Source organism: Mesorhizobium sp. M7A.F.Ca.US.010.02.1.1 (assembly GCF_004023085.1).
GTDB lineage: Bacteria > Pseudomonadota > Alphaproteobacteria > Rhizobiales > Rhizobiaceae > Mesorhizobium.
This window is the reverse complement of the sequence record NZ_RZRV01000012.1, coordinates 79,962-135,895: the sequence shown is the minus strand read 5'-3', so window position 1 is coordinate 135,895 and position 55,934 is coordinate 79,962. Positions and strand designations below refer to the sequence as shown.

Here is a 55,934-nt window from a genome sequence, read left to right as displayed (position 1 = left end):
TCCCAGTTGACCGCGCTGACGTCGCTGACGCCCGAGCAGATTGCGGCCATGACGCCCGAGGATCAGGCGGCCTTACCTGGGAAGATAACGGATCTGCAGGCCGAAATCACTGCCCAGGAGGCAGAGGTGACCGCCGCCAATGAGGCGGCTGCCGCGGCAACGGAGGGCACCGATGACGCCTCGCTCGATGCGGCGCTGACGGACATGGCCAACAAGCCGGTCGACGACGACGTCACGGCCTGGGCCCAAGGGGTCCTTGCCGGCAAGATCGACCAGACGGCGGCCGCGATGGAAGCAGAAACGACGCCGTAACGATCGTCGCCGAAACGGCAGTAGCCAATCGAAGAAAGATGCCGCCGGGCCCGCCCGGCGGCATCTTTCTTTTTCCCAGCCATGGACTGGCATCCGGAGCTGGCGAGGTTCGAAACACTCAGACGTGCTTGCGGCCGCCGGTCTCACGGAACCAGCTGTCGGGGTAGGGATACCACCAGTCCTGGATTGCAGGCTTGTGGTCGATGATCACCATTTTGGAGCGGCGGAAGGCGTCGAGCCCCTGGCGTCCGAGCTCGCGGCCGAGGCCCGAGGCCTTCCAGCCGCCGAAGGGCAGGGCATCATTGTCGATCAGCGGGTTGTTGACCCAGACCATTCCGGCTTCGAGCCGTTCAGCCGCCTCGTGCGCTTCGGCCAGATCTGATGTGAACACCGAGGCGCCGAGCCCGAACGGGCTGTCATTGGCGAGCCGGATCGCCTCGTCGAAATCCCTGACCCGGCAGATGGCGGCGACGGGTCCAAAGCACTCCTCGCGCACGATGGCCATGTTGGGGGTGACGCCCATCAGGATCGTCGGCTCGTAGAACCAGCCGGTGTTGTGTGCCGGCGGGATGCGCCCGCCGGTGACTGCGATGGCGCCATGAGCGATCGCATCGTCGACCAGGCGCATCACCTTGGTCCTCGCCGCTTCGCTGACCAGCGGGCCGATCTCGGTCTTGTCCATGCCATTGCCGATGCGCAACGCGCGTGTCCTTTCGGCGAACAGTTCGACGAAGCGATCGTGCACGGCATCGACGACGAAGAAGCGCTCGGCCGAAGTGCAGACCTGGCCGGTGAGGTGGAAGGCCGCGGTGACGCTGCCGGCTGCCGCTACATCGAGCGGCGCGTGTTGGCTGATGATAAGCGGATCGCTGCCGCCGGCCTCGATGACGCAAGGCTTCATGCGTTCGGCGCAGGCTACCGCCACCGCCTTGCCGGCGGCGACCGAGCCGGTGAAGGCAACCGCATGGGTGCGTTCGGAGGCGATCAGCGCCTGCGCCGTGGTCGCTCCACCAGGCAGGCAGGAGACCAGCCCCTCCGGCAGCGAGCGGAACACGGTCATGTAGTCCAGCGTCGACAGCGTCGTCGCCTCGGCCGGCTTGATGATGCAGGCATTGCCGGCGGCGAGTGATGCGGCGACCGTCCAGCACATCAGCAGGATCGGAAAATTGTAGGGCATGATGTGGACGGAGACGCCATAGGGCTCGTAGCGCGCATACTGGAACGAACCGGCTTGTGTCGTGCCGGCGATCTTGCCGGCATCGTCGCGCGCCATCTCGGCGTAGTAGCGGAAGATCGGCGCGCAGTTGGCGATCTCGCCGATCGCTTCGGGGTAGGGCTTGCCCATCTCGCGCACCATCAGCTCGGCGCAGCGGGTGAAGTCCGCCGCCTCGATGGCGTTGGCGACGGCATGCAGGTGCTTGGCGCGGCTCTTGGCGTCGAACTTTTTCCAGGCGGCCTGCGCCCTGGTCGCCGCCGTGAGCGCGGCATCGATCTCGCCGTCGGTGGCCGCAGCGATCGCCCCGACGGTTTCCAGCGTCGCCGGATCGATCACCGGTTTGCTCGCGCCGGCCATCGGCTGGTAATCCGGATTGACGAAGAAGGTCGGCCGGTCAGGGGAGAAATCCATGGACATCCTCTCGGATCCGCTCAGCGGATCATGTAGACCTTCTTGATCGTCTCATGGACGGTGCAGACGCCCTTCCAGTCCTGCGGGAAGAAGGCCGCCGTGTCCGGTTCGATCTCGATGACTTCGCCGGATTCATGCACATAGGTGCAGCGCCCTTCGAGGAAGTGGCAGAACTCGTCGCGGGTGACATGGCAATGCCATTTGCCTGGTGTGCAGACCCAAAGCCCGCATTCGGAGCGGCCCTCCGGCCCCTTGTGCAGCAGCTTGCCCGAGGTGTGGGACTCACCCTCGATCATGGTCGGGATGACACCCCAGTCGACGAGGTCGGTAATAGTGAGCGGGGATTTCATGATGGGTGTGGTCATATCGATTTCCTTGAAAAGGGGGCTCACCGGCACATGAAGGCCTTGGTCAGCGTTTGCGTGATGATGGAGATGCCGGTCCAGCCGGCGGGAAAGAACACAAGCGTGCCGGCCTCGACCGGAATCTCTTCGCCGTCGTCATGGATATAGCTGCCACGGCCTGAGAGGAAATGGCAGAACTCGTCGGCGCCAAACGTGACCTTGCGCGTGCCCGGCGTGCACGACCACAGGCCGCATTCGCTCGATCCGTCCGGGTTCTGCGACAGGATCCTGCCCGAGGCGCGTGGCGAACCGGCGAGCGTGTCAGAACCCGCGCCCCAATCCTCCAGTTCCACGGTCGAGGCCTTCGGCCAGTGCGGTGTCGGCATGTCGTTAAGCTCCGTGGTCAGGCCAGCATGTAGACGTTGCGCATGGTCTCATGCACGGTGCATTCGCCTGTCCAGCCAGCCGGGAACATGACCACAGTCCCGGCGGAGATTTCTATCAGCTCACCGGCATCTGACCGGTAGGTCGCGCGGCCGGTGACGAAATGGCACAATTCGTCGCGCGGGATATTGAGGCGCCAGCGCCCCGGCGTGCACACCCAAATGCCGGATTCCGGCTGGTTGTTCGGGCCCTTGTGCACGAGCCTGCCGGTCGAGTGCGAAGTGCCTGACAATGCGTCGGGTTGGGCGCCCCAGTCGACGAGATCGGTTCGGGTGGAGGCGTGGTGGAGGTGTGGTGCGGAGGAGGTCATGCGGAGGCTTCTGCGCGATGGTTGCTATTCATATGCTGCGCCAGGGCACCCCCCTCTGGCCTGCCGGCCATCTCCCCCGCAGGGGTGGAGATCGGATGTCGTCTCGACTTTCGCCAATCACCGGGATTGCAGAGTGAGACCCTGTGGCGAAGCTGCCAATCTCCCCCCTTGCGGGGGAGATGGCCGGCAGGCCAGAGGGGGGTGCTCAGGCTCGGCGTATCAACGACTTCAATCACAGCAGCGCCTCCAACAAACCCGCCGCTTTCTCCGGCCCATTCTGCCCCTGCATCTGTGCCGAGGTCTTTGCCAGCTTGGCCTTCATCTTGGGATCGGACAGGCAGGTTTCGACCCTGGCAGCCAGCTCGGCATCGGTCCAGTCGTAGCGCGGCATGCCGAAGCCGTGGCCGGTTTCCTCGACGCGGGTGGCGTTGTCGTGGCCGTCCCAGACATAGGGCATGATGATCGCCGGCTTGCCGAAATAGAGGCACTCGGTGAACGAGTTGTTCCCGCCATGGTGGATCACCGCCTCGACCTGCGGGATGACCGAAGGCTGCGGGAACCAGCTCTCGACGATGACATTGCCGGGCACGTCCGTGTACTGGTCCTTGTAGCCGCCGACATTGACCAGCGCCCGGTAGCGCGTCATGCCCAGCGTCGCGATGATGCGCTTCAACAGCTCGACATCGCCGGCGCCGAGGCTGCCGAAGGAGACATAGAGCAGCGGCCCGTCATTGTTTTCAGCGAATGTCGGCACCGTGTAGGGTTTCTCCTGCCGCACGCAGCCTTCCAGATACTGGAACTTTGCCGGGTCGAGCGGATGGCGGCGCTTGAACTTTGCCGCTTCGGGATAGAGCAGCAGGTTCAAATAGGGCGACGCCTCGAAGAACTGGCCGATCGGATAAGGCGCCTCGTTGTTGGCGGCGAGGAAGGCGTTGAAGTCGTCATGGATCGGCTCGATCACCGCGTTGAAATGATCGCGGTAGCGCTGGTGACCGGCATGGTCGTTCTCGCCGCAGCCGGAGAGATGCGGCGGGATGTCCTCGTCGTCGATCTCGTTTTCCGAGCAGGAGATGACGCGCACCCAGGGTTTGCCGAACTGCTTGATCGCCGGGAACAGGATGACGTTGTCGACGCAGATCACATCCGGCTTGATAGCTGAGAGAACGCGCGGCAGATCCTTCTGCGCCCATTTTGCGCTGTCGACGATCGCCGTCCAGCAATCCTTGACGTAGTTGTCGACCTGGTCGTAGGGCGATTTGCGGAAGTTCGGGATGTGGCCGTTGATGAAATCCTCCCAGAATTTCGCCATCTGCTCGGGCGGCATCGGCTCGGACAGGTTCACCGGATGGGCCTCGAAGCCGTAGCCCTTGTAGACGTCGACGAAGCCGGGATCTGACAGGAACACCGCTTTATGGCCGCGCGCCTCGACCGCCTGGGCGATGCCGACGGAATTGAGCGCCGGGCCGTAGGCCGCTTCTGGAAAAAACGCGATCGTCTTCTGCGCCATCAGGCTTCTCCTTTATTCTGCGAAAACTCTGACATCGGCGGCGTCCCAGCCGAGTTCGACCTGATCTCCCGACGCGACCGGCCGGCGGTCGGCGGCATCAGCGGTGACGCGCACCAGGAACGGCTTTGGCGACAGGGGTGTGCGGACATGCAGCTGCAGGTCGAGCCCCTGATAGGCCAGCGCCTCGACCGTGCCGGTGGTGCGGTTGGCGGTCTGAGCTTCCGGGAACAGTCGGATGCGCTCCGGCCGCACCGAAGCGACAGCGGATGCGCCGGGCGAGAGCGTTGCTGGAACCTTGCCGGATATTCGCGCGCCATTCGCGGCGACAACCCCATCGGTGGCGGCCTTGCCCGGCACAAAATTCATCACGCCGATGAAGTCGGCGACGAAACGGTCGGCCGGATGCTCATAGATCGCGTGCGGCGTGTCGCATTGCAGCAGCTTGCCGTCCTTGAGCACCGCCATGCGATCGGCCATCACAAGCGATTCTTCCTGGTCATGGGTGACGATGACGAAGGTGATGCCGACCTCATGCTGCAGGCGCTTCAATTCCAGCTGCATGGCGCCGCGCAGTTTCTTGTCGAGCGCGCCAAGCGGCTCGTCGAGCAGCAGCAGGCGCGGCCGCTTGACCAGCGCGCGGGCGAGCGCGACGCGCTGCTTCTGGCCGCCCGACAGCTGCTCCGGCTTGCGGTCGGCGAAGGGGACCAGCTCGGTTGTCGCCAGGATGGCGTCGACGCGGGAGCGGATTTCAGCCGCCGGCAAACGCTCCATCTCCAGGCCGTAGGAGACATTGGCGCGGACGCTCATATGAGGAAAAAGCGCATAGGATTGGAACATCAGATTGACTGGCCGCTTGTTGGGCGGGGTTTTGGCAATGTCGCGGCCGTCGAGCAGGATGCGCCCGTCATTGGGCGTCTCGAAGCCGGCCAGCATGCGCAGCAGCGTGGTCTTGCCGCAGCCCGACGGGCCGAGCAGTGCGAAGAACTCATTCTCGCGGATGTCGAGCGAGATGCCGTCGACAGCCGTCACCCGGCCGAAATTCTTCGACACCTTGTCGATGGCCAGCAGCGTGCGCGGTTCGCTCATTGGCCTATGATCCCACGGTTGAGCCGCTGCGACAGGGTCAGCGCGGTGATCGAGACCGCCATGACGATGGTCGCCAGTGCGTTGATCTCCGGCGTGATGCCGAAGCGGATCATCGCGTAGATCTGCATCGGCAGCGTCGTCGAGGTGCGGCCGGCGCCGGCGGTGAAGAAAGCGATGATGAACTCGTCGACCGAGAGCGTGAAGGCGAGCAGCGCGCCTGCGATCACCGCCGGCGCGATGACCGGCAATGTCACCCGCCGAAAGGTGGTGAGCGCGGAGGCGCCGAGATCGGCCGAGGCCTCGACGATCGACCAGTCGAAACTCTTCAGCCTGGCGCGCACCACCGAGCAGACAAAGGCAAGGTTGAAGACGACATGGGCGAGGATGATGGTGTGCAGGCCCATGGTCAGGTTGAGCATGGAGAAGAACGAAAGCAGCGCGATCGCCAGGACGATGTCGGGAATGATCATCGGTGCGAAGATCAGCGCTTCGAGTCCCTTGCCATATTGCCGGCGCATCTCGATGCCGATCGCCAGCAGCGTGCCGAGCAGAGTGGCGATCGCGGTCGAGACCAGCGCCACGATCAGCGTGTTGAGCGCAGCGGACAGGATCGCCGAATTGCCGGCCAGCGAGGCATACCATTTCAGCGAAAAGCCCGACCATGCCGTCGGCAGGCCGCCTTCGTTGAAGGACAGCGTCACCAGCACGGCGATCGGGATGTAAAGGAAAGCGAAGACGAGGCTGAGCACGAGCCAGAGCATACGCCGCGTCGCTGGGGATCGCTCAGCCATCGGTGCCTCCGCCGGCTTGCGCGGTGTGCCCCGAGGCGCGATTGGCGGCGAGCGCCTGCGCCATCAGCACCAGAAGCATGATGGCGATCAGCGCCATCGCGAGCGCGGCGCCGAACGGCCAGTCGTTGGCGGTCAGGAACTGGTCGTAGACGAGGTTGCCGATCATCTGGAAGCGGCCGCCGCCGAGCAGCGCGGGCGTGACGAAATTGCCGATCGACAGCACGAAGACGAACACCGCGCCGGCAGCAATGCCGGGCACGGTCAGCGGCAGGATGACACGGCGGAATGTGGTCATGGCGGAGGCGCCGAGGTCGCGCGAGGCCTCGGCGAGTTCCGGGTTGAGGCGAGACAGTGGCGCGTAGCAGGCGAGGATGACAAAGGGCAAATAGTTGTAGATCAGGCCGGCGATAACGGCGCCTTCGGTGTAGAGCATCGACGGTGGCTCGCCGGTGTAGCCGAACCAGCGCAGCAACTGGGTGATCAATCCTTCGCGGTTGAGCAGCACGATCCAGGCGTAGGTGCGGATCAGGTAGTTGGACCAGAAGGGCAACACGGCGAAGAACAGGAACACCGGCTGCAGCCGGCGGGGTGCCGCTGATATCGCATAGGCGGCGGCGTAGCCGATCACCACCGCGATCAGCGTCGCGGTGCCGGCGATGCGCGCCGAGTTGAGGAAGATGCCGGCATAGAGCGGGTCGAAGACCAGCCCGAAATTCTCCAGCGTAAAGGTGTATTCGATGCCGCCATAGATACCGCGCCGGAAGAAGGCGAGCGCCAGCACCAGCGCGCACGGCACCACCATCAGTGCGGTCAGCCAGACCAGCGCCGGGGCCATCAGCAAGGAGGAGCGAGAGGGTAGGTGCTTCACGAAGTGCCCCCCTCTGCCCTGCCGGACCCGGCCTTTCGCTTTCGCTTCGGGCGTTCGTCGTTCGGAAAGCCAAGCAATTGGCTTTCCGTCCGTTGCGCGGACCACTTCTCACCCCCTTCAAGGGAGGAGATCGGCAGTTCCAACCTTTCGCTTACTTTGAAAAATCGAAGATTGGCGAAAGCAATGCCACAGCCAATCTCCCCCCTTGAGGGGGAGATGGCCGGCAGGCCAGAGAGGGGCGACACGGAACGCAAGCTTGATTCCAAGATGCTGCTGGAACAGTCCCTACTGCGCCGCCTTGATCTCGCTGACGATCTTCGAATAGTCGCGCTGGGCGTCGCCGACGTCACGCAATTGCTCGAACTTGACGAGGTCGGCCACCGGCATCGCCATGTTGGGGAATTTGGCCAGGAAATCGGCAGGCAGGCTTTCCATGGCCGGCTTGTTCGGCACCTTGTAGTCGATGTTCTGCGCTGCCCAGGCGTGGTTCTTGGCGTCGAGCATGAAGTTGATGAACTGGAAGGCGGCGTCCTTGTTGGCGGAGGCCTTCATCACCACCATCGTGTCGACCCAGAGGTCCGAACCTTCCTTGGGAATGACGTATTTGATCTCGGGTTTTTCGGCGATGCCGTAATTGCACCAGCCGTCCCAGGCCTGCACCATCAGCGCCTCGCCGGACACCAGCTTGGAATAGAAGGTGGTGTCGTCATAGGCGAGCAGGGTCTTCTTGGCCGAGATCAGCAGATCCTTGACCTCAGCCATCTTGGCCGGGTCGGTTTCGTTGACCGAATAGCCCTTGTCGAGCTGGCCGGCGGCCAGCAGCCAACGGTCGGTCGCCAGCATGGTGGTCTTGCCCTTCAATTCGTCGGAGGGCGCGAGCAGGTCGCTCCAACTGGTTGGTGCGACCTTCATCAGGTCCGAGCGATAGCAGAGGCCGGTGGTGCCCCAGGTGTAGGGCACCGAGAATGCATTGCCGGCATCGTGAGGCAGCTTGGTTGCTTCCGGATAGAGGTTGGCGAGGTTCGGTATCTTGGTGTGGTCGATCGGTTCGGTCAGGCCGAGCTTGTTCAGCACCTCGGCGAAGGGCGAGGAGACAAAGACCACGTCATAGCCCTTGCCGCCGGCGGCGATCAGCTTGCCCATGATCTCTTCATTGGTGGCGTGCACCACCACTTCACCCGAAACGCCGGTCGCGGTCTCGAAGGCGGCCATCGCGTCGGGCGCCATGTAGCCATCCCAGTTGGAAATGACGAGATCAGCAGCCATCGCCGGCGCGGACAGCGCCAAGGCCAGGCCAAGTGCGAGCGAAGATGTTTTCAGCGCACGGCGCCGCAGGCTGGTAGCGGTCATGACAGACTCCCATTCCGGTTGATCGTCAAATTTCATTCGCCGGACCAACGCCTGCGACCTTGCCGCTGCCTCGATCCTGTTCCCTCGGTCTTTTTCTCGCCGATTGTCCTGACAGTACTATTGCAGAAAAAAGTACGTCAATCCATAATTTGTCAAGCGACCGAGGAATCTGGCCGATTGCGTCCGTGCGGGCGATCGGTCAGATCAATGCGGTCATGTCGTTTTCCACTGGACCAGTCATGCAAGCCGTAGCCAGACGACCTCGCACCAACCATCTCGATCTGGCGCAGCGCATCCTGGATGTGGCGCGGCAGCGCGGCTTTGGGCCCGGCGCACGCTTGCCGGAGCAGCAGATCGCCTCGCTGTGCAATGTTTCCCGCACACCGGTGCGGGCAGCGCTCGGCCTGCTTGCGGAGCGAGGTGTCGTACGCTGGGAGGCGGATTCCGGGTATCATCTGGCCATCGACCTCACCGCGCAGGCTTCGGTCGCCACGGAATTGCCCGCTGCCGAGGAGGACGAGCTGGCCGAGGCGATCCTGCGCGACCGGTCGGCGCGGCGGCTGGACCAGACAGTGACCGTTGCGGGGTTGATGCGGCGCTACAGTTCCGACCGAAAGACGGTACTAAAAGCGCTCAACAAACTGACCGAAGAGAATTTGTTGGACCGTGCGCCCGGCCAGTCCTGGCTGTTTCGACGCACGCCAGACGATCCGGAGGCGCAAGGCGACAGTTATGAATTCCGTCTGCTGCTAGAGCCCGCGGCCATCCTGACGCCGGGTTTCCGGCTGGATGGCGCGCGGGCGGCGACGTTGCGCCAGGGCATGGAAGCGCTGGTGGCGCTGCCGGACGCCGCCTTCGACACACGCGAGTTCCAGCGGCTGGACATCGATTTTCATGGCATGCTCGCCGAAGGCTGCGCCAACCGCTTCGTGGCCGACGCACTCGCCGATCACCTCAGGCTGCGCCGGCTGCCGGGCATCTATGCCGGCGTCAACGTCTTCCGGTTGCGGCAATCGCTGCGCGAACACCTTGTTATACTCGACCATCTTGAAAGCCTGCAGTATGAGGTGGCTGCCGATCTACTGCGCATCCACCTGCGGCTCTCCCGCAACCAGCGACCGCAAGCGGCCAGTCGCGGGGCGCCTGCCCTGTTCGGCATGATCAGCCGGCCGGATTGACGAGGATTAATTGACGCGTAAAGCCAGCCCGACCATCGCGCTGTTCCCCGAAGCAAGCTTCGGCGCGGCGTTGAATTGCGTCGGCATCGCGCAGGCGTTGCGCGCGAGAGGCGCCCGGCCCGTCTTCATCTGCCATGCCGGCTTTTCCGGCGTCTTTGCCGACTATGGTTTCCAGGAATACCAGTTGCCGACAGAAGAGCCGCTGAGCGACAGCGAACGCCAGAGCTACTGGCAGGCTTTCGTGCGCCGGCACCTGCCGCATTTCCGGCTGAGCCCGATCGACCAGCTGGAAACCTATGTCGCGCCGACCTGGCAGGCCATCGTCGACACCGCGGTCAATGCCGAGGCGCCGCTGCGCCAATTGCTGGCGCGGCTGAAGCCGGACGCGGTGGTGCTCGACAATGTCATCATGTTCCCGGCGATCGCCGCCGCCGGCTGCCCCTGGGTGCGCGTCGTCTCCTGCGCCGAGACCGAGCTTCCGGATGCCAATGTGCCACCCTATCTGTCGGGACTTGGCGCCGACGACCCGCAACGCGCGGCGTTCGAGGCCCGCTATCTCACGGCTTCGGCACCGGCGCATGACCGCTTCAACCGCTTTCGGATGGATGCCGGCCTGGCGCCGCTGCCGAAGGGCCTGTTCCTGGAGACGTCGCCCGACCTCAATTTGCTGCTGACCCCGACGATCGTGCGCCGCGAGCGCGCCGAGCCGCTCGACCCGGCCCGCTTCGTCTATCTCGAAGGCTGTGTGCGTTCGGAAGGGCCGTTCGAGGTGCCGGTTTTTCCGCGCAATGGCGGGCCGCTGGTCTATGTCAGCTTCGGCAGCCTCGGCGCCATGGATGTCGGGTTGATCGAGCGCATGCTGGCGGTGTTCGACAGGCTGCCGGCCCGCTTCATCGTCAATGCCGGCGGCCTGCGCGACGCCTATCGCGCGGTGCCCGACAATGTCTATCTCGACGCCTGGTTTCCGCAGCCCTCGGTCGTGGCGAAGTCGGATCTGTTCATTCATCATGGCGGCAACAACAGCTTTTGCGAGGCGCTGCGCTTCGGCGTGCCGTCGCTGATCATGCCCTATTGCTGGGACGGACACGACAATGCGCGCCGCGCCGGAGAAGCCGGCGTCGGTGACCATATCGGCCGCGACGCCTGGACCGAAGGAGTGTTGGAGAGAGCTATTCTCGGCCTGCTGGCCGACGATGCAATGCGCACCCGCCTCAAGGACAATGCAGCCCAAATGGCGCTGAAACCTGGAACGGATGTGGCCGCGCAAGCCATACTCTCTCTGATACGGACATGAACGAAATGCCTGACAAAATCACGAATACCTCGCTCTCCAGCAGCGACAATCCCAAGGCCTGGCTGGCCCAGCACGGCATCAACGAGGTCGAATGCCTGGTGCCCGACATGAACGGCGTCCTGCGCGGCAAGGCCTTGCCGACAGCCAAATTCCTCCAGGCGCTTGAAGACCGCGCGCTCTACCTGCCGAGCAGCGCTTTCCTGGTCAGCATCGATGGCCGCTACTCCGGCTCGATCGACGAAGGCTTTGCCTATTCGGATCCGGACATGCGCATGGTGCCTGATGTATCGACGCTCTGCCTGGCGCCGGGTGCCGCTCCCGGCAAGGCCTATGTCTTTGCCGATGCCTTCCATATGGACGACCGGCCTTGGATGGCCTCGCCGCGCCATGTGCTGCGCGCCGTGCTCGATCTCTACGCCAAGCGTGGCTGGCGGGCGGTGGTGGCGCCCGAGCTGGAATTCTATCTCACCGCCCCCAATCCCGATCCGGACCGTCCGCTGACCGCCCCGGTCGGCGCCAATGGCCGGACCGAAACCGTGCAGCATCCCTACGATATGGCCGCGCTCGAGGAGTTCGAGCCGGTGGTCCGGCGCGTCTATGACTATGCGGCGGCGGCCGGCCTGCCGCTCGACACGCTGATCCACGAATCGGGTACGGCGCAGCTGGAGATCAACTTCCTGCATGGCGATGCGCTGCCGCTGGCCGACAAGGTGCTGCTGTTCAAGCGGCTGACGCGCCAGGCCGCGCAACAAAGCGGCATGCACGCCACCTTCATGGCCAAGCCGATCGCCGCACAGGCCGGCAGCTCGATGCATCTGCACATGTCGGTCATCGACGAGGCCGGCAGGACGTTGTTTGCCGGCAGCGACGATGCCGACACCGCAATGTTCGGCCATTTCATCGGCGGCCTGCAGAAATATGTCCCGGAAATCATGCCGCTGTTTGCGCCCAATGTGAACTCGTTCCGCCGCATAAGACCCAACCACAGCGCGCCGGCCAACATCGAATGGTCGCATGACAACCGTTCCTGCGGCCTGCGCGTGCCGGCCGGCGGCCGCTCCGCGCGGCGGGTGGAGAACCGGTTGCCGGGTGCTGATTCCAATCCTTACCTTGCGATCGCCGGCTCGCTTCTCGCCGGCTACCTCGGTGTCGAACAAAAGCTCGCACGGTCGCCCGAGGCGTCGGGCAACGCCTACAAGATCAAGAGCACGCTGCCGAAAACCATGGAGGAGGCGCTGGACCGCTTCGCTGCTTGCGATCCGGTGCGGGAATTGCTCGGCGAGGATTTCTTCCAGACCTATCTGCGCGTCAAGAGCGTCGAACTCGACCTGTTCCAAGGCGTGGTGACGAGCTGGGAACGCGACCACCTGCTGCTGAAGGTGTGATCATGGCTTCCAGTTCAACGGGTTTCAATTCGGGCCTCGATATCGGTAAATCCTATTATGTCGCCACGGCCAATCGGGCGCCGGACCATCCGGCGCTGGTCGGCGATGTCGATGCTGACCTGGTGGTTGTCGGCGGCGGCTGCACCGGCCTGTCGGCCGCCCTTCATGCCGCCGAGCGTGGGTTGAAGGTGGTGCTGCTCGAAGGCGGCAAGATCGGCTGGGGCGCATCGGGCCGCAATGGCGGCCAGATGATCCCCGGCCTGCGCAAGGGCGCCAAGGGGCTGGTTAAGCTCTACGGGCCCGAGCGGGCAAAGGCGCTGTTCGATCTTGCCTTCGAGGCACGCGGGCTGGTGCTCGATATCATCGAGCGCCATGCCATCGACTGCGATCTCAGGCTGACCGGCCATCTGGTCGGCGCGGTCAACGGCTCCGACCTTAGGGATATCGAGGAAGAGGCCAAGTGCCTTGAAAGCGTGATGAAGTTTGGTGACGTCGAGATCCTGTCGGCGGCTGAAGCCCGAGCCAAGGTCGACACATCATATCATGGCGCGATGTACGAGCCGCTCGGCGGCCACATGCACCCGCTCAACTACACGCTCGGCCTCGCCCGCGCCGCGGTTGCTGCGGGCGTCACCATCCATGAGAATTCGGTCGCCGTGCGGCTGGAGCGCGAGCCTTCGGTCCGGGTCTCGACATCAAAGGGTTCGGTGCGTGCCAGACATGTCGTGCTGGCGGGTGACGCGCTGCTCAACGGGCTGGAGCCGCGCGTCAACAGCCGCATCATGCCGGTTGGCAACTACATCGTCGCCACCGAGCCACTGGAGGGCAAACGCAATGTCATCCCGGCCAATGTCGCGGTGTCCGACACCCGCTTCGTCGTCAACTACTACCGCATGTCGGCGGATGGACGGCTGCTGTTCGGCGGCGGCGAGCGCTACACGCCGTCACCGCCGGCCGACATCGCCGGCTTCGTGCGGTCGCACATGGAAGCCACCTTTCCGCAGCTCAAGGGCTGCCGCATCGATCACGCCTGGGGCGGCTTGGTGTCGGTGACGACATCCAGGCTGCCGCACATCGGGCACTATGGCGAGGTCTATTTCGCGCATGGCTATTCCGGCAAAGGCGTCATCCTGTCGACGCTTTCCGGCAAGCTGCTGGCCGAAGCGATCACCGGCGATGCCTCGCGGCTCGATCTGTTCTCGACGCTGACCCCGATGCCGTTCCCTGGCGGCACGGCGCTACGTGGGCCGCTCTATGTGCTCGGCATGCTGTGGTACGCGATGCGGGATCGGATCAAGCATTGAGGGGACGTTGCTGCAACGGCACAAATAGTACCGTAGCGATCCTTCACACCCCCCTCTGTCCTGCCGGACATCTCCCCCGCAAGGGGGGAGATTGGCAGGTTCAGCGCTGCGCTCACCCTACAACGGTGTAGATTTGGCGAAAGCCGCGATAACAGCTGATCTCCCTCCTTGCGGGGGAGATGGCCGGCAGGCCAGAGGGGGGTGCTGTCCCGCCGACGTCGAAGGTTGGATGAAGCTTCTTAAACCACAAAAAAATCCTCAATCCGCTGCTTGGCCTCCAGTAGTGCCGGCAGTATCTCCCGCTCCATCTCCGCGACCGAAAACCGCGCCGACTGGGTCGAGACGTTGATGGCCGCGACCGTGCGCTCTGCCCGGTCGCGGATCGGCACGGCGATCGAGCGCAGGCCGAGTTCCAGTTCCTCATCGACGATGGCAAAGCCGTCCGCTTTCGCCTTGCCGATGGCGCCGGCCAGCAGCCTGACATCGATGATCGTCTTCGGCGTCCGTCTCTCGATGGTCGCCTGGTCGAGGAATGCGTCCAATTCCTGAGGCGTCAGGCCCGCGAGCAGGATGCGCCCCATCGAGGTGCAATAGGCAGGCAGCCTGGTGCCGACATCGAGTGACACGCTGAGGATGCGGCGGCCGGGAATGCGGGCGACATAGACGACATCCTCACCCGACAGGATGGCTGCCGAGCAGGCCTCGTTCAGCTGAGCGGCGACCGCGCGCATGATGGGGGCGGCGAAGGCCCATAGCGAGGCGCCGCCGAGCCAGGTGCGGGCAACCGTCAGCAGGCGCGGCGACAGCGAGAACACGCGGCCGGCCTGTGTTGCATAGCCGGTGGCGGTGAGCGTCAGCAGGAAGCGGCGGGCGCCGGCGCGGGTCAGGCCCGCTTCCTCGGCCATTTCAGTCAACGTCATGCCCGAGGGATGGCGGGCCAGGATCTCCATGACGGCAAGGCCGCGTTCAAGCGAGCCGACATGATCACGGGAAACAGCCTCTTCGTCCATCTTGTCTCCGCAGAACGACATCAGCGTCAGGATTGACTCTACGCCTCTGCTCAGCATAGAAAGTATCGCATATAAAACATATGTTCGCAATACGAACTTTCTCAGCCTGGAGCCGATGCGATGGTCAAGTTCCTGCCGCTCAAACAGGCCGTGGCCGAGAATTTGAAAGATGGTGACACGGCTGCCTTCGAGGGCTTCACCCATCTGATCCCGACGGCAGCGGCGCATGAGGCGATCCGCCAGGGTTTTCGCGACCTGACCTTGATCCGCATGACGCCGGACCTGATCTACGACCAGATGATCGGCATGGGCATGGCGAAGAAGATCGTCTTCTCCTATGTCGGCAATCCCGGCGTCGGCCTGCTGCGCCGCGCCCGCGATGCCATCGAAAACGGTTTCCCGCGCTCACTTGAAATCGAGGAGCACAGCCATGCCGGCATGGCCAACGCCTATGAAGCGGGTGCTGCCGGCCTGCCCTGCGCGGTGTTTCGCGGCTATCGCGGTGCTGGCCTCGCGGCGGTCAACCCGAACATCAAGTCTGTCACCTGTCCGTTCACCGGCGAGGTGCTGGCCGCTGTTCCTTCGATCCGGCCTGACGTCACCTTCATCCATGCGCAGAAGGCCGACAAGAAAGGCAATGTGCTGGTCGAAGGCATCATCGGCATCCAGAAGGAAGCGGTGCTGGCGGCCAAACGCGCGGTGGTGACGGTCGAGGAAGTGGTCGACAATTTCGACGATCTGCACCCCAACCTGACCGTGCTGCCGCGCTGGACGATTGCCGCGATATCGGTCGTGCCCGGAGGCTCGCATCCGTCCTACGCGCATGGCTATTATGCGCGCGACAATTCCGCCTATCTCGAATGGGACGAAATCGCCGCCGACCGCGAGAAATTCCAGGCGTGGATGCGGGCCAACGTCATCGAGAAGAGTGCCGGCGATTTCGAGGCCCGGGTCGAGCATCTGAGGAAAGCGGCATGAGCGACAATCAGGGCTTCACCCCCAACGAGATGATGACGATCGCCGCCAGCCGCGCGCTGCGCAATGACGATGTCTGTTTCGTCGGCATCGGCGCGCCATCCGCCGCTTGCAATGTGGCGCGGCTGACGCATGCGCCCGACATCACCTTGATTTACGAGAGCGGCACGATCGGCACCGCGCCCGACGTGCTGCCACTGTCAATCGGCGATGGCGAATTGTGCGAAACCGCCGTCACCACCGTCGCGGTGCCGGAGATGTTCCGCTACTGGCTGCAGGGTGGGCGCATCTCGATCGGCTTCCTCGGTGCGGCGCAGCTCGACAAGTTTGGCAACATCAACACCACGGTCATCGGCGATTATTTTCACCCAAAGACCAGGCTGCCCGGCGGCGGCGGCGCGCCGGAGATCGCGACGTCGTCGAAGGAGATCTACATCACCATGGCGCAGACCAAGCGCGGCATGGTCGAGAAGATCGATTTCTTCACCTCCTTCGGCCATGGCGAGGGCGGCGATCATCGAAAGCGTCTGGGCATCGACACCGCCGGCCCGACCTTGCTGATCACCGATCTCGCCATCTGGAAGCCGGATCCGGTGAGCAAGGAATTCACCGTCGTGTCGCTGCATCCAGGCGTCACCCGCCAGCAGGTGCAGGAGAGCTGTGGCTGGGTGGTTAAGTTCGGCGAGGCGCTTGACGAAACGCCGGCGCCAAGCGAACTCGAACTCAAGACATTGCGCGACCTGCAAGCCCGCACCAAGGCGGCGCATGAGGGAACCGGAAAAACAAAGGCTGCATGACATGGCCGAGGCCTATATCTGCGACTACATCCGCACGCCGATCGGCCGCTTCGGCGGCTCGCTGTCTTCCGTGCGTGCCGACGATCTCGGCGCGATACCCCTAAGAGCATTGGTCGAGCGCAATCCCGGCATCGACTGGCTGGCGGTCGACGACGTCGTCTATGGCTGCGCCAACCAGGCTGGCGAGGACAACCGCAACGTGGCGCGCATGGCGCTGCTGCTGGCCGGCTTGCCGAAGGAGGTACCGGGCTCCACCGTCAACCGCCTGTGCGGCTCCGGCATGGATGCGCTGACCATCGCAGCCAGAGCTGTCAAGGCTGGCGAAGCGGAGTTGATGATCGCGGGCGGCGTCGAATCGATGAGCCGGGCACCCTTCGTCATGCCCAAGGCCGACACGGCGTTTTCGCGCAATGCCGAGATTTACGACACCACCATCGGCTGGAGGTTCGTCAACCCGCTGATGAAGAAGCAGTATGGCGTCGATTCGATGCCGGAAACTGGCGAGAACGTCGCCGAGGATTTTGCGGTGTCGCGGGCCGACCAGGACGCCTTTGCCGTGCGCAGCCAGGACAAGGCGATCGCTGCACAAGCCAATGGCCGGCTGGCGAAGGAAATCACAGAGGTGACCATCCCGCAGCGCAAGGGCGATCCGATCGTCGTCGCGAAGGACGAGCATCCGCGCGCGGGCTCAACGGTCGAGGCGCTGGCCAAGCTGCCGACACCGTTCCGCCAGGGCGGCACGGTGACGGCCGGCAATGCCTCCGGCGTCAATGACGGGGCGGCGGCCCTGATCGTTGCCTCCGAGGCAGCCGTGAAAAAGTATGGCCTGACGCCGATCGCCCGCATCCTCGGCGGCGCTGCCGCCGGTATTGCGCCGCGCATCATGGGCATCGGCCCGGTGCCGGCGACGCAAAAACTCTGCGCGCGGCTTGGCCTGACACCAAAACAGTTCGATGTCATCGAGCTCAACGAAGCCTTTGCCTCGCAAGGCATCGCCGTGCTGCGCCAGCTCGGCATTGCCGAGGATGCACCGCACGTCAACCCGAATGGTGGCGCCATCGCGCTTGGCCATCCCCTGGGCATGTCGGGTGCCCGCATCTCCGGCACGGCGGCGCTGGAGCTTCGCGAACGTGGCGGCCGTTATGCGCTTGCCACGATGTGCATCGGTGTCGGCCAGGGCATCGCGGTCGCGCTGGAACGGGTTTGATCGGCGGCCCTTGCTTGGCCGGCTAAGATCAAGAATCCGGTGCGCGGTTCAAATTTGACCACGTGGACAAAAGTCTGGCGTCGTTCCATACTTCCCCGTCTGACATTTTCACGAACAGCCGGCTCGACACGGCTGTCGAACAGAGGGGAATGCAATGGAAAACCGGAACAATAAATCGCAGATAAAACGCGAAGGGCTTTCGCGACGCAATGTACTGGAGCTGGGCGCGCTTAGTTTGGCGGCAACGATGCTGCCGGGCGCCGCCTTCGCGGCGGACAAGAAGCTGAAGGTGGCGGCGATCTTCGCCACGCCGATCGAGGAGCCATGGGACAACCAGATCCATGTCGCCCTGCAGAAGGCCGAGAAGGAACTCGGCATCGAATACAAATGGTCGGAGAAGGTGCAGACCGCCGATTTCAGCCGCGTCATGCGCGAATATGCGCAAGGCGGCTACCAACTGGTGCTGGGCGACGCCTTCGCCGCCGAGCGCGAATCGCGCCGCACCGCCAAGCAGTTCCCGAAGACCGCCTGGCTGTTCGGCTCCGGCGCCGGCCCGGCGGAACCCAATTTCGGGGTGTTCGACAACTGGATCCACGAGCCCGCCTATCTCTCGGGCATGATCGCTGGCAAGATGTCGAAGTCGGGTACGATCGGCGCCGTCGCGGCGATGGGCATTCCGGAGGTGAACCGGCTGGTCAACGCCTTCTTCGCCGGCGCCAGGGAGGTCAATCCCAACATCAAGAAGAAGGTCGCCTTCATCGGCTCGTTCTTCGATCCGCCCAAGGCCAAGGAAGCGGCGGTCGCGCAGATCGACGCCGGCGTCGACGTCATCTACGCCGAGCGCTTCGGTGTCATCGAAGCCGCGGTGGACAAGAAGATCCTCGCCATCTCCAACATGTCCGACCAGTCGAGTCTCGGCCCCGACACGGTCATCACCGGTCCGGTCTGGGACATGTATCCGACGGTCGAGCAGGCGATCAAACTGGTCAGGGCCGGCGTCTTCACCGCGCAGGACTATGGCGATTTCTCGCGCATGGCCAAGGGCGGCTCGCATTTGGCGCCCTACCACAAGTTCGACAAGACGCTGCCGGCGGACGTCAAGGAGCTGGTCGAAAAGAAGAAGGCGGAGATTCTGGAAGGCAATTTCCGGGTGGATGTGGACGAGAATACGCCGGTTTCGGATTGATTTCTTTACCCTCCCCCTTGTGGGGAGGGTCGATCCGCGAAGCGGAGCGGGGTGGGGGTCCTCGTAGGGCGCATCCCCACCCCGTCTCGCAATCTCCGCTTCGCTCCGACTGCGAGCCGACCCTCCCCACAAGGGGGAGGGTGAAGCAGAGCCTCTCTCCGCAGGAGCATCCTTGTCCGCCCCACTCATCGAAATGCGCGGCATCACCAAGAGCTTTGGCGCCGTCAAGGCGAACGAGGCCGTCGATCTCAGCGTCGCGCCCGGCGAGATCCTCGGGCTACTGGGCGAAAACGGCGCCGGCAAGACGACGCTGATGAATGTGCTGTTCGGCGCCTATGCGCCCGACGCCGGCGAGATTCTCATCCAGGGCCAGACGGTGCGGATCACCAGTTCCGCCGATGCGCTGGCCGCCGGCATCGGCATGGTGCACCAGCATTTTCACCTCGCGCCGCGGCTGACGGTGCTGGAAAACCTGCTCATCGGCATTCCCGGCAAGACAGGACGGATCGACCGCGCCGGCGGGCTGGCGCGGCTGGCCGAGATCGGCCGCCAGCATGGGCTGGTGCTTGACCCGGACCTGCCGGTCTCGGCGCTGTCGGTCGGCGAGCAGCAGCGGCTCGAAATCGTCAAGGCGCTGTTTCGTGGCGCCAGGCTGCTGATCCTCGACGAGCCGACGGCGGTGCTGGCGCCAAGCGAGGTCGACGGGCTGTTTTCGGCGTTGCGTTCTATGGCGGCGCAAGGTCTCGGCATCATCTTCATCTCGCACAAGCTCAACGAGGTGCGGGCGCTGACGCATCGCTGCACGGTGCTGCGGCATGGCCGCGTTGCCGGCCGCGTCGATGACCCGGCCAACACGACATCCTCGGAGATGGCAACACTGATGTGCGGCCATGAGATCGTGCCGCCGGCGCGGGGACCATCGGCGCCGGGTGCTGATGTGCTGACGCTCGACGGTATCTCAACCTCGCATCATTCGGGCACGGCGCTGCGCGACGTATCGCTTGCCGTCCGTGCCGGCGAAATCCTCGGCATTGCCGGGGTGTCGGGCAATGGCCAGCGGGCGCTGGCGGAGGTGATCTCCGGCGTGCGGGCGCCCGATGCCGGCCGGATGACGATTGCCGGCCAAAAGGTCTCGCGGTTCTCGCCGCGCGAGGTGCAGGCGCTCGGACTTGGCCGTATCCCGGAAGACCGCATGACGACCGGACTGGTGACCAATCTGCCGCTGGCCGATTCGATGGTGCTGCCGCGCATCGGCACCACAGCGTTCAGCAGCAGGGGCCTGCTCAAGCCCGATGCGATCCGCGCCTTCACTGAGGCGCAGATCAAGGCCTATGATATCAGGTGCCCCGGGCCGATGACCCGCGCCGGGGCGCTGTCCGGCGGCAATCTGCAGAAGGCGTTGTTGGCACGCGAGCTTGCCTTCGATCCGAAGGTGCTTGTTGTCTCGCAGCCGACGCGCGGCCTCGACATCGGAGCCGCCCGCTTCATCCACGAAAAATTCCTCGACATGCGCGCCAAGGGCTGCGGCATCGTCGTCATTGGCGAGGATCTCGAAGAACTGCTGGTGCTCTGCGACCGCATCGCGGTGATGTATGAGGGCCGCATCGTCGGCACGCTCGACAGCGCCGATGCAACGATCGCACGGCTCGGCCTGATGATGACCGGGGCGGAGGGCCACAGCTGATGTTTCGCCTGGAGGTCCGCAGCTCGACGCCGACCTGGTTCAACCTCGCTCTGCCATTGCTCGCGATCGGAGCAACGCTCATCTTGTGCAGCGGCCTTATTGCGCTGGCCGGCCCCGGCGTGCTCGAAGCTTATGGCGTGATGTTCACGGCGTCGCTGGGCGACAGCTATGCGATCACCGAAACGATGGTGCGTGCAACACCCATGATCTTCACCGGACTGGCGGTCGCGGTCGCCTTCCGAGCAAAATTCTGGAACATCGGCGCCGAAGGGCAATTGCTTGCCGGCGCGGTGGCCAGCTGCTTTGTCGGCGCCATTCCAATGCCGGGGCCGCTCGCCATGGTCTTGATGGCGGTGGCGGGCGCCGCAGCGGGAGCCGCAGTCGCGTTGGTGCCGGCGACGCTCAGAGTAAAATTCAAGGTCGATGATGTCGTCAGTTCGCTGTTGCTCAACTCGGTCATCTATTACGCCTTGATGGCGCTGATCGAGGGGCCGTGGAAGGACAGTTTCAGCGGCTATCCGATCTCGCCGCCGATCGAGGATTCGGCCAATTTCCCGGTGCTGCTCGAAGGCACGCGGCTGCATCTCGGCGTCGTCGCGGCACTGATCGCGGCGCCGCTGATCTGGTTCCTGATCGTGCGCACGACGCTCGGCTTCAGGATCAGGGTCACCGGCGAAAACCCGGAAGCCGCCAGATATGGCGGCATCCACGTCGAGCGGGTGCTGATCTCGACGGCGCTGCTGTCCGGCGCGCTGGCCGGATTGGCCGGCGTCGGCGAGGTCGGCGGCGTGCATTTCCAGGTGATGAGCGACATCTCGCCGGGCTACGGTTATTCCGGCATCGTCGTTGCGATGCTGGCGCGGCTCAATCCGCTCGGCGTCGTGCCGGCGGCGATCTTCCTTGCCGCCGTGATGACCGGCGCCGAGGCGATGTCGCGGGCGACCGGCGTGCCGGCCTTCCTCAGCGACGTCATCCAGGGCACCGCATTGCTTGCCATGCTTGTGGCGCTGCTGTTCACCGCCTATCGCATCCGTCGCGTCGGAGTTGCCCGATGAGCGCGGTGTTCGAACAAATATTCCAGGTCGGCTTCCTGGCCGCGATCATCCGCATTGCCACGCCGCTGGCTTTCGCGACGCTCGGCGAAATGTTTTCCGAGCGGGCCGGCGTGCTCAATCTCGGCATCGAAGGCATCATGCTGTTGTCGGCGATGACGGGCTTCACCGCCGCCAGCCTCACCGGCAGCCTGTGGCTTGGCGTGCTGGCGGCGGTGCTCACCGGCATGCTGATGGGCGCGCTGCATGCGCTGTTCACCGTGGCGCTCGGCCTCAGCCAGCACGTCTGCGGCATCGGCGTGACGCTGTTCTCGTCGGGCCTCGCCTATTTCCTCTACCGGCTGATCTTCGGCCAGCAATCAGTGCCGCCCAGCATCAAGGGTTTTCAGACGCTGCCGATCCCTCTCCTGTCTGACATCCCGGTGCTCGGGACGGCGGTGTTCAACCAGTTCGCGCTGGTCTACATGGCGATCCTCGCCATTCCGCTCGCCGCCTTCGTGCTCTACCGCACGCCATGGGGCCTGTCGGTGCGCATGGTCGGCGAAAACCCGCGCGCCGCGGATTCGGCGGGGGTCAGTGTCACCGCCACGCGCTTCCAGGCAGTCATCCTCGGCGGGGCGCTGATGGGGCTGGCCGGCGCCTTCCTGTCGATGGCGCAGTTCAACGCTTTCACCTTCGGCGTGGTGTCGGGGCGCGGCTGGGTGGCGATCGCGCTGGTCGTGTTCGGCCGCTGGGATCCGTGGCGCTCGGCGGGTGCGGCACTGCTGTTCGCCTTCGTCGATGCGCTGCAGCTGCGCATGCAGGCCAGCGGGCTCGGACACATCCCCTACGAGGCGTTCCTGATGCTGCCGTTCATCTTCACCATCGTCGCCATGGCGGTGATGTCGCGCAACGCGGTGGCACCGTCGGCGCTGCTCAAGCCGTTTCGGCGGGAAGAGCGGTAGCAAAGCTTGGGTTCCTCGCCCCGCAAAGCGGGGAGAGGTGGCCGCGAAGCGGTCGGAGAGAGGCCTGCGACGCTGGCGAGTTGTCGCCGAAGCAAGGCAAGGTCGAGCCATTCCCCCTCTCCGTCTCGGCTTCGCCGAGCCACCTCTCCCCCCATTCGTGGGGGCGAGGAACCCGCATCCTGCCAAGTTCGCGCCTTCTTTGAGCGTCTCACATCGCGGTAAAGCCGTTATCCACAAACAGATGCGTGCCGTTGACGAAGCTCGACTCGTCGCTGGCCAGGTAGAGCGCTGCCCTCGCCACCTCTTCCGGTTCGCCGATGCGGCCCTGCTGCGCGGCCAGCGCCGCGTCGGAGACGTCGACGCCGAGCCTGCCGAGGTCGGCGACCTCGCGCAGGCCGTGCGGCGTGCGGATGAAGCCGGGGCAGACCGCATTGCAGCGGATGTTGCGGTCGCGGAACTCGACGGCGATGGCGCGGGCGAACATGTGGCAAGCGCCCTTGGTGGTGTCATAGAGCACTTCGTTGGGAGTCGCCGCCACCGCCGAGATCGACGAAGTACAGACGATCGAGCCGCCGCCGGCCGCAATCATGCCGGGCAAAACGGCGCGCGTCATCAGGAACATCGAGCGCACATTGACGGCATGCAGCCAGTCCCATTCCTGGACCGTCGTCTCCAGGAAGGGTTTGATGACGATGGTGCCGGCGTGGTTGAACAGCACGGTGACCGGTCCGAGTTTTTCGATAGCACCCTTCACCGCCGTTTCGACCTGGGCTTCGTCGGAGACGTCGGCGATGAAATGCTCGGCTATCTGTCCCCGCGCGCGTATCGCCGCTGCGGTTGCGGCGGCCGCCTCGCCGTTGCGGTCGATGATCGCCACCTTGGCGCCTTCGGCGGCGAACAGCTCCGAAGCCGCTCCGCCCATTCCCGTCGCTCCTCCCGAAATGATGGCGACCTTGCCGGCCAGTCTTGTGCCCATTTTTCTGCCCCTGTGTGACGATTTCGCTTTGCTGGTTGGGCGATGCTACCGCGCCCGTGCCGGGCGGCCAATCCACGAATTGAGCGCAGCGAGGGCAAGGCCATAGGTCCATTCGGACGCAGAAGCAAAAAACGGACGCGCCATATGGATCGGCCGTCCGAGCGCTCCCTCTAAGCAAGTGCCTACCAACTTCCGGCATCATAGGAGAAAATTATTCTGTCTTTAGCCCAAAAATAGCAATCGACAAAGTCTACCAGTTTTATAGATTAATCGCCGAGACGGAGGTCGATATGTCCTACATCCAGAACGCCCAGACGGATCGCAGCGCTCAGCGGTCGGCCAATGCCCAGGCCTTTCGCCCGGCCTATGCCGGGGCTTTCGCCTATCTCGTCTTTGCCCTTGCGTTCGTGTTCACCGGGGCAGTTGTTCTGGGCCTTATTCCCTGAGTCGTCAGATCGACCGGGGTTAGCTGCCCACCGCTTTCAGGCAATCGGAGTTGAATGAACCGAATCCTCGGCGTGCTTTCGCGCGCCCGACACAACGGAGGACATGGCAATGCCGATCGAGTTCACGCATATTCCGGGTAAGACCGCCGATGCCGCGGTTCCCTTTTTCTACGACTTTGCCGAGACCGCGACCAAGCTCGGGCTGATCGAGGATGGCGGCTTCCGCAAGATCGTCGTCGACGATTCGGCCGGGCTGCTGACCAACATGGATCTTGCGGCCCAAGTGCTCGATCGCACCTCGTCGCTGGAAGTCGTGCTCACCCATTGGGCGGGCGTGGTCGAACCGACCGTGGCAGCCCGCCAACTGGCGTCGATCGACAGGAAAAGCGGCGGACGCCTGGCGCTGAGGATGATCAGCGAGCCGCTGAGCGACGCCGACGCCGAAACACGGCCGGTCGGGCACACCGTCATTTGGCAGCGCATAGACGAATATCTGGTGTTGCTGAAGCGGCTGTGGTCGAACGACCGGCCCTTCGACCACGAAGGAACGTTCTACAGCATCAAGGGCGGCTACGTGCCGCGCAAGGGACCGCACGGCGCCGACCTGGTCATCCGCATGGGCGGGCAGTCCGGAACGGCACTCAAAGTTGCCGGCCGGCATGCCGATGTCTTTGAATTGGCACCGGGCTCGATCGATGAGATCCGGCAATTGATGGAGCGGGTGCGCCGCTCGGCCGCCGAACATGGCCGGGCCGGCAAGCTGCGCTTCGCGCTTCCGGTCGGGATTCACCAAGGTGCTTCCGCCTCCGGCCACAAGGCGATCGATGTTGCCGGGCCGCCAGCCCAGGCCGCCCTGTCGCTGCTTGCCTATGCAGCCCTCGGGATCGATGAATTCATGATTGTCGGCGTCGACACGCCGCGTGAGATCGCAACGGTCGGCCGGGAAACCATCGCCCTGCTGCGCAATTCGCTGGCGCGTCGCGAACACGAGGCATTCCAGCCTGGGGCATATGCGTCTCGTGCAGGATTGGAGACGCGCGCAACGGGCTGAGTTCTGGCCTACGGAATGAAAGCTATTCCGGTAACGCCGAGATCCTTCACACCCCCCTCTGTCCTGCCGGACATCTCCCCCGCAAGGGGGGAGATCGACAGCTTCACCCGCAGCGCTCGTCTTGCCACGTTGGCGATTAGTGAAAGCCGAGATGACAGCCAATCTCCCTCCTTGCGGGGGAGATGGCCGGCAGGCCAGAGGGGGGTGCTGTCCCGCCGGCATTGATCTTGGCGCCCTAACTCGCCATGCCCGACAATCGCGACAAGCCTTCAATGACAGCGCTGGAATCAGCGAGCGCGCCAAAGACGCCATCCTCAACCGTCACCATGTGAAGCGCTGCTTCGTGCGCTTGTCTGTCGCCGCTGGCGCAAGCGTCCGAGATCGTCAGGCATTGGAAATTCCGGTCGCAGGCTTCGCGCAGCGTGGTGTGGACGCAGACATCCGTCGTGCATCCGGAAAACATGAGATGCGTGATGCCTTGCGCGCGCAGGACAAGCTCGAAATCCGTATAAATGAAGGCGCTGTTGCAGGTCTTGTCGACAATGATGTCCTGCGGCGCCACATCGATCTCCTGAACGATCTGGAACCCCGTGCCCGAGCGCAGCAGGATATCGGTGCCGTCGAGACCGGCGCGCTTGCGGCGCCATTTTTCGTAAGGCGTCATATCGGCCATATCGGCCCGCTAGCCCTGCCTCGTGTGGATGACCCTGACGCCGGCCTTGCGCGCGGCCGCGATCAGCCGGCTCACCGTCGGCAGGATCGCCCTTAGAGGCGACGGGTCATAGCCCTGCCTGGCGAAGTAGCCTGATGTCGAAAGGAAATCCTGCTGCAGGTCGATGACGATCAGCGCGGTGTTTTCGGCCACCAGCCTGCCGTCATAGGGGAAATCGAAGGGCGTTGCCTTGATCATCCGGGGCTCCCTGCTTTGGGCCGCCACCATAGTGGATCAGCGCGACGACACCAGATGCTGGGCGTCGTGCAGGCGCCGATAGATGCCGCCGGCGCGGAGCAGTTCGCTGTGCGAACCCTGTTCGACGACGCCGGACTCCGAGACGACGACGATGCGGTCGGCGCCGCGGATCGTGGCCAGCCGGTGTGCGATGACCAGCGTGGTCCGGCCCTCGGCAAGTTCGGCCAACGACTTCTGGATTTCGCGCTCGGTCTCGGTGTCGAGCGCCGACGTCGCCTCGTCGAGGATGAGGATCGGCGGGTTCTTCAGGAACATGCGGGCGATCGCCAGCCGCTGCTTCTGGCCGCCGGACAATTTTACGCCGCGCTCGCCGATGATCGTGTCAAAGCCGGCCGGCAGGCCCGATATCATGCCGTCTAGCTGCGCCCGCCGCGCGGCATCGGTGATGGCCTCGTCGGAGGCGCCGAGACGGCCATAGGCGATGTTTTCGCGGATCGAGCCGCCGAACAGGAAGACATCCTGCTGGACGATGCCGATCTGGCCACGCAGCGAAGCGAGCGTCATGTCCCTGATATCGATGCCGTCGATGCTGATCCGCCCGGCGCTGACTTCGTAGAACCGCGGCAGCAGCGAACATATGGTGGTCTTGCCGGCGCCCGACGGGCCGACGAAGGCGATGGTTTCGCCGGCGTGAATGGCGAGATCGATATCCCTGAGCACCGGCTTGCCGTCACCATAACCGAAGCTCACACCGCGATATTCGATGTCGCCCTTGAGCCCGCTGGCGGTAACGGCATCAGGCCGGTCGGCGATGTCGGGTTCGGTGTCGAGCAGCTCGGTGTAGCGGCGGAAGCCTGCAATGCCTTTTGGATAGGTCTCGATCACCGAATTGATCTTTTCGATCGGCCGCACGAAGACGCCGACCAGAAGCAGGAAGCCGACGAAGCCGCCATTGCTCAGGCCTCCCGTAATGACGAGGTAGCTGCCGGCGATCATGACCACGAGCTGGATCAGCCTGATGCCCATATAGTTCAGGGAATTGCTGGCCGACATGATGCGGTAGGCGTCGAGCTTGGTCTGGCGGTAGCGCTGGTTGTCATGCGCGAAAAGCGTGCGCTCATGCTCCTCATTGGCGAAGGCCTGGACGACGCGCATGCCGCCGACATTCTCCTCGATGCGGACGTTGAAATCGCCGACACGCCGATAGAGCGCCTGCCAGTTGCGCTCCATGCGGTCGCCGTAGCGCATCGTCACCCAGGCGATCAGAGGCACGATCACCGCCGTGATCAACGCCAGATGCATGTTGACCGTGAACATCAGCACGAAGGCGCCGGCGAAGGTCATGATGGCGATGAACAGGTCCTCGGGGCCATGATGCGCGATCTCGCCGATCTCCTCGAGATCCTTGGTGACGCGGCCGACGAGATGGCCGGTCTTGTGATTGTCGTAAAAGCGGAACGACAGTTTCTGCAGATGATCGAAGCTCTTGCGCCGCATCTCGGTCTCGATGTTGATGCCGAGCATGTGGCCCCAATAGGTGACGACCGCCATCAGCACCGTGTTGAGCAGATAGATCACCAGCAGCCCGGCCGACGCGATGATGATCAGCGTCCAGTCCTGCTGCGGCAGCAGCTGGTCGACGAAGGTGCGGACCGCCATGGGAAAGCCGAGTTCGAGCAGGCCGGCCAGCACCGCGCAGGAGAAGTCGAGCGCGAACAGCCCCTTCCAGGGCGTGTAGTAGGAAAGGAAACGTCTGATCATCGAGGTGAACCGCAAGCTGTCTTGATGGACGCGGCGAGGGCGCCGGCCGCCATCGATGGGCGCTGCTTACAATCGGCAGGGCAGGGGCGGCAATATGCCAGGGCCGACTTCATTGCCTGCCTTTCCACATCAGCGCCATGAAATAGGGGCCGCCCACGAAGGCGGCGATGAGGCCGGCCGGCACTTGCCAGGGAAAGATCAGCGTCCGCCCTGCCCAGTCGGCGGCAACGAGGATCAGCCCGCCTGTCATGGCCGAGGCCAGAAGCTGCGGCACGGCGCGGCGGAAGCCAAGCATGCGTGCGAGATGCGGCGCCATCAGGCCGACGAAGCTCAGCGGGCCGATGACCAATGTCGCGGTTGCGGTGGCCAATGCGGTGAGCGCAAGCAATGTGGCGCGAACACGTCCCAGTCGCAGGCCAAGGCCACGCGCGGCGGTTTCGCCGAGCGGCAGTATATCGAGCCAGCGCGCGGTCAGCGGCGCCAGCGCGAGGACGGCGACCGCGACCGTTGCGGCGGTGAGGGCATCATTGGGTGTTGCGCGATAGGTCGATCCCGACAGCCAGGTGAGCAGGAAGTCCATGCGCGGATCGCCGCTGGCCAGAAGCAGCGCGGCGAAGGCGGACGCGACGGTCGCCACGGCGACGCCGGCAAGCAGCAGCCGTTCCGGCGACAGGGCATTGCGCCGCCCGGCCAAAACAACGATCGTCAGCGCCAGCATGGCGCCGGCGAGGGCGGCGCCGAGCATTGCCGCGCGGTCGAAGCCGTCGCTGAGCAACAGCAGCGCCAGCACGCCGAAAGAGGCGCCGCCGGAAATGCCCAAGACCTCGGGCGCGGCCATCGGGTTGCCGGTCATGCGCTGCATCAGCGTGCCGGCGACGGCGAGCAGGACGCCCGCCGACAGGGCGACGACGACGCGAGGCGCGCGCAGGGCAAGCAGCTCGGTCAAATCCGCGGATGCGATCCAGTGCCAACCGCCTGCGCCACGGCCAAAGCCGATGGCGAGGACAACCGCGAGGATGAGCGCCAGCAGGCCGGCGATCAACGGCAGGCCGTTTGTCGGCAGGCGTACCGACGACACCATGTCGGCTTGCCTTTCGGGAGTGGTTCGCATTCGCGGCAACAGGAACAGCAGCAGCGGCGCGCCGAGCAAAGCGGTCGCGGTGCCGGCGGGGATTTCGCCGGCGAACGGCAGATGCTGCACCAGACAGTCGGTGAGCCAGAGCAGGGCACCGCCGACCAGCGGCGACCAGACCAGACGGCGGCCAAGCGTGCGCGCTCCGGCCAGCCGCGCCAGCGCCGGGGCGGCGAGCGCCACGAAACCGATGACGCCGACCTCGGCGACGACCAGCGCGCTAAGCGAGACGGCGACTGCCATGCCGGCGAGGCGGATGACGGCCGGCCGGGTGCCGAGCGATGCCGCGCCGTCGTCGCTGAGATCGAGCAGGCGGAGCGGTCGCCAGAGCAGGAACGCGGCGCAGGTGCCGGCCAGCAGCCATGGCGCCAGAACAACGACCGCCGCGTCGCCATTCTGCACCAGCGAGCCGCTCTGCCAGATGAACAGCTCCTCGGTGTATTCGCGGTTGAGCGCCATCAGCAGCGCGCCGGCCGAGCCGAAAGTGAGGCTGACGACGAGGCCGGCGATGATGATCGACACTGGCGAAAAGCTGCGCCCGCGCGCCAGTGCGAAAACGGCTGATGTGGCGAGCGCGCCGCCGGCCAGCGCCACGCCTTCGCGGCCGCCCTCCAGCAGCCATGGTGCATAGAGGGTGGCTGCTGCCAAAGCGAGGCTCGCTCCCGCATTGGTGCCGATCGTGGTCGGCTCGGCCAGCGGATTGCGCAGCACATGCTGCATGATGGCACCGGCGAGACCAAGTGCAGCGCCGGCCAGCATGCTGACGGCGACACGCGGCAGGAAGGCATAGCGATACAGCAACTGCGCTGGATCGGATGTGTCGGGGGCGGTGAGCGCATGCCACCACAGGTGCGTCGGCAGAAGGTGGATGAGATCGAAGACGGTCAGCATCAGCGCCAGCCCCGCAGGCACGGCTACCAACAGGATAAGCGCGCCGATGCCGTCGCTCTGTCGCGGCAGGGACATTGCCTGGGCGATCATGCCGCTGCCACGAATTCGGCGAAACGCGCGGCAGCAGTGAGACCGCCGAACGGCCAGACTGGCGGAATGGTCCGCACTTGGCCGTTCCGGACGCAGGGCAGATTGGCCCAGAGCGAGCTGCGGGCAATCCTGATCCTGATGTGCGGCGGGATAGGATCGAGCGAGATCAGCTGCGCCTCGCCGACGGCGACCAGTTCCTCGATGCCGACCGTGGAGAAGCCCCATTCATTGGTGGCGGTGGTCCAGGCGTTGACGAGGCCGAGGCGGTCGAGGACATCCTGCAGCAGGCTGCCGGCGCCGTAGACGCGGACATGCCGATCGTCGAACATGCTGACGACGCAGACCGGTTTCTGCACCGCCCGCTCCAGCTTGGCACGCGCTTGGGCGATCGAGGCTTCGATGCGCCCGACAAGGTTTCCTGCTTCCGTCCTGCGGCCAAGCATGTCGCCAAGCTGCAGCGTCACCTGTTGCGCCTGCGCGTAAGGTGGAGCCTTGCCGCTGTAGAACGGCACGTTGAAGGTCGGCGCCAATCTGGTGAAGCTGTTCTCGTCCAAGCCATAGCCATAGGCGCCGACGATCAGGTCGGGCCGCAATTCCCTGAGCAGTTCGAGATTGGGCTCGCTGCGCGATCCCAGGTCGATGGTGGCCTGCGGCAGTGCCGGGCCCTGCACCCAGTCGCCGTAACCCCTGGTGTCGCCGACGGCGAGCGGCGACAGGCCGAGCGAGACCACGATTTCGGCCGACGTCCATTCCAGGCAGACGACGCGGGCAGGTGCCGCGCGTGCCATGCCGCCCGGCAAAGCGAGGCCGGTCGCGGCGAGGCCGGCAAGATACTGGCGCCGTGTCAGCGCCGCCATTTTGGGTCGGCCCGCCACCTTGCTTCTACCATGTGTATTTCACCGAACCGTTGATCCTGCGGCCCTCGCCGTAGAAGCAGCCGAAGCCCGAGGAGAAGCAGGAGGCGACGTAGCGTTTGTCGAACAGATTGCTGGCATTGAGGCTGAGCGTGGCGTTCTGCCAGGCGTAATGCACTGCCGCGTCGGCGAGCACGACCGACGGAACCTTGAAGCTGTTGTCGTCGTCGCCATAAGTCGAGCCGACATAACGGATGCCGGCACCCAGGCCCAGACCCTCCAGGCGGCCGCTGCCGAGAGTGTAATTCGCCCACAGAGACGCGGAATGCTTCGGCACGCCGAAAGGCGTGTTGCCTTCATTGCTGATTGAACTCCCATTATCATCAACAACAGAAGTCGCCTTGGTGATCCTGGTGTCGAGATAGGTGTAGGCCGCTCTCAGGTCGAGGCCGAAATCGAGGCTGGCAACGGCCTCGAGTTCGACGCCGCGAGAGCGGATCTCGCCGGTCTGGAACATGTCGTCGGGCCGGCCCTCATTGCCATAGCGCACGACATTCTGCCGGGTCAGGTCGAAGGCCGAGACCGTGATGAACGAATTCCAGCCGGTCGGCTGGTACTTCAGCCCGATCTCGTATTGTCTGCCGGTCTCAGGCACGAACAGATTGCCGTCGCTGTCGGCGCCCGCCACCGGCTGGAACGATTCGGAATAGCTGACATAGGGCGCAAGCCCGTTGTCGGCGAGGTAGACGAGCCCCGCCCGGCTGGTGAAGGCGTTGTCCTTCTGCTCGGGAATGTAGCCACCGGCCAGATTGTCGTAGACCTTGGCGTCCGACCAATCCTGGCGGCCACCAAGGGTCAGCCGCCAGTTGCCGAGCTTGATCTGATCCTGCGCATAGAGGCCAACTTGCTGCTGGGTGGTGTCGGTATCGGTGTAGGGCGTCAGATCACCGATCTTGTAGCCGTAGACCGGATCGAAGACGTTGAAACCGTCCTCGACCGTCCCTTCCGAGGCATAGTCGCGGTAAGTATAGCGTTTGTAGTCGAGGCCGACGAGCAGCGTGTGGGCAAGCGGCCCGGTGTCGAAATCGGCTTGTGCCTGGTTATCGATGGTGACGCCGCTGAGCTTGGTGCCACCGGCATCTGCATAACGGTAGTAGTCGCCGTTTGAAGGTTCCAGGCCGTTCGAGTCCGTCAGTCCGCCACCAAAGACGCCTTCCCCGGTGTGGGTAAGGTGGACGTAGCGGGCATGCTGTCGAACCTGCCAGGTTTCGTTGAAACGGTGATCGAATTCGTAGCCGATCGAGGCCTGGTCGTTGTTGTAGGAGTCGAAGCCGGGTTCGCCGACGAACATGCTGTTCGGCAGGTACTTGCCGTCCTTGCCCGGTATGACCGTGCCGTAGGCAGGCAGATACTGCATCGCCCATCCCGAGCGATCGCGCTGATAGTTGGCGAGGATGGTCAGGCTGGTGTCGGCATCTGGCTGCCAGGTGATCGCCGGCGCGATGAAGATGCGGTCGTCCTTGACGAAATCGGTCTGCGTGTCGCCCATGTGAGCGGCACCGGTGAGGCGAAACAGCAGCGACTTGTCGGCGTTCACGGCACCGCTGAAGTCGAACTTGCCTTCATACCGGTTGAAGCTGCCACCACCGAATTCGACCTCGCGCAGGTTTTCCTGGGTTGGCCGTTTGCTGACATAGTTGATGATGCCGCCGGGGCTTGCCTGGCCATAAAGCACCGACGCCGGTCCGCGCAGCACCTCGTAGCGTTCCGCGCCATAGGAATCGAGTGCGGTGAACAGGGTGAAATTGCTCTCCTTGAGCTGCAGCCCGTCCCTGTAGAAGACGCCGCTGGCGTTCGAAATGCCGCGCAACTGCAGGCCGAGGCCGCGATTGTCGGTGCCGTAGAGATTGCCGGTGGCGCCGGGTGTGTAGCGCAACGCGCTGTTCAGGCTGTCGACGGCTTGCGCTTCCATCTGGTCCCTGGTGATGACCGATATCGATTGCGGCGTCTCGATCAGCGGCGTGTCGGTCTTGGTGCCGGTGGAGCCCTTGGTGGCAACGTAGCCCTTAACCGGCCCGAATGCGCTTTCGACACGTTCCTGGACGTTGATCGGGTCCAGGGTGGTGGTGACCGTCTCCTGGGCCAGTGCATGGCCGCAGCCAAGCAGGGCCGGCAGCGACACCGTTGCGATCAGCAGGCGCTTGCGCGCCATCCGGTTCTGCCAAATCGGTCCATGTCCTGAAATCATCCGGTGCGCCTCCTGTTTCCCAATTCCGTGCCGATATCGCCGGTCGCGACGATTTGTTGATCATTGCAGTCATCTTCAATGTTGACTAGTAAGGTCATGTTTCATAGTCAACCGGGCATGACCTGTCGAAAGCCGGAATCTGGAAATGCGGGCGGCCGCACTGGAGAAAAGCCATGAGCATGGCTGGAATTGATGCCCAGACTGCCTTCCATATCGATGCCGTACGCTTTGCCGTCGGCGAGCGGACGCTGCTCGGTCCGGTTTCGCTCGAACTGGAGCGCTCGCGCGTCTATGGGCTGATCGGCCACAATGGTTCGGGCAAGTCGACGCTTATCAAGCTCATGGCGCGCCAGCAGCCGGCGAGTTCAGGCGCCATCACTTTCGCCAGGCGTCCGTTGCCGCAATGGGGTGCCCGCGAATTTGCCCGCGCGCTTGCCTATCTGCCGCAGACGACCCCTGCGGCGACCGGCCTGACCGTGCGCGAACTGGCGACGCTCGGGCGCTATCCCTGGCATGGCGCGCTTGGCCGTTTCCGCGCCGAGGACAGGCAGCATGTCGAGGAGGCGCTGGCCCTGACCGATATGGAGGGTTTTGCCGACCGGCTGGTGGACGAATTGTCGGGCGGCGAGCGCCAGCGCGCCTGGCTTGCCATGCTGGTGGCGCAGAACGCCGGCGTCATGCTGCTCGACGAGCCGATCTCGGCACTCGACATCGCCCATCAGGTCGAGGTGCTCGGGCTGGTCAAGGAGCTCAGCCGCAAACGCGACCTATGTGTCGTCGTCGTGCTGCACGATCCCAACATGGCGGCGCGCTACTGCGACGAACTGATCGCGCTGAAGGACGGCAAGCTGCTGACGCGCGGCACGCCCGGCGAAATCATGCGCAGCGATGTGCTGAAAGGCATTTTCGGTGTGGAGATGGGCGTGTTCGCGCACCCCGTCACCGGCCAGCCTGTCGGCTATGTGCAGTGACAATATCTGATGCGGCGGCGGGAAATAGAAGGCGGCAGGCCGCTGTGAGAACAAGGAAGAAGCTGTTGTCGAGAACTGGTTTGTTGGCGGCGTTGGTCGCATCCGTCATCCTGTCGGCTGGCAGCGCGATGGCCCAGGAGCAACCGGCCGTTGCCGCGCCGGCGATCGAAGTCCCCACCCCGGCTGCTCCCGCAGCCCAAGCGCCGATTGCGCCGGCACCCGCCGCACCGGCAGGCGCTCCGCCGGCCACGATGGCGCCCTCGCAGCCAGGAACCCAGCCGAACACCGCCGCGCCAGCCGGGGCCGGGCCTTCGACGGCGATGGAGTTGACCTTGCCGCATGACCTGTCGCCATGGGGCATGTTCATGGCGGCCGATATCGTCGTCAAGGCGGTGATGATCGGGCTGGCCTTTGCCTCCCTCGTCACCTGGACGATATGGTTGGCCAAGTCGCTGGAGCTTTTCGGCGGCAAGCTGCGCATCCGTCGCGCCGTGCGGGCGATCGGCGGGGCCGCCACGCTGAAGCAGGCCAGCCATACCCTCGACCGCAGCGGCGGCCCCGGCGCGCTGCTGGTGCGGGCGGCCGAGGAGGAGACCGCACTCTCAGCCGGCGCGCTCGATCATGTCTCGGGCGATGGCCTCAAGGAACGGGTCACGTCGCGCCTGTCGCGCATCGAGGCGGCGGCGGCGCGGCGCATGTCGCGCGGCACCGGCGTGCTGGCAACGATCGGCTCGACCGCGCCCTTCGTCGGCCTGTTCGGTACGGTCTGGGGCATCATGAACGCCTTCATCGGCATCTCGCAGGCGCAGACCACCAATCTCGCCGTGGTCGCGCCGGGTATCGCCGAGGCGCTGCTGGCCACCGCGATGGGCCTGGTCGCCGCGATACCGGCCGTTGTCATCTACAACGTCTTTGCCCGTTCGATAGCCGGCTATCGGCAGATCCTCGCCGATGCCGCGGCCGGGGTCGAACGGCTGGTCAGCCGCGACCTGGACTTCCGCACCGTTGCGCCGGCAACGCCACTGGCGGCGGAGTAGGCGCCATGGGAAGCAGAATCCGACAGGCCATGGATGATGATCTCGAGGAAAGCCACGAGATCAACGTCACCCCGTTCATCGATGTCATCCTGGTGCTCTTGATCATCTTCATGGTCGCGGCACCGCTGGCCACGGTGGATGTCAATGTCGATCTGCCTGGTTCGACGGCAACGCCCGCACCGAGGCCCGAGACACCGCTGTTCCTGACGCTGAAGGACGATCTGACGCTGGCGATCGGCAATGACAGCGTGCCGCGCCCGGCTTTCGCCACGACGCTGGACGCCAAGACCAAGGGCGACAAGCAGACGCGCATCTTCCTGCGCGCCGACAAGGCGGTCGCCTATGGCGACCTGATGGAGGCGATGAACCTATTGCGCGGTGCCGGCTATCTGAAGATCGCGCTGGTCGGCCTGGAGACGGCTCCCGCGTCCAATTCTCCGGCGCCCGCAGCCATGGGTGCGCCGACGCCATGACGCAGGCGGTCGCTGTGCCCTCGGTCCAGTTGTCGCGCTTCGGTTGGCGCGACCTTGGCTTGTGGGCCGGTGCTGCCGCGCTGGTCCTTGGAGCCCATGTCGCGGTCGCCTATGCAGTGCAGAACCTCACAATGGTCACCGAAGCGGATGGCGGTCCCCCCCCCGCGCAGATGATCGAGATGGCACCGATGGTGGTGATGCCGGCCGTGGAAGAACAGGTCGCCGCGCTGGATGCGGTGACGCCAGATCAGACCGAACCGACACCGACGACCGAGCCGACACCTGAAGAACCGGTCGAAAAGGCGGAGCCGGTTGTCGAGCCGCCGGAAGCGGTCGCGCCAGACGAGACCCAACCCACCCAGACCGAAACGGCTGAAGAGGTCGATCAGCCGCCGCCGGATGAGGCCGTCCCGGATGTTGTCGAGGCTGTCACGCCCGACGTCGTCATTCCCTTGCCGCAGCCGAAACCGGTCGAAGCTGTCAAAGACAAGAAACAAGTCGCGGCCAAGGCGAAAAAGCCTGTCGAGAAGCCCAAGCCGCGGCCTAAGAAGGAGAAGGCAGCCCCGCCGAAGACGGCAACCGCCACCAGCGCCGACGCACGGCCCGCGGCCAGGACCGCCGCGCCGAAGTCGGCCGAATCGACGTCTCGCTCCGGCGACTCCAGCAAATGGGACTCCCGTCTGGGTGCCTGGATCAAGCGGCACACGCGCTATCCCAGTTCTGCCAAGGCCCGACGCGTCGAAGGCAGGCCGTATGTCGCCTTCACGGTCGACTCGTCCGGCCGGGTTCTGTCCGCCAGGCTCTCTCGTTCCTCGGGGGATGCGGATCTGGACCGTGCGGCGCTCGCCGTGCTGCAAGGCGCCACGGTGCCGGCACCGCCACCGGAACTTGGTTCGCGTCTGAGCCGTACAGCGCCGTTCGTGTTCAGCCTGCGCAACTAGAGCATTCACCGTTTCACGGAAACGGCGAGCTGCTCTAACTCTTTGTTTTGACGCAATTCTCTAGGGAAAGCGCTACGCGCTTTTCCCGGGAAAACCGCTTCACACTTTTCCTAGAATTGCTCTAGAGCCGAACTTGATCGGGCCGGCCTGTCAATAGGCCAGTGACAGGCTCAGGGCCTCGACCTGTTCGAGATAGAATCGGCATTTCGTGCGCAAGGGCCCGAGGCCCGGGTCATCGGCGCCGTTGGTCTCGACGGTCTGCATCATGAAGTCGAAATGGGCGTGGAAAGCGTCCACTGTACCCCAGAGACTGTCGGCCTGGCAGCTGTCGGCAATCGCCATCGAGACGAGTTGGCGGGCCTCGACCCGCGCGGCGTCAGGCGACGGCGGCCGCCTGGCGATCAAGACGTCGAGCCGGCTGAAAATGCTTTCCCTGGCATCGACGCTTCTGATGTTGGCTATCATGTTCATGTGCAGGTCCCCCTTGGCATTCCAGACGCGCAATAGGTTCCGGTCCGAAATTGAAAAACTGGTGATCGGAGCATTTTCAGCGGCGCCAATGAACGCGTCGCGTTTGGGCGGGCGACATGCATCAAGCTTGAGCGACCGACCGCCGGTCCTGCGGGCAGGATGCAATCAGGGCCGGGATGGCGGTTGCATCGGAGGGGTGGCCCCTGATGATGTTGGCGACCTCGGCATCGGCCTGCTCGAACCAGTAGACCATGTCGGCGCGGCGCAGGTCCGTCGCGGCCTTCTTCAGCAGCGGCAGCAGGCTTTGCAACGCGCACAGCGTCTCCCAGCGGTTAGGGCGGGAGGTCGAGCCGGCCACCGCGCATGCGGCTGACGATTGCATGTCGCTACGCTCTCCGTGGCTGGGCGGCACGACTGTCTTTTGACTGCGCCTTGGGATGCAGCGGGTTGCCGCTGAGCTGCGCATGCCTGGCCGGCCGTGCGCCGCGAAGAACGTCGAAGGCCTCTGCATAGGCCATGCCGAGCAGATAGGAGATCATCGGAAAACGGCTGGCTTCGGCCATTTGCACGAGCTCATTGGTCATCGACGAAATATATTGAAGACTATCGATTTCCGACTGGCGTAAGGATTGATTTGGCACGTGCTGCTCCTGTCTCTGGTTATACCCTACGGAACGCGTTACTGGCCGCGATACACATAGTTGGTCGACTAATTGATGGATTGGCCCGCCGTCGAGGGATCTCTTTCCGGGGTCGAGAGGGTCAAGGCATAGATCGGTGCGTCGGTGAAACTGTCGAGACCAAGCAGCCGCTTGATCGCGGAATGACTGAGCGCGGCTGTCGGACATGCCGACAGGCCATGGTTGGTCGCCGCCAGCATGATGTTCTGGCCGATATGGCCGGCCTCGATCAGCACGACACGATAGGCGTTGGCGTCCTCATATTTCCACATCGTGCGATCGAGCTTGGCGCAAAGCAGGACCAGGCACGGCATGGCGTTGGCCCACTCCTGTCCGCCGACCAGTTCGGAGATCTTCGGCAGATGGTTTGCGGAAATCCTGCCAAGGTCGTGATCCGCGGCGGAATAGTGATAGACACCGGGTTCGAGGCCATCGACGCCGAGCGCGACCACATAGGCCTCATAGGGATTTCGCGCGCCGCCTGAAGGGGTCATGCCGAGTGGCAGGGTGCCAACGCAATTGGCGGTCTCGCCGATGATGCCGAGCCCTGCAAACAGGCAATCGGAAAGCTGTTTGGCCGTGATGGTGGGTTGAGCCGCCGTGCGGTTGGTGCGGCGCCGCGCCATCAAGCTGAGAAGTTCATTGTCTTCCAGTGCATTCGGCAGCTGGATGGCGCCCGCGGAATTCTTGAGCATGAGGTTCGGCTGCGGCGTATGGCCGGCGCGTTCTATCTGCCGCTCTTCCGCTTGCTCGATGGTCATGTATTCGCTGTCCTGGACGCAGAAATGCATCAGCGCCGTCGGAAGCCCCCAACTCCATTGTCCTGAAAACTGTTCCTCCTGCTCGGCGAGAGGCGATCCGGCTGTGACCAGCGCGGAGAAATCGAGCAACTGGGGAACGACAGCCTTCAACTCGGACTTCGACCATCCATGGGCGCGGGCAATGTCCGCCGTCGATGCCCATTTGTCCCACGATGCGAGAAGGCCGACCATCTCGGGGCTGCATTCAAACACGCTTCTGGTCAGGAAGTTGCATGCCGTGACCTTGTTCGGTCCGGGGTAGAAAACAAGCGTTTTCGAAGAGCGCATTTTCATGAAGCTGGTTGCCATCTGCGGAGCCGAGGCGCCGACAAGCAAGACGCTCGTCGGCGCAGAACGGCTTCAGCGCTTGTTGTAGTGCATGCCCTGCGAAAAGAAGACGGTCTGCGTGCCGGCGGCAATCGTCAGCTTCGGAGCATTGGTCACTTTCTTGGCCATTTTCATCCCTTTCCTGACCCCGATTTGGGATCCGTTGAAAGACCCCCAGAACGGGATCCGCGTGAAGAAAGGTAAGGTCGGAAGAGTTAATGGTTTGTTAAAATTATAGTAAAACCACGAGCCTAAGACGGACCCGTGGATTATCTTTCCTGGCATTAAAGTGTAAAATATCGATTTTATTCAGATACAGAGTAGACAATCGTTGGCATACGCTTTATCGGCGTACGCTTATTCTTATTCGGCGTAAGACACGGCGATCCGAGGGGTTAGCCCAACCCGTCCCGGGTGAGGCTGACAACCAGTTGATCGACGCCCGGATCGTCGAGATTGATGACATGCGCCATGCTGATGGCATCCCTTCGGTGGATGTTGGCGATGTCGCGCCGCATGATGACGGACACGAATGCCGGGCCGGCCTCCGTCAGTAGCATGGCCTTGCCCATCAGCACCGGTTCGGAGATGGGAGCCCATTGCACGGAGATCAGCGACGGCTCCCCGGTCTGGCGGCGATTGATGCCGCTGAAATAAATCCAGTTCAGCCGCGAGATCGCCACGCCATAGTGATTGCCGCGCGCCCGTGCCCAGGTCGATCCCCGGCGCTCCGACCATCCGGTGACCCTTCGGAAGGTGACCAGTTCGGCTTCGCGCCGCACGAAGGTCACCGAGCGCATCAGGAGGTCTAGGCGGCCCGGGATCGAGAAATAGGTGAAATAGGTGCCGCCCGCGATCGAAGGACTGGGAGGGCGGATCATCTGGTTGAACAGGCTCTCGGACACCGGCGGCAAGCCACGCATCGCCGGCTCGGGTGCGCCGGGATCCTGGTACAGTTCGGCCTCGTCGATCCGAAAGTAATCGCATATCAGCTTGGCGGTGGCCTTGTTGGGAACGGTCTGCCCTTGCAGGTAGCGTTCGAACTGCGTGCGGTTGATGTGCAGCTCACGGCACACCGCACTTACGGAGGCATGTTCCTTGCATAGCCGTCTAAGGTTTACAGCGAGATTCTCGCGAATTGACACGTCTTTGCTTCCGCAGGCGGATTTTTCATTTCGACTCGAAATCGATATAGCGCCTCCGGTCGCCCCCGCCGAAACGCCCTGGTCACAACGCACAGAAAAACTGATTTGGTAACGTCAATTTAGTGGGGTGGTTTCCAAAAAAAACGGAAACAATCGGTGAGCGCTTCCGCCATAAGTCCAATTGACAAAAATTTTGCCGGATATTGCGAAATAGGCGATGTAGCGCGGCCTTTTAAGGTGCGCTGGGCACAGCAATGCTAACGCGGGGCAAGCCGGGACGAGCGTCGCGGACCGCATCTGGCGCGGAGAGTGGAGAATTATTCCACTGGTGGAGCTGAGGAGGATCGAACTCCTGACCTCGTCATTGCGAACGACGCGCTCTCCCAGCTGAGCTACAGCCCCGTCCAGCGGATGGGCGCATTTATCGGGCGCCGCGGTTTCCTGTCAAGGCGGAGGTTTGCCGAAATCCAGTGCCGTCAAGCGTCGAGTTGGCGCCGGCGGATAGCGGCCCTTGCCGGTTTTGTGTATTCGCGCCTTCGTTGGGGTGTCGGCGACATGCCGCCCTACAGGTCAGACCGAGCCGGTATTGGCGCCCCACAGAAAGGCGGCCCTTGCCGGTTTCGCGTGCAATGGCTACATGTCGGCAACAATTGGAGACCGGCATGCTCGCCCTCATTCAAACAATCGTCATGGCGCTTGACCTCTACTGGTGGATCATCATCGCCTCGGCGATCTTTTCCTGGCTCTACGCCTTCAACGTCGTCAATTCGAAGAACCAGTTCGTCGGCAGCATCGGCAACATGCTCTACCGGCTGACCGAGCCGGCGTTGCGGCCGATCCGCCGCTTCATGCCGGACCTTGGCGGCATCGACATCTCGCCGATCATCCTGCTTCTGATCCTGTTCTTCCTGCGGCAGTTTCTGCTCACCACGGTGGCGCCTCTGATCCTGTGAGCAGGATGACCTTATGAGCACGCCGTTTCGCCTGCGCGAAAACGGCGCCGAGTTGTTTGTCCGGCTGACGCCAAAGGCTGCGCTGGACAGGCTCGAAGGCTTCGAGGCCACGGCGGACGGGCGAAGCCATCTGAAAGCGCGCGTCCGCGCCGTACCGGAAAACGGCGACGCCAATCATGCGCTCGAAAAGCTGCTGGCCAAGGCTCTGGGCGTGCCCGGGTCCGCTGTCTCGGTTGTCGCCGGCGGCACCGCGCGGCTGAAGACCGTGCGCATTGAAGGCGATCCGGCGACGTTGGCGAATAGCATCGAGGCGCTCGGCCATCAGTCCTGATGTCCTTGCCGGAGGGTTCAATCGCCCAATGGCAAACGCGGATCGTCGACTTTCAACGTGTTCACGCTCTGCTTGATGCGGCGCAGATTTTCCAGAACCCTTGGTCCGCGCGTCTCGGCGACCGAGGTGACGATCATGTCGACGATCGACAGCAGCGCATAGCGCGACGATGTCGGCTTGTAGATATTGCCGTCCTCGAGCGACTGGAAATGGATGACCGTGTCGGCGACCTTGGCGAGTGCGGAGTCCGGCGGGGTGATGGCGATCGTGGTGGCGCCATATTGCTGGGCGACCTGCACCGCATCGATGACCGATCGCGCATAGCCGGAGACAGAGAAGGCGATCAGCGTGGTGTCAGGGGTGGCGACGGCGGCGTACATGCGTTGCAACTGTCCGTCGATCTGCGCCAGCACCGACACGCCAAGCCTGAACAGCCGGTTCTGCATTTCGGTCGCCATCATGGACGAAATGCCACCGGAGCCGATGCACAGCACATTACCGGAAACAGCGATGCGTGCGGCGACGGCGACCAGCGTCGTCATGTCGAGGTTTTCGCTGGCGCGCTGGATGGCCGATATCGCCGCTTCGGTGATGGCGGAAGCGATGCGCTGTTCGCGGGCATCGCGGCTCAACGGTTCCGGCGACAGATACTGGCCGCCGATGGCGATGGCCTGCGCCAGATAGAACTTGAAGTCGCGCAGGCCCTCGCAGCCGAGATTGCGGCAGAACCGCGTCACCGTTGGCTCACTGACGCCGACGCGGGCGGCAATTTCCGAGATCGCTGCCTTGGAGACGAAATCGAGGTCTGCCAAGACGAAGCCGGCCAGCTTGCGATCCGACTTCGTTCCGTCCTGCGACATCAGCTGCAGGCGCGTGATGATGTCGGCCGGCGTCTTCATGCTGCTATTTTCATAGAGGCAGCCCCGTCGCCTTGTCGAACAGATGGATGTTGCCGGGATCGACCGAGACCGGGAGCAGGTCTCCCGGCCTGACCGGCACCCTGTCACGGAACACGGCACGTACCGTATCAGCACCGATAGCGCCGTAGACATGGGTTTCGGAGCCGGTGGGCTCGACGACATCCACCCTGATCGCCATCGCGTCGACAGCCTCGCCGATGACAAAATGTTCGGGCCGGATGCCGGCCTCCACCGCACTGCCCGCCGGCACCTGTTTGCCGGCAAGCGCAAGCCGCCCGCCACCGGCCGACTCGAACCAGCTTTTCTCAGATGATGTCTTGAGCGAACCCGACACAAAGCTCATCGACGGTGAGCCGAGGAAGGAGGCGACGAACTTGTTGGCCGGGTGGTCATAGAGCTCCAGCGGCGCCCCGACCTGCTGGATCCTGCCCCGGTCCATCACGACGATGCGGTCGGCCATGGTCATGGCTTCGATCTGGTCGTGGGTGACATAGACGATCGTCGATTTCAGCCGCTGGTGCAGCGCCTTGATCTCGACGCGCATCTGCACGCGCAGTTGCGCGTCGAGGTTGGACAAGGGCTCGTCGAACAGGAACACCGACGGCTCGCGCACGATGGCGCGGCCCATGGCGACGCGCTGACGCTGGCCGCCCGACAGCTGGCGGGGGTAGCGGTCGAGATAGGAGAAGAGATTGAGGACGCCGGACGCCTTCTTGACCTTCTCGTCGACCACGGTGCGCGCCTCGCCGCGTATCTTCGGACCAAAGCCGATATTGTCCGACGCCTTCAGATGCGGGAACAGCGCATAGGACTGGAACACCATGGCAATGTTGCGCTGCTGCGGCGGCAGCGCGTTGGCGCGCACGCCGCCGATCAACAGGTCGCCGGAGGTGATCGTCTCCAGGCCGGCCAGCATGCGCAGCAAGGTCGACTTGCCGCAGCCGGACGGGCCGACCAGGACGACGAACTCGCCGCTCTTGATATCGAGGCTGATGTTCTCGAGGATCTTGTGCTGCCCGAAGGATTTCGACAGGTCGCGGAACTCGACGTCGGTCATGCTCACGCTCCCAATATGTCGTCGATGAAGGGCAGGCAGCCGGCGGTCAGTCCCGCGTCCACGGGCATCACCACGCCTGTTATTCCCGATGCGCGATCGGACGCAAGGAAGGCGACGGCTTCCGCGACTTCCGCAGCGTTGACGATGCGGCCGAGCGGATAGAGCCGCTGCAATTTGCCGAGGATTTCGGGATCCTTGGCAAGGCGGTGGTCCCAGGCGGCGGTCCGGATCGATCCCGGGCAGACGACATTGGCGCGCAGGCCGCTGCGGCCGAGCTCGACGGCGATCGCCTTGGCATAGGCGTTGATGCCGGCCTTGGCCGCGGCATAGGCCGGATTGCCGAAATGCGCGATGGCGTTGACAGAGGAGATGAAGACGACGCTGCCCGAGCCGCGGCTAGCCATCGCCTTGACCAGTGGATCGGCGAAATTCATCACGCCGGTCAGGTTGAGGTCGAGTTCCTGCTCTATTCTGTCGGGATCGAGCGCCGAAATCGTCTCGGCGCGCGTCCAGCCGGCATTGTTGACGAGAATGTCGGGCACGCCATCCCGGTCGAGGATCGCGGCGACCGCCGTCGCTATCGATGCCTTGTCGAGAAGATCGAAGACATGGCGGGAGGCAAGGTGCGGACTGTTCAGCGCCTCGCTTGACTGATCGCAGCCAACGACCCGGGCGCCCCTTTGCGCCATCAGCGCCACAATGGCCGTGCCGAGGCCGCCGCCAGCACCCGTCACCACGACAGTCTTGCCCTCGAACTCGGTCCTGCCTTCGAACTTGGCCCTGCCTTCGAACTCGGCCCTGCCTTCGAACTCGGATTGCGAAACCACCGTGCGTCATCCTCCGGGAGTTCTGACAGATCGCATAAGGCCTAGGCCTGTAAATGTAATTAAGCAACAGGATAATCTTCTTGCAAGCCTTCAAATCATCGATAATGTAGGAAAGTCACATAATCTTCTGCTCCGGCAACGAAGAGGCGCGCAGGCGCAAAATCAAATGGGAGAGATCAAATGAGCCTTGCAAAATGGACTGTCGGCCTGATGGCCGGAATGAGCATGCTGGCAATTGCGGCGCAGGCGGATGCGGGCGAGGTGCGGGTCACCGTGGCCGAGTACAGCGCCAAGACTGCTCCCTATTTCGCCGACGTCAAGAAGGAATTCGAGGCGGCGAACCCCGGCATCACCGTCAAGTTCGAAGTGGTGCCGTGGGATGTGCTGCTGCAGAAGCTGACCACCGACATCACCGCCGGCACCAATGCCGATCTGTCGATCATCGGCACGCGCTGGCTGATCGACTTCGTCCAGCAGGATGTCGCCGAACCGCTCGACGGCTACATCAAGCCCGACTTCAAGGACCGCTTCATCGATACCTTCCTGTCGCCCTCGATCATGGACGGCACGACCTACGGCCTGCCGATCGCGGCCTCGGCGCGCGCCATGTACTACAACAAGGAGCTGTTCGAGAAAGCCGGTATCGCAAAGCCGCCGGCAACCTGGACCGAGCTGCAGGAAGATGCGCGCAAGATCAAGGCGCTGGGGTCGGGCACGTTCGGCTTTGGCCTGCAGGGCAAGGAGATCGAGACCGACGTCTATTACTATTATGCGATGTGGTCGCAGGGCACCGAGATCCTCAACAAGGACGGCACTTCGGGCCTGAGCACGCCAGGTGCGCTTGAAGCCGCCAAGCTCTACAAGTCGATGATCGACGAAGGCCTGACCGAACCCGGCGTCACCTCCAACAACCGCGAGGACGTGCAGAACCTGTTCAAGCAGGGCAAGGTCGGAATGATGATCACCGCACCGTTCCTGTCCAACCAGATCAAGGACGAGGCGCCGAATCTGAAATACGGTGTGGCGGCCATTCCCGCTGGACCGACCGGCGCGCGCGGCACTTATGGCGTGACCGATTCCATCATCATGTTCAAGAACTCCAAGAACAAGGACGAAGCCTGGAAGCTGCTCGATTTCCTGTTCACCACGGAGCAGCGCGCCAAGTTCACGCAAGGCGAAGGCTTCCTGCCGGTGAACAAGGAAGAGGCCAAGATGGACTACTACGTCAACAATGCCGATCTGGCGGCGTTCACCGCGCTCCTGCCCGACGCCCGCTTCGCGCCGGTCATTCCGGGCTGGGAGGAGGTCGCCCAGATCACGTCGGACGCCATGCAGAAGATCTATCTCGGCGGCGACCCCGAGGCGGGCTTGAAGGAAGCGGCGGCGAAGGCCAACACCGTGCTGAAGAAATAGGGGCCGTGCTGAAGAAATAGGGCGTATCTCCCTGCGCCCGTGGCGCGCTCCGCTCAGGCGGGCGCGCCACATCTTGCAGACTTGAGCAGAAGGACAGTTCGTCGATGTCAGCGCCACCCCAGCCAGGTTCCTTTCCTCTCCCTCCGGAGGGGGGAGAGGTGGCTCGGCGAAGCCGAGACGGAGTGGGGGAACCACCTGGCAACCGCCGCGTACGGACATAGGAAGGGCACTAGGCGCAAGCATAAGCCTCGCCTTGCGTCTAAAGGTCGACCCCCACTCCGTCGAGCTTCGCTCGACACCTCTCCCCCGATCGACGGGGGAGAGGAAGGACCCCTTTCCGCAACTGCTGCGGAGGACGGGCAGGCAGGTGAGGGGCGCGCCGACGGTTACAAGGAATCCTGAAGCGGTGCCTTGAGAAGAACGAGGCGGGTTAAGTCAATCTCTTAAGCCAGCGCAATCCAATCTCCACCCGCAACACGGTACAAAGCCAGCCGATGCAAAATCGCTTCTTGCCCTATCTCCTGACCTTGCCCAGCCTGTTTCTGGCGGCGGTGGTCATCTTCTGGCCGGTCTGGGACCTGATCCAGATCTCGACGCATGAGGTCAGCCGCTTCGGCCAGCTTCGCGACTTCAACGACTTCGCCAATTTCGCGGCACTCGCTGCCGATCCCGATTTCACGGCCGCGCTCTGGCGCACCGGCCAATGGACGGTGATGGTGGTCGGCGGCGCGCTTCTCTTGTCGATCCCGGTGGCGATGATCCTCAACACCGATTTCTATGGCCGCGGCATCGCTCGCGTCATCATCATGCTGCCCTGGGCGGTGTCGCTGACCATGACCGCGGTGGTCTGGCGCTGGGCGCTGAGTGGCGAAAGCGGCATGCTGAATTCGGCGCTGATCGGCCTCGGCCTCATCGACCATAACATCCAGTGGCTGGCGAGCGCGGAGACCGCTTTTCCGATGCAGGTTCTGATCGGCATCCTGGTGACGGTGCCGTTCACGACGACGATCTTCCTCGGCGGCTTGTCGTCGATCCCGGACGACCTCTACGAGGCGGCGGCGCTCGAAGGAGCGACGCCGCTGCAGCAGTTCCGCGAGATCACCTTTCCGCTCCTGAAACCGTTCATCAACATCGCCATCGTGCTCAACACCATCTATGTCTTCAATTCCTTCCCGATCATCTGGGTGATGACGCAAGGCGGGCCGGCCAACTCGACCGACATCCTGGTCACCCATCTCTACAAGCTGGCCTTCCGCATCGGCAAACTGGGTGAGGCATCGGCGGTGTCGCTGGTGATGTTCGCCATATTGCTGGTCTTCACCATGATCTATGTGCGGCTGGCAATGCGGGAGCAACGCACATGACAAATCGGCTCATGACGGGCAAGCTGAAGCGCTCCATCATCGCCTGGCTGCTGCTGGCGCCGCTGATCGTGGTGACGCTATTTCCCTTCGCGGTGATGTTTCTGACCGCGGTCAAGCCGAGGCAGGAAGTGCTGTCGCCGACCTGGTGGCCGAGCGAATTCCGCTGGTCCAACTTCTCCGACATGTGGGTGGCGACCGGCTTTGGCCAGGCGTTGCTCAATTCGCTCTATGTGTCTGTGATCGCCACAGTCGGCGCCATCCTGATCTCGGTTCCGGCGGCCTATGCGATGTCGCGCTTCCGCTTTGCCGGCTACGGCGCCTTGCGCCAGTTCCTGCTGATTTCGCAGATGATCTCGCCGATCGTGCTGGTGCTTGGCCTGTTCCGGCTGATGGCGGCCTGGGGCCTGGTCGAGAGCACGACGGCGCTCGGCTTCATCTACATGGCCTTCAACGTCGCCTTCACGGTGTGGATGCTGCAGAGCTATTTCGACACCATTCCGCGCGATCTCGAGGAGGCGGCCTGGATGGAAGGCGCCGGCCGCTGGCTGACCTTGCGCAAGGTGTTCCTGCCGCTCTGCCTGCCGGCGATCGCGGTGACGGCGATCTTCACCTTCATCAATGCCTGGAACGAATTCGTCGTGGCGCTCACCATGTTGCGCAGCCAGGAAAGCTACACGCTGCCGATCCAGGTGTTCTCGCTGGTCGCCGGCCGCTACACCATCGAATGGCATCACGTCATGGCCGCCACGCTGCTGGCGACCTTGCCGGTGGCCATCCTGTTCATCTGGCTACAGCGTTATCTCGTTCGCGGGCTGGCGCTCGGAGCGGTCAAGTAGCCGCTATCTTTCTACGGAGCTTTCATGCGCATCTTCACCGCCTCGCTGGCGACGGAAACCAACACCTTCTCGCCGGTGCCGACCGATAGGGCCTCGTTCGAGATGGCCTTCTATGCCGGGCCCGGCAAACATCCGGACACGCCGACGCTGTGCTCCTCGCCGATGGTGGCGCTGCGCCGGCGGGCAGCGGCCGAAGGCCTTGATGTCATCGAGGGCACCGCCACCTGGGCGGAGCCCGGCGGTCTGGTGCAACGGCAGACCTATGAGGCGTTGCGCGACGAGATCCTTGGCCAGCTCGAGGCAGCGCTGCCGGTCGAGGCTGTCATCCTCGGCCTGCATGGCGCCATGGTGGCGCAAGGCTATGACGACTGCGAAGGCGACCTGCTCGAGCGGGTTCGCGCAATGGTCGGGCCGGAGGTGGTGATCGCCGTGGAACTCGATCCGCACAGCCATCTGACACCGAAGCGCGTGGCGGCCTCCGACATCCTCGCCTACTTCCTCGAATTTCCGCACACCGATTTCTATGAGCGCGGCGAACACGTCGTCGAGCTTGGGCTTGCGGCGGCGAGGGGCGAGATCAAGCCGGTCATCTCGACCTTCGATTGCCGCATGATCCAGGTGCTGCCGACCAGCCGCGAGCCGATGCGATCTTTCGTCGACCGGATCAAGGCGCTGCACGGCAAGGACGGCGTGCTGTCGGTCTCCGTCATCCACGGCTTCATGGCGGCCGACGTGGCCGAGATGGGCACGCGCATCCTGGTCGTCACCGACAATGACAAGGCCAAGGGCGACGCGCTGGCGGCACGGCTCGGGCGGGAACTCTATGCGCTGCGGGAAAAGACGGCGATGACGATGCTGAGCGCCACCGACGGCATCGACCGAGCGTTGGCCGTGCGCGGCAAGAATCCGGGCAAGCCGGTGGTCATCGCCGACATCTGGGACAATCCCGGCGGCGGCGTTCCCGGCGACGGCACCTTCGTGCTGCGCCAGATGCTGGCGCGGGGCTTGGACAGGTTCGCCGTGGCGACGATCTGGGACCCGATCGCGGTCACCTTCTGCCTGGCGGCGGGCGAAGGCGCGGTCATCGATCTGCGCTTCGGCGGCAAGGCCGGTCCGCAGGCCGGCGAGCCGATCGACGCGCGCGTGCGCGTGCTGAAGGCGGTTGCGGAGGGTTGGCAGAGTTTCGGGCCAAGCCGGGTGACGCTCGGGCCGACGGCGCTGGTCCGCCTCGAAGGCACCGAGGTCGACATCATCCTCAACACCAATCGCACGCAGACCTTCGAGCCGGATATCTTTTCCAACATCGGCGTCGATCCGCTGGCCAAGGACGTGTTGCTGATCAAGTCGACCAACCATTTCTACGCCGGCTTCGAGCCGATCGCCGCCGAGATCATCTATGTCTCGGCGCCAAGTTCGTATCCCAGCAATCCGGCGGTGACCGATTACAAGAAGCTGACGCGGCCGGTGTGGCCAAGGGTGGCTGACCCTTGGAAGGATGCTGGTAATCTCCCCCCTTGAGGGGGAGATGTCGCCGAAGGCGACAGAGGGGGTCGTCTCTCGTGAAGCGCCAACCTTCTTCTGCCGCGGGAGGTCGAGCCCGGTCGGACCGACCCCCTCTGGCCGCTTCGCGGCCATCTCCCCCTCGAGGGGGGAGATTATTCGGTGCTATACCAGCCCGCGCTTGACCATCATCGCTTCCGGCGACGGCATCTTGCCGCGAAACGCCGTGTAAAGCTCCTCCGGATCCTTCGAACCGCCGGCGGCGTAGATGTTCTTGCGCAGCCGCTCGGCGAGCGCCGGGTTGAAGGGGTCTCCGGTTTCTTCGAAGGCAGCGAAGGCATCGGCGTCGAGCACTTCCGACCACATGTAGGAATAGTAGCCGGCCGAATAGCCTTCGCCGGAAAAGACATGGCCGAAATGCGGGGTGCGGTGACGCATGGCTATAGTGTCCGGCATATGCAGGTTTGCAAGCGTGTCGGCTTCGAAACGAAGCGGCGCTTCAGGCGCGTCCGCCCGCGCGTGATAGGCCATGTCCATCAAGGCGGAGGCGGTGAACTCTACTGTTGCAAAGCCGGCGCCAAAAGTCCGCGCGGCCAGCATCTTGTCGAGCAGCGCCTTGGGCATCGGCTTGCCGGTCTTGACGTGCAGCGCATGTTTTTCCAGCACCGCCGGCACGGTCAGCCAATGCTCATAAAGTTGCGAGGGCAATTCGACGAAATCGCGGCTGACCGAGGTGCCCGCTACCGACGGCCAGGTGACGTCGGTCAGCATGCCGTGCAGCGCATGGCCGAACTCGTGGAACAGCGTTTTGGCCTCATCGACCGACAGCAGAGCCGGCTCGCCCACCGGCGGCTTGGCGAAGTTCATGATGTTGTAGATCACCGGCTTCGAGCCGTGGCCGAGCCTATAGCCGGATTGCAGCGCGCTCATCCAGGCGCCGGAGCGCTTTGACGGCCGCGCGAAATAGTCGGCCAGGAACAGGCCGCGCTCGCTGCCATCGGCATTCTTCACCACGAAGACGCGGGCATCCGGATGCCAGGCCGCGATGCCCTTTTTCTCTTCGAAGGTGATGCCGAACAACCGTGTCGCTACATCGAAGCAAGCGTCGATGATGCGGTCGAGCTGCAAATAGGGCTTCAGTTCCGCCTCGTCGAAGGCGAATTTTTCCGCGCGCAGTTTCTCCTGGTAGAAACGCCAGTCCCAGGCAGCGAATTTTTCGTTGCTGCCGGCCTCCGTCGCCAACCGTTGCAATTCGATCTGGTCGCTTGCTGCCTTCTCAAGCGCTTTTTCCCACACCGGATCGAGCAGCGCGTGCACGGCCTTCGGCGTCTTGGCCATGGTGTCATCGAGCTTCAGCGCGGCGAAGGAGGCGTAGCCGAGCAGCTTTGCCTTCTCGGCGCGCAGGCGCAGCATGTCGCGCACCACGTTCGTATTGTCGGTGGCGCCGCCATTCTGGCCACGCATGGTGAAGGCGCGGAAGGCGATCTCGCGCAGATCGCGGCGTTCGGAGAAGGTCGAGAACGGCTCGTAGCTCGAGCGCGACAGGGTGACGGCATAGCGGCCCTTCTGGCCACGCATTTCGGCGGCCTCGGCCATGGAGCTTTTCACGAAATCCGGCAGGCCGATAAGGTCGGCTTCATCGAGAAACAGCGCCCAGTCGCGCTCGTCGGCCAGAACATTCTGGCCGAAAGCCGTGCCGAGCGAGGACAATTCCTCGCTGATGCTTGCCAGCCGTTTCTTGCCGTGGGCATCGAGCTTGGCGCCGGAACGGACGAAGCCCTTCCAGGTCTTTTCCAGCACCCGCAGGGTCTCTGCGTCGAGCTTCAGGCTCTCGCGGCGCTGGTAGAGATCGTCGATGCGGGCAAACAGCCGCTCATTCATCGAAATCGCCGAGAAATGCCTGGACATTTTCGGCGAGATGTCGCGCTCCAGCGCCTGGATCGTCTCGTTGGTGTAGGCGCCGGCGCGGCACCAGAAGATCGACGAGACGCGGTCGAGCGCTTCGCCGCCGAGTTCCAGCGCGGCAAGCGTGTTCTCGATGGTCGGCGCATCCTTGCAGCCGGCGATCGCCTCGATCTCGGCCTCGTGCGCCTTCAGCGCCGCGTCGAAGACCGGGGAGAAGTCGCCGTCACCAATGCGCGTGAAATCGGGCAGGCCGAGCGGCCCTTGCCACGCGGTCAGCGGATGGGCGGCGAGGTCGACGGCTTTCGTGGAAGGCATGGACAGTCTTTCGCTGGTGAGGGCAGGCAGGTGGATGGTACCCGATGTAGGGCGCGGCTGGCGGGCCCGCAATATGCGGATTTGGCCGATATCGGCCTCAGAAGCCGTCGCAGTTCTCGGCGATCGTGGCTTGCGAACTGGCGGTGATGCGGTTGTCGCTTACCGCGAAGGTTTCGTGCATCAGCATGTCGTTGTTGGGGAAATCGTAGCAGGCGACCACCGTGGTGACGCCGCCTTCGCTTTTCTCGACCCTGTGCCGGATTGCCGCACCGGCAACCGCACCTTTCCACTCGTCGATCGAAGCGATGAATTCCTGCTTGCTTTGCACGATGCCGAGGTCGTCCAGCTTGATGTGGACATCGTCGGCGAGCAGGTCGGACAGTTCGGTGCGGTCGGCGACCAGCAGCGCCGAATACCAGCGGCTGATGAGGGCACGATCATCGGCGCGGGCGGCAATCGCTACCAGCAGCGCGGCCGCCGTCAAAACGATCGACCTGATGTTCACCACCTTGCGCGCCGCTGTGTTCATCCCAGCTCCGGCCGTTCGAAATCGCCGGTCTCCTTGTTCATCGTCCAGAGTTCGCCGGTCGAGATATCGAACCAGGCCCCATGCAGCGACAGTCGCCCCTTGCCCTCGAGAATCGAGACGCAGGGAAAGGTTCTGAGGTTGGCGATGGAATAGCGGATCGAGATGCGCTCCAGCGCGGTCTGGCGCTCCGACGCGGTCATGAAGGTGCTGGAGGAGACGGTTTCGGCCGCCGGCGCGATCAGGCTCATCCACTTGCCGATGAAGTCGCCCGGCGAAAGCGGCGCGGAATTGCTGTCGAGCGCGGCACGGATGCCGCCACAGCGGCCATGGCCCATGACGACGATGTTCTTGACCTTGAGGCTCTGCACGGCGAATTCAAGCGCCGCCGAGGTCGAGTGGAACTCGCCGTCGGGAGCATAGGGCGGCACCAGATTACCGACATTGCGCAGCACGAAGAGTTCGCCGGGCCCGGCGTCGAAGATCGCCTCGGGCGCCGAACGCGAATCGCAGCAGGCGACGATCATCGTCTCCGGCGCCTGGCCTTCCCGAGCGAGATCGCGATAGCGCCCGCTCTCTGTGAGATAGCGGCCATTCATGAAATTGCGGTAGCCGGCGAGAAGATGTTCAGGGAGATGGGACATGGGCGGCGTCTGGAGCCTTTCCGGGTTGGATGCGGCAGCTCGTTGCGGTCTAGAGAGGCTCTAGCGGCAAAAGCCGGTCGCGAGCAATGCAGAATTATGAGGGCTGGCTAGAAATGCCATGCATCGAGCGCAACCTTGGCCAACAGCGTTACGCCCAGATGGCGACAGGAATGCCAAAGCTGTCGCGGCCCGGCTGGTCGGGCAGCGGCCGTGCCTCGCCGCTGGCGATGCGACCGGCGATCAGCATCATTGCGGCCGCGTCGAGGAAATCATCGGCGGCTGCGCCGCGCGGTGGCGGCTGGTCGAGAAAGCCCGTCTCATAGCCATGCCGGCAAAGCAGAGCCTTGCGTTCCGTCATGCCGGCCGGATTGATGCTGCCCTTGATCTTCTTCGGCAGTTGCATGGCCTGATCGCCGTTCAAGCGGCAGAAAGCGACTTCCGGATGTGATTCGTAGACGCGGCCGCGCAAATCGGGTCGCGCGATCAGCAGGGCGTCGATCTCGCGAATCTTGGCAAAAATGCCGAAGGCCTGGATCGAGACGCCACGCGGCGGGTCGGATGTGGTCATAGCCACCTCGCTTGCCCTGATGTGCGCGGCATACCAGGCTTCGATGGTGGTGAAGCCGTTGGTGTCGGCATAGAGCGCGGCGCGGGAGGGGATCGAGAAGACGCTGGATTGGCGTGCCCCGAGCAGCGGCCGCACCAGCGCTTCGGGGCCGCGACCGCCCTTGCCCGAAAACTCGGGCAGGCCGATCGGCATGTCGACAGCGATGACAGTATCTGTGGGAAGCGATGCGAGCAGGGCAGTGAAGGTTGCAAAGACACCGACCGACGGTGCCATGCCAGAAGCGCGCCGGACGGCGATCCAGCCGGCCTTGCAGCCGTCGACGCCGACAAGCACGGCCTCAGTCGACGTCACGCCCGGCGGCCCCGCCCCGGATGTGTGAGGTGGCGAAGCTGGACCATCGCCATCGGATGCGACAGGCTCTGCGCATCGGTTTCGAGCTGCAGTTCGTCGCCGCCGCGCTTGGCGGTGCGCGCCAGGATCTCGTAGACCGCCGCCGTCGTCGATTGCAGCGCCTTGATCGGCGGCTGGCCGGACAGGATACGTGCCAGATAGACGGCCGCCGTCAGATCGCCCAGGCCATTCGGCGGCTTGTCGATCAGGCGATGTTCGGCGAGCAGCGCCTGGCTGCTATCGAGCAGCAGATTGCCGGTGCCGCCCGTCATCATCGACGGCGCCGAGGTGACCAGCATGGTCGATGGCCCGGCGTGGAGTGCGGCCGCGATCACCGATTTCAGGTCGGGCAACGCGGCGCCGGCCATCCATTCCAGTTCGTAGCGGTTGGGGGTGGCTATGTCGGCGATCGGCATCAGCCGGTCGCGCATGGCTATGGCGGTGGGCTCGGGCACATAGAGGCCGCCCGAATCACCCATCACCGGATCGCAGATATAGACGGCGCCGGGCGTCCTTGCTTTCACCGCGGCGACCAGCGAAGCGACGGCCTCGGCCTGGCCGGCCTCGCCGAGATAGCCGGACAACACGGCGCCGACCTCACCCAGCCATGGCGCCCGCTCGAGATCGGCCATCAGCGCCTTGAACTGGTCGAGCGGCGGCACGATGCGCGTTGCCCGGCCATGGCCGGGATGCCAGGGCAGGATGACGGTCGGCACCGCCCAGACCGGGAAACCCAGGGTCTCCAGCGCAAAGACTGCGGCACGGTTGCCGACCGAGCCGCGCGCGACATGGCTGGAAATGACGATGACCGCACGCGGCGCGTCGATTTGTTCGGCGCTCATTGTCGTTTGATTCCTAACTGCCCCGGATGACGTAAAGCACGAGCCAGACCATCAGGCCCAGCGCCAGCAGGAGGCCGAGCGTGCGGCCAAAGCGGGTGCCCCAGACTTCGATCGGATCGGCACGATCGATATCGGCCGCCGTGACATGATCGTGCATGCCTTTCGCGGCCCGCGATACAAACGAGTTGCCGGCCGGATCCGTCTCGTGCGCAATGCGCTCGAGGATACGGCGCGATTCCTTCTCGCTGTCCTGGCGCTGCGCCATGATGATGTCCCGTTTTGCGGACCTTATCGCGTTCGCACGGCCAATCACAGAGCCTTGCAGCGGCATCGGGCGTGCCAGGTGAGAGGCTGCCGGCGCGGGCGGTTTTCTTGCGCGCTGATTGTGGTAATGCTTCGCGTGCAACTTCTACCGAGGGACCCCATCATGTTTGCCCAGCGCCTTGCCTCGCCGTCCACGTTCCGCACGCTGTCCGCCTTCCTGATGATGGCGATCGTGCTGCCGCTGCTTGCCGGCTGCGGCTACAACACCATCCCCACAGCGGAAGAAAACGCCAGGGCGGCATGGAGCGAGGTGCTGAACCAGTATCAGCGCCGCGCCGACCTCATCCCCAACCTGGTCGAGACGGTGAAGGGTTATGCCTCGCACGAAAAGGATACGCTCGACGCGGTGGTCGAGGCACGCGCCAAGGCAACGCAGATCACGGTAACACCGGAAACGCTGAAGGATCCCGAAGCCCTCAAGAAGTTTCAGGATGCCCAGGCGGGGCTGACCAGCGCGCTGTCGCGGCTGATCGCGGTCTCGGAAGCCTATCCCGACCTCAAGGCCAACCAGAATTTCCTGGCGCTGCAAGCCCAGCTCGAAGGCACCGAAAACCGCATCGCCGTGTCGCGGCGCGACTACATCCAGGCGGTCAGGGACTACAATCTGACGCTGAGGACCTTCCCCTCGGTGCTGTGGGCGACCTTCTGGTTCCGCGGCAACGAGCCCTTTGCCAATTTCACCGTCGCCGAAGACAAGATGCAGCCGCCGAAGGTCGATTTCGGCACGAAGCAGGGCGGGTGAAGGACGCATGGTGAGCTTGGTCATTGTCGACCTTGTGTTCCTTCACACCCCCCTCTGTCCTGCCGGACATCTCCCCCGCAAGGGGGGAGATCGGCTGCTTTGGCGGATTGGCCAATTTTCAACATCACAGGAAAAGAGCCGTCAGTGAAGACAGCCAATCTCCCCCCTTGCGGGGGAGATGTCCGGCAGGACAGAGGGGGGTGCCAAGAAACGCCAGCCTGACATTCTTGGCTGTCATTCTCAGCTTCCTCTTCCTGCCACTCGCCATCGCCGCCGATCTTCCGGCACTAACCGGCCGTGTCGTCGACAATGCCGGCGTCATCGATGCCGCGACCAAGGCGGCGCTGACGCGGAAGCTCGCCGACTTCGAGACAAAAGGCTCCGACCAGATCGTCGTCGCGACGATCCCGAGCCTCGACGGCGAGGAGATCGAGCCTTACGCCAACCGGCTGTTCCGCTTCTGGAAGCTCGGCCAGGCGAAGGAAAACAACGGCGTGCTGCTGCTGGTTGCCCCGAACGACCGCAAGATGCGCATCGAGGTCGGTTATGGGCTGGAAGGTACGCTGACCGACCTGCACACAAAGTTGATCATCGAAAACGACATGGTGCCGGCCTTCC

Annotated in this window: 55 protein-coding genes, 1 tRNA gene and 1 pseudogene (1 of these 57 only partly in view); 26 read left to right on the top strand and 31 right to left on the bottom strand. The window is 63.9% G+C overall.

Features of this window, described 5'->3' with window-relative positions; translation table 11 throughout:
• Positions 1-312 carry the 3' end of a hypothetical protein gene (locus tag EOA19_RS15720; RefSeq protein ID WP_128304126.1) on the top strand. Its footprint begins 465 nt before the window's first position, so the window shows 312 of its 777 coding nt (coding positions 466-777); its start codon lies off the left edge, out of view; it ends in the stop codon at positions 310-312.
• A 118-nt stretch (positions 313-430) separates the two neighbouring features.
• On the opposite strand, the gene EOA19_RS15715 is transcribed toward EOA19_RS15720, so the two are convergent.
• From EOA19_RS15715 to EOA19_RS15665, 9 genes are all read right to left on the bottom strand, one after another.
• Positions 431-1,939 (bottom strand): aldehyde dehydrogenase family protein, encoded by a 1,509-nt coding sequence (locus EOA19_RS15715; protein WP_128304125.1) that lies wholly within the window; start codon positions 1,937-1,939, stop codon positions 431-433.
• Positions 1,940-1,959: 20 nt separating this feature from the next.
• Entirely contained in the window at positions 1,960-2,304 is a 345-nt protein-coding gene (locus EOA19_RS15710; RefSeq protein ID WP_127296596.1) for a cupin domain-containing protein, read from the bottom strand.
• A gap of 23 nt (positions 2,305-2,327) precedes the next feature.
• A complete protein-coding gene (locus tag EOA19_RS15705) occupies positions 2,328-2,669 on the bottom strand; it encodes a cupin domain-containing protein (protein WP_128304124.1) in 342 nt (113 codons plus the stop codon).
• A gap of 17 nt (positions 2,670-2,686) precedes the next feature.
• Positions 2,687-3,037 carry a cupin domain-containing protein gene (locus EOA19_RS15700; protein ID WP_128304123.1) on the bottom strand — a complete coding sequence of 117 codons (351 nt, stop codon included), beginning with the start codon at positions 3,035-3,037 and terminating at the stop codon, positions 2,687-2,689.
• A 232-nt stretch (positions 3,038-3,269) separates the two neighbouring features.
• Complete coding sequence (locus EOA19_RS15690) at positions 3,270-4,544, bottom strand: glycosyltransferase (RefSeq protein ID WP_128304122.1); 1,275 nt, start codon at positions 4,542-4,544, stop codon at positions 3,270-3,272.
• Positions 4,545-4,556: 12 nt separating this feature from the next.
• Complete coding sequence (locus EOA19_RS15685; protein ID WP_128304121.1) at positions 4,557-5,630, bottom strand: ABC transporter ATP-binding protein; 1,074 nt, start codon at positions 5,628-5,630, stop codon at positions 4,557-4,559.
• Complete coding sequence (locus EOA19_RS15680; protein WP_128304120.1) at positions 5,627-6,421, bottom strand: ABC transporter permease; 795 nt, start codon at positions 6,419-6,421, stop codon at positions 5,627-5,629. The genes EOA19_RS15685 and EOA19_RS15680 overlap by 4 nt, the downstream gene beginning before the upstream one ends.
• On the bottom strand, positions 6,414-7,256 hold the full coding sequence (locus tag EOA19_RS15675) for an ABC transporter permease (protein WP_128304146.1): 843 nt from the start codon (positions 7,254-7,256) through the stop codon (positions 6,414-6,416). Before EOA19_RS15675 ends, EOA19_RS15680 begins: the two co-directional genes overlap by 8 nt.
• 318 nt (positions 7,257-7,574) lie before the next feature.
• On the bottom strand, positions 7,575-8,639 hold the full coding sequence (locus EOA19_RS15665) for a spermidine/putrescine ABC transporter substrate-binding protein (protein WP_128304119.1): 1,065 nt from the start codon (positions 8,637-8,639) through the stop codon (positions 7,575-7,577).
• Positions 8,640-8,878: 239 nt separating this feature from the next.
• Here EOA19_RS15665 and EOA19_RS15660 point away from each other — a divergent pair, with 239 nt between their 5' ends.
• From EOA19_RS15660 to EOA19_RS15645, 4 genes are read left to right on the top strand one after another with little or no spacing between them, the layout of a single operon-like run.
• The gene (locus EOA19_RS15660; protein WP_023811191.1) at positions 8,879-9,817 is read left to right on the top strand and encodes a GntR family transcriptional regulator; all 939 of its coding nucleotides are present in this window, start codon (positions 8,879-8,881) and stop codon (positions 9,815-9,817) included.
• A gap of 10 nt (positions 9,818-9,827) precedes the next feature.
• A complete protein-coding gene (locus tag EOA19_RS15655) occupies positions 9,828-11,111 on the top strand; it encodes a glycosyltransferase (RefSeq protein WP_128304118.1) in 1,284 nt (427 codons plus the stop codon).
• Between the two features lie 5 nt (positions 11,112-11,116).
• The gene (locus EOA19_RS15650; RefSeq protein ID WP_128304117.1) at positions 11,117-12,496 is read left to right on the top strand and encodes a glutamine synthetase family protein; all 1,380 of its coding nucleotides are present in this window, start codon (positions 11,117-11,119) and stop codon (positions 12,494-12,496) included.
• Positions 12,497-12,498: 2 nt separating this feature from the next.
• Positions 12,499-13,800 (top strand): FAD-binding oxidoreductase, encoded by a 1,302-nt coding sequence (locus EOA19_RS15645; RefSeq protein ID WP_128304116.1) that lies wholly within the window; start codon positions 12,499-12,501, stop codon positions 13,798-13,800.
• 239 nt (positions 13,801-14,039) lie between these two features.
• Here EOA19_RS15645 and EOA19_RS15640 read toward each other — a convergent pair whose 3' ends face one another.
• A complete protein-coding gene (locus tag EOA19_RS15640) occupies positions 14,040-14,810 on the bottom strand; it encodes an IclR family transcriptional regulator C-terminal domain-containing protein (RefSeq protein ID WP_128304115.1) in 771 nt (256 codons plus the stop codon).
• A 120-nt stretch (positions 14,811-14,930) separates the two neighbouring features.
• Between EOA19_RS15640 and EOA19_RS15635 the strand changes: the two genes are divergently transcribed.
• From EOA19_RS15635 to EOA19_RS15605, 7 genes are all read left to right on the top strand, one after another.
• Positions 14,931-15,788: a CoA transferase subunit A gene (locus EOA19_RS15635; protein WP_128304114.1), complete on the top strand. Its 858-nt coding sequence runs from the start codon at positions 14,931-14,933 to the stop codon at positions 15,786-15,788.
• The gene (locus EOA19_RS15630) at positions 15,785-16,582 is read left to right on the top strand and encodes a CoA-transferase subunit beta (RefSeq protein WP_128304113.1); all 798 of its coding nucleotides are present in this window, start codon (positions 15,785-15,787) and stop codon (positions 16,580-16,582) included. The genes EOA19_RS15635 and EOA19_RS15630 overlap by 4 nt, the downstream gene beginning before the upstream one ends.
• A 1-nt stretch (position 16,583) precedes the next feature.
• The gene (pcaF, locus tag EOA19_RS15625) at positions 16,584-17,789 is read left to right on the top strand and encodes a 3-oxoadipyl-CoA thiolase (protein ID WP_128304112.1); all 1,206 of its coding nucleotides are present in this window, start codon (positions 16,584-16,586) and stop codon (positions 17,787-17,789) included.
• A 154-nt stretch (positions 17,790-17,943) separates the two neighbouring features.
• Positions 17,944-18,975 (top strand): BMP family protein, encoded by a 1,032-nt coding sequence (locus tag EOA19_RS15620; RefSeq protein WP_023811183.1) that lies wholly within the window; start codon positions 17,944-17,946, stop codon positions 18,973-18,975.
• Between the two features lie 172 nt (positions 18,976-19,147).
• A complete protein-coding gene (locus EOA19_RS15615; RefSeq protein ID WP_128304111.1) occupies positions 19,148-20,659 on the top strand; it encodes an ABC transporter ATP-binding protein in 1,512 nt (503 codons plus the stop codon).
• The gene (locus EOA19_RS15610) at positions 20,659-21,714 is read left to right on the top strand and encodes an ABC transporter permease (RefSeq protein WP_128304110.1); all 1,056 of its coding nucleotides are present in this window, start codon (positions 20,659-20,661) and stop codon (positions 21,712-21,714) included. Before EOA19_RS15615 ends, EOA19_RS15610 begins: the two co-directional genes overlap by 1 nt.
• Complete coding sequence (locus EOA19_RS15605; protein WP_128304109.1) at positions 21,711-22,655, top strand: ABC transporter permease; 945 nt, start codon at positions 21,711-21,713, stop codon at positions 22,653-22,655. Before EOA19_RS15610 ends, EOA19_RS15605 begins: the two co-directional genes overlap by 4 nt.
• 208 nt (positions 22,656-22,863) lie before the next feature.
• Here the strand turns inward: EOA19_RS15605 and EOA19_RS15600 are convergent, their stop codons facing one another.
• Positions 22,864-23,631: an SDR family oxidoreductase gene (locus EOA19_RS15600; RefSeq protein WP_023811180.1), complete on the bottom strand. Its 768-nt coding sequence runs from the start codon at positions 23,629-23,631 to the stop codon at positions 22,864-22,866.
• 290 nt (positions 23,632-23,921) lie between these two features.
• Here EOA19_RS15600 and EOA19_RS15595 point away from each other — a divergent pair, with 290 nt between their 5' ends.
• Both EOA19_RS15595 and EOA19_RS15590 read left to right on the top strand, forming a co-directional pair.
• The gene (locus EOA19_RS15595; RefSeq protein WP_023811179.1) at positions 23,922-24,077 is read left to right on the top strand and encodes a hypothetical protein; all 156 of its coding nucleotides are present in this window, start codon (positions 23,922-23,924) and stop codon (positions 24,075-24,077) included.
• 109 nt (positions 24,078-24,186) lie between these two features.
• Entirely contained in the window at positions 24,187-25,128 is a 942-nt protein-coding gene (locus EOA19_RS15590) for an LLM class flavin-dependent oxidoreductase (RefSeq protein ID WP_128304108.1), read from the top strand.
• Between the two features lie 235 nt (positions 25,129-25,363).
• Here the strand turns inward: EOA19_RS15590 and EOA19_RS15580 are convergent.
• The 5 genes and pseudogenes from EOA19_RS15580 to EOA19_RS15560 form a co-directional block, all read right to left on the bottom strand.
• A pseudogene (locus tag EOA19_RS15580) lies at positions 25,364-26,038 on the bottom strand (isochorismatase family cysteine hydrolase).
• Between the two features lie 36 nt (positions 26,039-26,074).
• On the bottom strand, positions 26,075-27,799 hold the full coding sequence (locus tag EOA19_RS15575; protein WP_128304107.1) for an ABC transporter ATP-binding protein: 1,725 nt from the start codon (positions 27,797-27,799) through the stop codon (positions 26,075-26,077).
• A 109-nt stretch (positions 27,800-27,908) separates the two neighbouring features.
• Positions 27,909-29,912 carry a Fe(3+)-hydroxamate ABC transporter permease FhuB gene (gene fhuB / locus EOA19_RS15570; RefSeq protein WP_128304106.1) on the bottom strand — a complete coding sequence of 668 codons (2,004 nt, stop codon included), beginning with the start codon at positions 29,910-29,912 and terminating at the stop codon, positions 27,909-27,911.
• Positions 29,909-30,769, bottom strand: a complete 861-nt coding sequence (locus tag EOA19_RS15565; protein ID WP_128304105.1) for an ABC transporter substrate-binding protein — start codon at positions 30,767-30,769, stop codon at positions 29,909-29,911. The genes fhuB and EOA19_RS15565 overlap by 4 nt, the downstream gene beginning before the upstream one ends.
• A gap of 25 nt (positions 30,770-30,794) precedes the next feature.
• Positions 30,795-32,978: a TonB-dependent siderophore receptor gene (locus EOA19_RS15560; protein ID WP_245486186.1), complete on the bottom strand. Its 2,184-nt coding sequence runs from the start codon at positions 32,976-32,978 to the stop codon at positions 30,795-30,797.
• Positions 32,979-33,193: 215 nt separating this feature from the next.
• On the opposite strand from EOA19_RS15560, the gene EOA19_RS15555 reads away from it, so the two are divergent.
• The 4 genes from EOA19_RS15555 to EOA19_RS15540 all read left to right on the top strand — a co-directional run bounded on the left by EOA19_RS15555 (position 33,194) and on the right by EOA19_RS15540 (position 36,436).
• Complete coding sequence (locus EOA19_RS15555) at positions 33,194-33,985, top strand: ATP-binding cassette domain-containing protein (protein ID WP_164762277.1); 792 nt, start codon at positions 33,194-33,196, stop codon at positions 33,983-33,985.
• A gap of 65 nt (positions 33,986-34,050) precedes the next feature.
• Positions 34,051-35,022 (top strand): tonB-system energizer ExbB, encoded by a 972-nt coding sequence (gene exbB / locus EOA19_RS15550; protein ID WP_128304103.1) that lies wholly within the window; start codon positions 34,051-34,053, stop codon positions 35,020-35,022.
• Positions 35,023-35,027: 5 nt separating this feature from the next.
• Entirely contained in the window at positions 35,028-35,495 is a 468-nt protein-coding gene (gene exbD / locus EOA19_RS15545) for a TonB system transport protein ExbD (protein ID WP_128304102.1), read from the top strand.
• Positions 35,492-36,436 (top strand): energy transducer TonB, encoded by a 945-nt coding sequence (locus EOA19_RS15540; RefSeq protein WP_128304101.1) that lies wholly within the window; start codon positions 35,492-35,494, stop codon positions 36,434-36,436. Before exbD ends, EOA19_RS15540 begins: the two co-directional genes overlap by 4 nt.
• 150 nt (positions 36,437-36,586) lie before the next feature.
• On the opposite strand, the gene EOA19_RS15535 is transcribed toward EOA19_RS15540, so the two are convergent.
• The 6 genes from EOA19_RS15535 to EOA19_RS15505 all read right to left on the bottom strand — a co-directional run bounded on the left by EOA19_RS15535 (position 36,587) and on the right by EOA19_RS15505 (position 40,261).
• On the bottom strand, positions 36,587-36,907 hold the full coding sequence (locus EOA19_RS15535; RefSeq protein WP_164892938.1) for a hypothetical protein: 321 nt from the start codon (positions 36,905-36,907) through the stop codon (positions 36,587-36,589).
• Between the two features lie 121 nt (positions 36,908-37,028).
• On the bottom strand, positions 37,029-37,289 hold the full coding sequence (locus tag EOA19_RS15530; RefSeq protein ID WP_128304099.1) for a hypothetical protein: 261 nt from the start codon (positions 37,287-37,289) through the stop codon (positions 37,029-37,031).
• Between the two features lie 4 nt (positions 37,290-37,293).
• Positions 37,294-37,548: a hypothetical protein gene (locus EOA19_RS15525; RefSeq protein ID WP_128304098.1), complete on the bottom strand. Its 255-nt coding sequence runs from the start codon at positions 37,546-37,548 to the stop codon at positions 37,294-37,296.
• 68 nt (positions 37,549-37,616) lie between these two features.
• Positions 37,617-38,681 carry a SagB/ThcOx family dehydrogenase gene (locus EOA19_RS15520; protein ID WP_128304097.1) on the bottom strand — a complete coding sequence of 355 codons (1,065 nt, stop codon included), beginning with the start codon at positions 38,679-38,681 and terminating at the stop codon, positions 37,617-37,619.
• Between the two features lie 428 nt (positions 38,682-39,109).
• Positions 39,110-39,859 carry a helix-turn-helix transcriptional regulator gene (locus EOA19_RS15510; protein ID WP_128304096.1) on the bottom strand — a complete coding sequence of 250 codons (750 nt, stop codon included), beginning with the start codon at positions 39,857-39,859 and terminating at the stop codon, positions 39,110-39,112.
• Positions 39,860-40,185: 326 nt separating this feature from the next.
• Positions 40,186-40,261, bottom strand: a tRNA-Ala gene (locus tag EOA19_RS15505).
• A 260-nt stretch (positions 40,262-40,521) separates the two neighbouring features.
• Between EOA19_RS15505 and EOA19_RS15500 the strand changes: the two genes are divergently transcribed.
• Together EOA19_RS15500 and EOA19_RS15495 are read left to right on the top strand one after the other, a co-directional pair.
• Positions 40,522-40,812 (top strand): YggT family protein, encoded by a 291-nt coding sequence (locus EOA19_RS15500; RefSeq protein WP_023811703.1) that lies wholly within the window; start codon positions 40,522-40,524, stop codon positions 40,810-40,812.
• A 13-nt stretch (positions 40,813-40,825) separates the two neighbouring features.
• Entirely contained in the window at positions 40,826-41,143 is a 318-nt protein-coding gene (locus tag EOA19_RS15495) for a DUF167 family protein (protein WP_128304095.1), read from the top strand.
• Positions 41,144-41,160: 17 nt separating this feature from the next.
• Here EOA19_RS15495 and EOA19_RS15490 read toward each other — a convergent pair whose 3' ends face one another.
• Genes EOA19_RS15490 through EOA19_RS15480 form a run of 3 tightly spaced genes read right to left on the bottom strand, consistent with a single transcriptional unit; the run spans position 41,161 to position 43,857 of the window.
• Complete coding sequence (locus EOA19_RS15490; protein WP_013528979.1) at positions 41,161-42,042, bottom strand: MurR/RpiR family transcriptional regulator; 882 nt, start codon at positions 42,040-42,042, stop codon at positions 41,161-41,163.
• Between the two features lie 10 nt (positions 42,043-42,052).
• Entirely contained in the window at positions 42,053-43,120 is a 1,068-nt protein-coding gene (gene ugpC, locus EOA19_RS15485; protein ID WP_128304094.1) for a sn-glycerol-3-phosphate ABC transporter ATP-binding protein UgpC, read from the bottom strand.
• Between the two features lie 2 nt (positions 43,121-43,122).
• Positions 43,123-43,857, bottom strand: coding sequence for an SDR family oxidoreductase (locus EOA19_RS15480; protein WP_128304145.1), 735 nt, complete (start codon positions 43,855-43,857; stop codon positions 43,123-43,125).
• 270 nt (positions 43,858-44,127) lie between these two features.
• Between EOA19_RS15480 and EOA19_RS15475 the strand changes: the two genes are divergently transcribed.
• From EOA19_RS15475 to EOA19_RS15455, 4 genes are all read left to right on the top strand, one after another.
• Positions 44,128-45,360, top strand: coding sequence for a sugar ABC transporter substrate-binding protein (locus tag EOA19_RS15475; RefSeq protein ID WP_128304093.1), 1,233 nt, complete (start codon positions 44,128-44,130; stop codon positions 45,358-45,360).
• Positions 45,361-45,854: 494 nt separating this feature from the next.
• Positions 45,855-46,724: a sugar ABC transporter permease gene (locus EOA19_RS15465; protein ID WP_023811708.1), complete on the top strand. Its 870-nt coding sequence runs from the start codon at positions 45,855-45,857 to the stop codon at positions 46,722-46,724.
• 11 nt (positions 46,725-46,735) lie between these two features.
• Complete coding sequence (locus EOA19_RS15460; RefSeq protein ID WP_128304144.1) at positions 46,736-47,560, top strand: carbohydrate ABC transporter permease; 825 nt, start codon at positions 46,736-46,738, stop codon at positions 47,558-47,560.
• Between the two features lie 24 nt (positions 47,561-47,584).
• The gene (locus tag EOA19_RS15455; protein ID WP_128304092.1) at positions 47,585-49,078 is read left to right on the top strand and encodes a M81 family metallopeptidase; all 1,494 of its coding nucleotides are present in this window, start codon (positions 47,585-47,587) and stop codon (positions 49,076-49,078) included.
• A 147-nt stretch (positions 49,079-49,225) separates the two neighbouring features.
• On the opposite strand, the gene EOA19_RS15450 is transcribed toward EOA19_RS15455, so the two are convergent.
• From EOA19_RS15450 to EOA19_RS15425, 6 genes are all read right to left on the bottom strand, one after another.
• Positions 49,226-51,280, bottom strand: a complete 2,055-nt coding sequence (locus tag EOA19_RS15450; protein WP_128304091.1) for a M3 family metallopeptidase — start codon at positions 51,278-51,280, stop codon at positions 49,226-49,228.
• Between the two features lie 97 nt (positions 51,281-51,377).
• On the bottom strand, positions 51,378-51,809 hold the full coding sequence (locus tag EOA19_RS15445; protein ID WP_128304090.1) for a nuclear transport factor 2 family protein: 432 nt from the start codon (positions 51,807-51,809) through the stop codon (positions 51,378-51,380).
• On the bottom strand, positions 51,806-52,450 hold the full coding sequence (locus EOA19_RS15440) for a carbonic anhydrase (RefSeq protein ID WP_027037320.1): 645 nt from the start codon (positions 52,448-52,450) through the stop codon (positions 51,806-51,808). Before EOA19_RS15440 ends, EOA19_RS15445 begins: the two co-directional genes overlap by 4 nt.
• Before the next feature lie 148 nt (positions 52,451-52,598).
• The gene (locus tag EOA19_RS15435; RefSeq protein ID WP_128304089.1) at positions 52,599-53,369 is read right to left on the bottom strand and encodes a DUF429 domain-containing protein; all 771 of its coding nucleotides are present in this window, start codon (positions 53,367-53,369) and stop codon (positions 52,599-52,601) included.
• Positions 53,366-54,250 carry a pyridoxal kinase PdxY gene (pdxY, locus tag EOA19_RS15430; RefSeq protein ID WP_128304088.1) on the bottom strand — a complete coding sequence of 295 codons (885 nt, stop codon included), beginning with the start codon at positions 54,248-54,250 and terminating at the stop codon, positions 53,366-53,368. Before pdxY ends, EOA19_RS15435 begins: the two co-directional genes overlap by 4 nt.
• 13 nt (positions 54,251-54,263) lie before the next feature.
• Entirely contained in the window at positions 54,264-54,515 is a 252-nt protein-coding gene (locus EOA19_RS15425) for a hypothetical protein (RefSeq protein ID WP_128304087.1), read from the bottom strand.
• A 162-nt stretch (positions 54,516-54,677) separates the two neighbouring features.
• On the opposite strand from EOA19_RS15425, the gene EOA19_RS15420 reads away from it, so the two are divergent.
• On the top strand, positions 54,678-55,316 hold the full coding sequence (locus EOA19_RS15420) for a LemA family protein (RefSeq protein ID WP_128304086.1): 639 nt from the start codon (positions 54,678-54,680) through the stop codon (positions 55,314-55,316).
• 200 nt (positions 55,317-55,516) lie between these two features.
• On the top strand, positions 55,517-55,934 hold a 418-nt coding region (locus EOA19_RS15410; protein ID WP_206638045.1), incomplete at its 3' end, for a YgcG family protein.

Bases quoted from the DNA above. Each gene is read 5' to 3' on its own strand.
- EOA19_RS15520 (WP_128304097.1), bottom strand. From the start codon at position 38,681: ATGAAAATGCGCTCTTCGAAAACGCTTGTTTTCTACCCCGGACCGAAC.
- EOA19_RS15445 (WP_128304090.1), bottom strand. From the start codon at position 51,809: ATGAACACAGCGGCGCGCAAGGTGGTGAACATCAGGTCGATCGTTTTG.
- EOA19_RS15460 (WP_128304144.1), top strand. From the start codon at position 46,736: ATGACGGGCAAGCTGAAGCGCTCCATCATCGCCTGGCTGCTGCTGGCG.
- EOA19_RS15560 (WP_245486186.1), bottom strand. From the start codon at position 32,978: ATGGCGCGCAAGCGCCTGCTGATCGCAACGGTGTCGCTGCCGGCCCTG.
- EOA19_RS15455 (WP_128304092.1), top strand. From the start codon at position 47,585: ATGCGCATCTTCACCGCCTCGCTGGCGACGGAAACCAACACCTTCTCG.
- EOA19_RS15495 (WP_128304095.1), top strand. From the start codon at position 40,826: ATGAGCACGCCGTTTCGCCTGCGCGAAAACGGCGCCGAGTTGTTTGTC.
- EOA19_RS15715 (WP_128304125.1), bottom strand. From the start codon at position 1,939: ATGGATTTCTCCCCTGACCGGCCGACCTTCTTCGTCAATCCGGATTAC.
- EOA19_RS15575 (WP_128304107.1), bottom strand. From the start codon at position 27,799: ATGATCAGACGTTTCCTTTCCTACTACACGCCCTGGAAGGGGCTGTTC.
- EOA19_RS15630 (WP_128304113.1), top strand. From the start codon at position 15,785: ATGAGCGACAATCAGGGCTTCACCCCCAACGAGATGATGACGATCGCC.
- EOA19_RS15700 (WP_128304123.1), bottom strand. From the start codon at position 3,037: ATGACCTCCTCCGCACCACACCTCCACCACGCCTCCACCCGAACCGAT.
- EOA19_RS15490 (WP_013528979.1), bottom strand. From the start codon at position 42,042: ATGAAGACGCCGGCCGACATCATCACGCGCCTGCAGCTGATGTCGCAG.
- EOA19_RS15555 (WP_164762277.1), top strand. From the start codon at position 33,194: ATGGCTGGAATTGATGCCCAGACTGCCTTCCATATCGATGCCGTACGC.
- EOA19_RS15640 (WP_128304115.1), bottom strand. From the start codon at position 14,810: ATGGACGAAGAGGCTGTTTCCCGTGATCATGTCGGCTCGCTTGAACGC.
- EOA19_RS15440 (WP_027037320.1), bottom strand. From the start codon at position 52,450: ATGTCCCATCTCCCTGAACATCTTCTCGCCGGCTACCGCAATTTCATG.
- EOA19_RS15425 (WP_128304087.1), bottom strand. From the start codon at position 54,515: ATGGCGCAGCGCCAGGACAGCGAGAAGGAATCGCGCCGTATCCTCGAG.
- EOA19_RS15595 (WP_023811179.1), top strand. From the start codon at position 23,922: ATGTCCTACATCCAGAACGCCCAGACGGATCGCAGCGCTCAGCGGTCG.
- EOA19_RS15665 (WP_128304119.1), bottom strand. From the start codon at position 8,639: ATGACCGCTACCAGCCTGCGGCGCCGTGCGCTGAAAACATCTTCGCTC.
- EOA19_RS15685 (WP_128304121.1), bottom strand. From the start codon at position 5,630: ATGAGCGAACCGCGCACGCTGCTGGCCATCGACAAGGTGTCGAAGAAT.
- ugpC (WP_128304094.1), bottom strand. From the start codon at position 43,120: ATGACCGACGTCGAGTTCCGCGACCTGTCGAAATCCTTCGGGCAGCAC.
- EOA19_RS15590 (WP_128304108.1), top strand. From the start codon at position 24,187: ATGCCGATCGAGTTCACGCATATTCCGGGTAAGACCGCCGATGCCGCG.
- EOA19_RS15530 (WP_128304099.1), bottom strand. From the start codon at position 37,289: ATGCAATCGTCAGCCGCATGCGCGGTGGCCGGCTCGACCTCCCGCCCT.
- EOA19_RS15705 (WP_128304124.1), bottom strand. From the start codon at position 2,669: ATGCCGACACCGCACTGGCCGAAGGCCTCGACCGTGGAACTGGAGGAT.
- EOA19_RS15650 (WP_128304117.1), top strand. From the start codon at position 11,117: ATGCCTGACAAAATCACGAATACCTCGCTCTCCAGCAGCGACAATCCC.
- EOA19_RS15620 (WP_023811183.1), top strand. From the start codon at position 17,944: ATGGAAAACCGGAACAATAAATCGCAGATAAAACGCGAAGGGCTTTCG.
- EOA19_RS15450 (WP_128304091.1), bottom strand. From the start codon at position 51,280: ATGCCTTCCACGAAAGCCGTCGACCTCGCCGCCCATCCGCTGACCGCG.
- EOA19_RS15500 (WP_023811703.1), top strand. From the start codon at position 40,522: ATGCTCGCCCTCATTCAAACAATCGTCATGGCGCTTGACCTCTACTGG.
- EOA19_RS15610 (WP_128304110.1), top strand. From the start codon at position 20,659: ATGTTTCGCCTGGAGGTCCGCAGCTCGACGCCGACCTGGTTCAACCTC.
- pcaF (WP_128304112.1), top strand. From the start codon at position 16,584: ATGGCCGAGGCCTATATCTGCGACTACATCCGCACGCCGATCGGCCGC.
- EOA19_RS15600 (WP_023811180.1), bottom strand. From the start codon at position 23,631: ATGGGCACAAGACTGGCCGGCAAGGTCGCCATCATTTCGGGAGGAGCG.
- pdxY (WP_128304088.1), bottom strand. From the start codon at position 54,250: ATGAGCGCCGAACAAATCGACGCGCCGCGTGCGGTCATCGTCATTTCC.
- fhuB (WP_128304106.1), bottom strand. From the start codon at position 29,912: ATGATCGCCCAGGCAATGTCCCTGCCGCGACAGAGCGACGGCATCGGC.
- EOA19_RS15660 (WP_023811191.1), top strand. From the start codon at position 8,879: ATGCAAGCCGTAGCCAGACGACCTCGCACCAACCATCTCGATCTGGCG.
- EOA19_RS15565 (WP_128304105.1), bottom strand. From the start codon at position 30,769: ATGGCGGCGCTGACACGGCGCCAGTATCTTGCCGGCCTCGCCGCGACC.
- exbD (WP_128304102.1), top strand. From the start codon at position 35,028: ATGGGAAGCAGAATCCGACAGGCCATGGATGATGATCTCGAGGAAAGC.
- EOA19_RS15635 (WP_128304114.1), top strand. From the start codon at position 14,931: ATGGTCAAGTTCCTGCCGCTCAAACAGGCCGTGGCCGAGAATTTGAAA.
- EOA19_RS15605 (WP_128304109.1), top strand. From the start codon at position 21,711: ATGAGCGCGGTGTTCGAACAAATATTCCAGGTCGGCTTCCTGGCCGCG.
- EOA19_RS15535 (WP_164892938.1), bottom strand. From the start codon at position 36,907: ATGAACATGATAGCCAACATCAGAAGCGTCGATGCCAGGGAAAGCATT.
- EOA19_RS15710 (WP_127296596.1), bottom strand. From the start codon at position 2,304: ATGACCACACCCATCATGAAATCCCCGCTCACTATTACCGACCTCGTC.
- EOA19_RS15540 (WP_128304101.1), top strand. From the start codon at position 35,492: ATGACGCAGGCGGTCGCTGTGCCCTCGGTCCAGTTGTCGCGCTTCGGT.
- EOA19_RS15420 (WP_128304086.1), top strand. From the start codon at position 54,678: ATGTTTGCCCAGCGCCTTGCCTCGCCGTCCACGTTCCGCACGCTGTCC.
- EOA19_RS15690 (WP_128304122.1), bottom strand. From the start codon at position 4,544: ATGGCGCAGAAGACGATCGCGTTTTTTCCAGAAGCGGCCTACGGCCCG.
- EOA19_RS15680 (WP_128304120.1), bottom strand. From the start codon at position 6,421: ATGGCTGAGCGATCCCCAGCGACGCGGCGTATGCTCTGGCTCGTGCTC.
- EOA19_RS15465 (WP_023811708.1), top strand. From the start codon at position 45,855: ATGCAAAATCGCTTCTTGCCCTATCTCCTGACCTTGCCCAGCCTGTTT.
- EOA19_RS15675 (WP_128304146.1), bottom strand. From the start codon at position 7,256: ATGGCCCCGGCGCTGGTCTGGCTGACCGCACTGATGGTGGTGCCGTGC.
- EOA19_RS15475 (WP_128304093.1), top strand. From the start codon at position 44,128: ATGAGCCTTGCAAAATGGACTGTCGGCCTGATGGCCGGAATGAGCATG.
- EOA19_RS15645 (WP_128304116.1), top strand. From the start codon at position 12,499: ATGGCTTCCAGTTCAACGGGTTTCAATTCGGGCCTCGATATCGGTAAA.